At 72.2% G+C, this 55,692-nt stretch carries 53 protein-coding genes and 1 tRNA gene (1 of these 54 only partly in view); 26 read left to right on the top strand and 28 right to left on the bottom strand.

Annotated elements, in window-relative coordinates:
* From BBH68_RS03940 to BBH68_RS03955, 4 genes are all read right to left on the bottom strand, one after another.
* The coding region (locus tag BBH68_RS03940) for a tetratricopeptide repeat protein (protein ID WP_141712951.1) at positions 1 to 1,575 on the bottom strand (1,575 nt) is incomplete at its 3' end.
* A gap of 179 nt (positions 1,576 to 1,754) precedes the next feature.
* Positions 1,755 to 2,192: a hypothetical protein gene (locus BBH68_RS03945; RefSeq protein WP_065958849.1), complete on the bottom strand. Its 438-nt coding sequence runs from the start codon at positions 2,190 to 2,192 to the stop codon at positions 1,755 to 1,757.
* Positions 2,193 to 2,303: 111 nt separating this feature from the next.
* Positions 2,304 to 3,251: a GntR family transcriptional regulator gene (locus tag BBH68_RS03950; protein ID WP_076971005.1), complete on the bottom strand. Its 948-nt coding sequence runs from the start codon at positions 3,249 to 3,251 to the stop codon at positions 2,304 to 2,306.
* A gap of 343 nt (positions 3,252 to 3,594) precedes the next feature.
* Positions 3,595 to 4,113 (bottom strand): recombinase family protein, encoded by a 519-nt coding sequence (locus tag BBH68_RS03955; protein WP_065958850.1) that lies wholly within the window; start codon positions 4,111 to 4,113, stop codon positions 3,595 to 3,597.
* 147 nt (positions 4,114 to 4,260) lie between these two features.
* Between BBH68_RS03955 and BBH68_RS03960 the strand changes: the two genes are divergently transcribed.
* The 3 genes from BBH68_RS03960 (at position 4,261) to BBH68_RS03970 (ending at position 7,007) form a co-directional block, all read left to right on the top strand.
* Positions 4,261 to 5,442, top strand: a complete 1,182-nt coding sequence (locus BBH68_RS03960; RefSeq protein ID WP_065958851.1) for a helix-turn-helix domain-containing protein — start codon at positions 4,261 to 4,263, stop codon at positions 5,440 to 5,442.
* 72 nt (positions 5,443 to 5,514) lie between these two features.
* Positions 5,515 to 6,414 (top strand): aminoglycoside phosphotransferase family protein, encoded by a 900-nt coding sequence (locus BBH68_RS03965; RefSeq protein WP_065958852.1) that lies wholly within the window; start codon positions 5,515 to 5,517, stop codon positions 6,412 to 6,414.
* Positions 6,415 to 6,575: 161 nt separating this feature from the next.
* Positions 6,576 to 7,007: a protein-tyrosine phosphatase family protein gene (locus BBH68_RS03970; protein ID WP_065958853.1), complete on the top strand. Its 432-nt coding sequence runs from the start codon at positions 6,576 to 6,578 to the stop codon at positions 7,005 to 7,007.
* Positions 7,008 to 7,138: 131 nt separating this feature from the next.
* Here the strand turns inward: BBH68_RS03970 and BBH68_RS42530 are convergent, their stop codons facing one another.
* A complete protein-coding gene (locus BBH68_RS42530) occupies positions 7,139 to 7,696 on the bottom strand; it encodes a hypothetical protein (protein WP_174588977.1) in 558 nt (185 codons plus the stop codon).
* Positions 7,696 to 8,409 (bottom strand): hypothetical protein, encoded by a 714-nt coding sequence (locus BBH68_RS03980; RefSeq protein WP_076971003.1) that lies wholly within the window; start codon positions 8,407 to 8,409, stop codon positions 7,696 to 7,698. Before BBH68_RS03980 ends, BBH68_RS42530 begins: the two co-directional genes overlap by 1 nt.
* A gap of 188 nt (positions 8,410 to 8,597) precedes the next feature.
* Between BBH68_RS03980 and BBH68_RS03985 the strand changes: the two genes are divergently transcribed.
* Entirely contained in the window at positions 8,598 to 9,161 is a 564-nt protein-coding gene (locus BBH68_RS03985) for a GNAT family N-acetyltransferase (protein ID WP_065958854.1), read from the top strand.
* A 166-nt stretch (positions 9,162 to 9,327) separates the two neighbouring features.
* Here the strand turns inward: BBH68_RS03985 and BBH68_RS03990 are convergent, their stop codons facing one another.
* Positions 9,328 to 11,400: an MDR family MFS transporter gene (locus BBH68_RS03990; protein WP_065958855.1), complete on the bottom strand. Its 2,073-nt coding sequence runs from the start codon at positions 11,398 to 11,400 to the stop codon at positions 9,328 to 9,330.
* A 210-nt stretch (positions 11,401 to 11,610) separates the two neighbouring features.
* Here BBH68_RS03990 and BBH68_RS03995 point away from each other — a divergent pair, with 210 nt between their 5' ends.
* On the top strand, positions 11,611 to 12,945 hold the full coding sequence (locus BBH68_RS03995) for a peptidoglycan-binding protein (RefSeq protein ID WP_065958856.1): 1,335 nt from the start codon (positions 11,611 to 11,613) through the stop codon (positions 12,943 to 12,945).
* A gap of 201 nt (positions 12,946 to 13,146) precedes the next feature.
* Complete coding sequence (locus BBH68_RS04000; RefSeq protein WP_065958857.1) at positions 13,147 to 13,809, top strand: HAD-IA family hydrolase; 663 nt, start codon at positions 13,147 to 13,149, stop codon at positions 13,807 to 13,809.
* 131 nt (positions 13,810 to 13,940) lie between these two features.
* Here BBH68_RS04000 and BBH68_RS04005 read toward each other — a convergent pair whose 3' ends face one another.
* Entirely contained in the window at positions 13,941 to 14,522 is a 582-nt protein-coding gene (locus BBH68_RS04005; RefSeq protein WP_065958858.1) for a TMEM165/GDT1 family protein, read from the bottom strand.
* A 213-nt stretch (positions 14,523 to 14,735) separates the two neighbouring features.
* Positions 14,736 to 15,557 (bottom strand): ABC transporter permease, encoded by an 822-nt coding sequence (locus tag BBH68_RS04010; RefSeq protein ID WP_245737880.1) that lies wholly within the window; start codon positions 15,555 to 15,557, stop codon positions 14,736 to 14,738.
* Positions 15,558 to 15,811: 254 nt separating this feature from the next.
* On the opposite strand from BBH68_RS04010, the gene BBH68_RS04015 reads away from it, so the two are divergent.
* The 5 genes from BBH68_RS04015 to BBH68_RS04035 all read left to right on the top strand — a co-directional run bounded on the left by BBH68_RS04015 (position 15,812) and on the right by BBH68_RS04035 (position 21,163).
* Positions 15,812 to 16,483, top strand: a complete 672-nt coding sequence (locus BBH68_RS04015) for an HNH endonuclease family protein (protein WP_065958859.1) — start codon at positions 15,812 to 15,814, stop codon at positions 16,481 to 16,483.
* 143 nt (positions 16,484 to 16,626) lie between these two features.
* Positions 16,627 to 18,414: an alkaline phosphatase D family protein gene (locus tag BBH68_RS04020; protein ID WP_065958860.1), complete on the top strand. Its 1,788-nt coding sequence runs from the start codon at positions 16,627 to 16,629 to the stop codon at positions 18,412 to 18,414.
* 551 nt (positions 18,415 to 18,965) lie between these two features.
* A complete protein-coding gene (locus BBH68_RS04025; protein WP_065958861.1) occupies positions 18,966 to 19,445 on the top strand; it encodes a DoxX family protein in 480 nt (159 codons plus the stop codon).
* Positions 19,446 to 19,770: 325 nt separating this feature from the next.
* Positions 19,771 to 20,457, top strand: a complete 687-nt coding sequence (locus tag BBH68_RS04030) for a DedA family protein (protein ID WP_065958862.1) — start codon at positions 19,771 to 19,773, stop codon at positions 20,455 to 20,457.
* A 100-nt stretch (positions 20,458 to 20,557) separates the two neighbouring features.
* Positions 20,558 to 21,163, top strand: coding sequence for a lytic transglycosylase domain-containing protein (locus tag BBH68_RS04035; RefSeq protein ID WP_065958863.1), 606 nt, complete (start codon positions 20,558 to 20,560; stop codon positions 21,161 to 21,163).
* Here BBH68_RS04035 and BBH68_RS04040 read toward each other — a convergent pair.
* Positions 21,147 to 21,929, bottom strand: coding sequence for an alpha/beta fold hydrolase (locus tag BBH68_RS04040; protein WP_065958864.1), 783 nt, complete (start codon positions 21,927 to 21,929; stop codon positions 21,147 to 21,149). The two genes, BBH68_RS04035 and BBH68_RS04040, sit on opposite strands and share 17 nt — an antisense overlap.
* Positions 21,930 to 22,163: 234 nt before the next feature.
* On the opposite strand from BBH68_RS04040, the gene BBH68_RS04045 reads away from it, so the two are divergent.
* On the top strand, positions 22,164 to 23,003 hold the full coding sequence (locus BBH68_RS04045; RefSeq protein ID WP_065958865.1) for a PP2C family protein-serine/threonine phosphatase: 840 nt from the start codon (positions 22,164 to 22,166) through the stop codon (positions 23,001 to 23,003).
* Positions 23,004 to 23,139: 136 nt separating this feature from the next.
* Positions 23,140 to 24,150, top strand: coding sequence for an MASE1 domain-containing protein (locus tag BBH68_RS04050; protein WP_065958866.1), 1,011 nt, complete (start codon positions 23,140 to 23,142; stop codon positions 24,148 to 24,150).
* A gap of 93 nt (positions 24,151 to 24,243) precedes the next feature.
* Here the strand turns inward: BBH68_RS04050 and BBH68_RS42535 are convergent, their stop codons facing one another.
* Together BBH68_RS42535 and BBH68_RS04060 are read right to left on the bottom strand one after the other, a co-directional pair.
* Positions 24,244 to 25,500 (bottom strand): hypothetical protein, encoded by a 1,257-nt coding sequence (locus tag BBH68_RS42535; RefSeq protein WP_065958867.1) that lies wholly within the window; start codon positions 25,498 to 25,500, stop codon positions 24,244 to 24,246.
* A 124-nt stretch (positions 25,501 to 25,624) separates the two neighbouring features.
* Positions 25,625 to 26,128 (bottom strand): hypothetical protein, encoded by a 504-nt coding sequence (locus BBH68_RS04060; RefSeq protein ID WP_065958868.1) that lies wholly within the window; start codon positions 26,126 to 26,128, stop codon positions 25,625 to 25,627.
* Positions 26,129 to 26,405: 277 nt separating this feature from the next.
* On the opposite strand from BBH68_RS04060, the gene BBH68_RS04065 reads away from it, so the two are divergent.
* A complete protein-coding gene (locus BBH68_RS04065; RefSeq protein WP_065958869.1) occupies positions 26,406 to 27,041 on the top strand; it encodes a histidine phosphatase family protein in 636 nt (211 codons plus the stop codon).
* Positions 27,042 to 27,111: 70 nt separating this feature from the next.
* Here the strand turns inward: BBH68_RS04065 and BBH68_RS04070 are convergent, their stop codons facing one another.
* Positions 27,112 to 27,537, bottom strand: coding sequence for a DUF6010 family protein (locus BBH68_RS04070; protein ID WP_065958870.1), 426 nt, complete (start codon positions 27,535 to 27,537; stop codon positions 27,112 to 27,114).
* A gap of 201 nt (positions 27,538 to 27,738) precedes the next feature.
* Between BBH68_RS04070 and BBH68_RS04075 the strand changes: the two genes are divergently transcribed.
* From BBH68_RS04075 to BBH68_RS04100, 6 genes are all read left to right on the top strand, one after another.
* Positions 27,739 to 28,677, top strand: a complete 939-nt coding sequence (locus tag BBH68_RS04075) for a GlxA family transcriptional regulator (RefSeq protein WP_065958871.1) — start codon at positions 27,739 to 27,741, stop codon at positions 28,675 to 28,677.
* 226 nt (positions 28,678 to 28,903) lie between these two features.
* Positions 28,904 to 29,512 carry a restriction endonuclease gene (locus BBH68_RS04080; protein WP_065958872.1) on the top strand — a complete coding sequence of 203 codons (609 nt, stop codon included), beginning with the start codon at positions 28,904 to 28,906 and terminating at the stop codon, positions 29,510 to 29,512.
* A gap of 152 nt (positions 29,513 to 29,664) precedes the next feature.
* Positions 29,665 to 29,961, top strand: a complete 297-nt coding sequence (locus tag BBH68_RS04085; protein ID WP_065958873.1) for a hypothetical protein — start codon at positions 29,665 to 29,667, stop codon at positions 29,959 to 29,961.
* 15 nt (positions 29,962 to 29,976) lie between these two features.
* Positions 29,977 to 31,527 carry a hypothetical protein gene (locus BBH68_RS04090; protein WP_065958874.1) on the top strand — a complete coding sequence of 517 codons (1,551 nt, stop codon included), beginning with the start codon at positions 29,977 to 29,979 and terminating at the stop codon, positions 31,525 to 31,527.
* 251 nt (positions 31,528 to 31,778) lie between these two features.
* A complete protein-coding gene (locus BBH68_RS04095) occupies positions 31,779 to 32,720 on the top strand; it encodes a LysR family transcriptional regulator (RefSeq protein ID WP_245737881.1) in 942 nt (313 codons plus the stop codon).
* Between the two features lie 162 nt (positions 32,721 to 32,882).
* Positions 32,883 to 33,656 carry a GNAT family N-acetyltransferase gene (locus BBH68_RS04100; protein ID WP_065958876.1) on the top strand — a complete coding sequence of 258 codons (774 nt, stop codon included), beginning with the start codon at positions 32,883 to 32,885 and terminating at the stop codon, positions 33,654 to 33,656.
* Positions 33,657 to 33,740: 84 nt separating this feature from the next.
* On the opposite strand, the gene BBH68_RS04105 is transcribed toward BBH68_RS04100, so the two are convergent.
* Together BBH68_RS04105 and BBH68_RS04110 are read right to left on the bottom strand one after the other, a co-directional pair.
* A complete protein-coding gene (locus BBH68_RS04105; RefSeq protein ID WP_065958877.1) occupies positions 33,741 to 34,190 on the bottom strand; it encodes a 2-thiouracil desulfurase family protein in 450 nt (149 codons plus the stop codon).
* A 98-nt stretch (positions 34,191 to 34,288) separates the two neighbouring features.
* Positions 34,289 to 34,360, bottom strand: a tRNA-Val gene (locus BBH68_RS04110).
* A 344-nt stretch (positions 34,361 to 34,704) separates the two neighbouring features.
* Here BBH68_RS04110 and BBH68_RS04115 point away from each other — a divergent pair.
* The 3 genes from BBH68_RS04115 (at position 34,705) to BBH68_RS04120 (ending at position 37,261) form a co-directional block, all read left to right on the top strand.
* Positions 34,705 to 35,961, top strand: coding sequence for a coiled-coil domain-containing protein (locus BBH68_RS04115; protein WP_104531215.1), 1,257 nt, complete (start codon positions 34,705 to 34,707; stop codon positions 35,959 to 35,961).
* 75 nt (positions 35,962 to 36,036) lie between these two features.
* A complete protein-coding gene (locus tag BBH68_RS38945; protein WP_076971001.1) occupies positions 36,037 to 36,258 on the top strand; it encodes an FmdB family zinc ribbon protein in 222 nt (73 codons plus the stop codon).
* A gap of 196 nt (positions 36,259 to 36,454) precedes the next feature.
* On the top strand, positions 36,455 to 37,261 hold the full coding sequence (locus BBH68_RS04120; protein ID WP_425428770.1) for a DUF4383 domain-containing protein: 807 nt from the start codon (positions 36,455 to 36,457) through the stop codon (positions 37,259 to 37,261).
* On the opposite strand, the gene BBH68_RS04125 is transcribed toward BBH68_RS04120, so the two are convergent.
* The 3 genes from BBH68_RS04125 to BBH68_RS04135 are packed head-to-tail and all read right to left on the bottom strand — an operon-like array spanning position 37,221 to position 39,823.
* A complete protein-coding gene (locus BBH68_RS04125; RefSeq protein ID WP_065958901.1) occupies positions 37,221 to 37,832 on the bottom strand; it encodes an O-methyltransferase in 612 nt (203 codons plus the stop codon). The genes BBH68_RS04120 and BBH68_RS04125 overlap by 41 nt on opposite strands.
* A gap of 60 nt (positions 37,833 to 37,892) precedes the next feature.
* Positions 37,893 to 38,546 (bottom strand): response regulator, encoded by a 654-nt coding sequence (locus BBH68_RS04130; RefSeq protein WP_065958879.1) that lies wholly within the window; start codon positions 38,544 to 38,546, stop codon positions 37,893 to 37,895.
* Positions 38,537 to 39,823, bottom strand: a complete 1,287-nt coding sequence (locus BBH68_RS04135; protein WP_065958880.1) for a sensor histidine kinase — start codon at positions 39,821 to 39,823, stop codon at positions 38,537 to 38,539. Before BBH68_RS04135 ends, BBH68_RS04130 begins: the two co-directional genes overlap by 10 nt.
* Before the next feature lie 134 nt (positions 39,824 to 39,957).
* Here BBH68_RS04135 and BBH68_RS04140 point away from each other — a divergent pair, with 134 nt between their 5' ends.
* Positions 39,958 to 40,581, top strand: coding sequence for a DedA family protein (locus BBH68_RS04140; protein WP_065958881.1), 624 nt, complete (start codon positions 39,958 to 39,960; stop codon positions 40,579 to 40,581).
* Positions 40,582 to 40,645: 64 nt separating this feature from the next.
* On the opposite strand, the gene BBH68_RS04145 is transcribed toward BBH68_RS04140, so the two are convergent.
* The 3 genes from BBH68_RS04145 to BBH68_RS04155 form a co-directional block, all read right to left on the bottom strand.
* On the bottom strand, positions 40,646 to 41,431 hold the full coding sequence (locus BBH68_RS04145; RefSeq protein ID WP_342673114.1) for an HAD family hydrolase: 786 nt from the start codon (positions 41,429 to 41,431) through the stop codon (positions 40,646 to 40,648).
* A gap of 152 nt (positions 41,432 to 41,583) precedes the next feature.
* The gene (locus tag BBH68_RS04150; RefSeq protein WP_065958883.1) at positions 41,584 to 44,223 is read right to left on the bottom strand and encodes a phosphoribosyltransferase; all 2,640 of its coding nucleotides are present in this window, start codon (positions 44,221 to 44,223) and stop codon (positions 41,584 to 41,586) included.
* Positions 44,224 to 44,338: 115 nt separating this feature from the next.
* Positions 44,339 to 45,529 (bottom strand): HpcH/HpaI aldolase/citrate lyase family protein, encoded by a 1,191-nt coding sequence (locus BBH68_RS04155; protein WP_065958884.1) that lies wholly within the window; start codon positions 45,527 to 45,529, stop codon positions 44,339 to 44,341.
* Positions 45,530 to 45,761: 232 nt separating this feature from the next.
* On the opposite strand from BBH68_RS04155, the gene BBH68_RS04160 reads away from it, so the two are divergent.
* Positions 45,762 to 46,853: a TerD family protein gene (locus BBH68_RS04160; RefSeq protein WP_065958885.1), complete on the top strand. Its 1,092-nt coding sequence runs from the start codon at positions 45,762 to 45,764 to the stop codon at positions 46,851 to 46,853.
* A gap of 44 nt (positions 46,854 to 46,897) precedes the next feature.
* Here the strand turns inward: BBH68_RS04160 and BBH68_RS04165 are convergent, their stop codons facing one another.
* From BBH68_RS04165 to BBH68_RS04190, 6 genes are all read right to left on the bottom strand, one after another.
* Positions 46,898 to 47,626, bottom strand: coding sequence for a TerD family protein (locus tag BBH68_RS04165; protein WP_065958886.1), 729 nt, complete (start codon positions 47,624 to 47,626; stop codon positions 46,898 to 46,900).
* 106 nt (positions 47,627 to 47,732) lie between these two features.
* Positions 47,733 to 48,893, bottom strand: a complete 1,161-nt coding sequence (locus BBH68_RS04170; protein ID WP_065958887.1) for a DUF475 domain-containing protein — start codon at positions 48,891 to 48,893, stop codon at positions 47,733 to 47,735.
* Positions 48,894 to 48,945: 52 nt separating this feature from the next.
* Entirely contained in the window at positions 48,946 to 49,521 is a 576-nt protein-coding gene (locus BBH68_RS04175) for a TerD family protein (protein WP_065958888.1), read from the bottom strand.
* A gap of 229 nt (positions 49,522 to 49,750) precedes the next feature.
* Positions 49,751 to 50,326: a TerD family protein gene (locus tag BBH68_RS04180; protein ID WP_065958889.1), complete on the bottom strand. Its 576-nt coding sequence runs from the start codon at positions 50,324 to 50,326 to the stop codon at positions 49,751 to 49,753.
* Between the two features lie 144 nt (positions 50,327 to 50,470).
* Entirely contained in the window at positions 50,471 to 50,929 is a 459-nt protein-coding gene (locus BBH68_RS04185) for a peroxiredoxin (RefSeq protein ID WP_065958890.1), read from the bottom strand.
* A gap of 139 nt (positions 50,930 to 51,068) precedes the next feature.
* A complete protein-coding gene (locus BBH68_RS04190; RefSeq protein ID WP_065958891.1) occupies positions 51,069 to 51,506 on the bottom strand; it encodes a DUF3052 domain-containing protein in 438 nt (145 codons plus the stop codon).
* A gap of 506 nt (positions 51,507 to 52,012) precedes the next feature.
* Between BBH68_RS04190 and aceE the strand changes: the two genes are divergently transcribed.
* Entirely contained in the window at positions 52,013 to 54,745 is a 2,733-nt protein-coding gene (gene aceE, locus BBH68_RS04195; RefSeq protein WP_065958892.1) for a pyruvate dehydrogenase (acetyl-transferring), homodimeric type, read from the top strand.
* A gap of 133 nt (positions 54,746 to 54,878) precedes the next feature.
* Here the strand turns inward: aceE and BBH68_RS04200 are convergent, their stop codons facing one another.
* Positions 54,879 to 55,692, bottom strand: partial view of a DHA2 family efflux MFS transporter permease subunit gene (locus BBH68_RS04200; RefSeq protein ID WP_065958893.1) — the 3' portion only. Its footprint extends 788 nt past the window's final position; only the last 814 of its 1,602 coding nucleotides appear in the window; its start codon lies off the right edge, out of view; the stop codon is at positions 54,879 to 54,881.

Below are 55,692 nucleotides of genomic sequence, written 5' to 3' on the forward strand. Positions count from 1 at the left end.
GGCGAGGTTGTTGCGGGAGGCCAGTGTGTCAGGGTGGTCCTCACCCAGGACGCGGATGCTGTCGGTGAGCGTCTGCTCGTACAGCGGGATGGCGCGACCCGAATCCCCAGCCGACGCGTAGGCGCCTGCGAGGTTGTTGCCGGAGGCCAGTGTGTCAGGGTGGTCCTCACCCAGGACGCGGATGCTGTCGTTGAGCGTCTGCTTGTACAGCGGGATGGCGCGACCTAAGTCCCCCGCCGACGCGTAGGCGCTGGCGAGGTTGTTGCGGGAGGCCAGTGTGTCAGGGTGGTCCTCGCCGTTGATCCTTGCTGAGGTGGCGGCAGACCGATGCGCGTACTGGGTCGCTTGAGAGAGACGACCCTGACCACGCAGGAAACGCGAAGCGCTGTACAGAATCCAGTCTGTTTCGGCGGTGTCCGTTTCCGGGTGGGTGTGGGTGAGGTAGGCATCGATGTGAGGGAGGAGGGCGCGCCAGCGTGGCCATCCGGCGGTGTTGGTCTCCGGGGCGTCGGGCAGTGCATCGTGGATCAACGTTGCGGCGGTGGATTGTGCTTGGCTGATGGCTGTGTCGCTGCGGTGGGGGTCTTGAGCGTCTGGGGTTCGGGCCAGTGCTTGGAGGAGGCGGTGCATGGCGCTGGTGCTCTCGGTGAGGGTGATCATGCTGAAGTCGTTGAGGAGAGCGAGGGCGTCGGTGTCCGCGTCGGGCTCGTCGGCGATGCCGTTGAGGAGGTCGCGGGGTATGTCGTGGGGTGCGAGCCAGGCCATGACGCGCAGCAGGTGAACGGCGAGTGGGTCGCGTTCGGCGATCGTGTCGAGTGTGACGCGCCAGGTCCGGGCAATGGTGATGCTGTGAGGGTCGCCGTTGCCGGGAGTATTGAGCATGCGGGCGGCTTGGGTGCGGAAACGGTGTAGGTAGGCGGAGTAGGTGTTGCGTGTGCGGCGTATGTACGCACCGGCTTGCTCCAGAGCCAGGGGGAGGTATCCGAGTTCGTCAGCTAGCTCCTGAGCTGCTGAGGCTTCGCTGTTCGGGTCGGACCTGGTGAGTTGGTACAGCAGACTGGTGGCTGCCGTTGGGGCAAGGACGTCCAGGTGCAGGGGCGTGGCGCCTAGGTCGTGCCAGCCGTAGGTGAGGCGGCTGGTGATCAGGTGGTCGCCGCTGGTGAGTCTGGCGAGGTACGGGGCGAGGTGGTCGGGGTGGGTGGCGTTGTCGAAGACGAGGAGCCATCCGGGATGAGTGTCGAGCCAGGTCAGGGCCCATTCAGCCAGGTCTGCGCTGGGTGCACTGCTGGTATTGGTACCGGCGTTGACCCGGGCGGTGAGCTGGGCCAGGGAGCTGGTGATGGTCTCAAGAGTCTCGGCGTCGATCCACCAGACCGCTGTGTAGTCGGTGCGGTGGGTGTGGGCGAAGTGCATTGCCAGAGTGGTCTTTCCGATGCCGCCGAGCCCGGATATGGCTTGGGTGACGACATGCGTGGCTGCCCGCTCGTTCCTGGGCTGTAGCGCCTGTTCCAGGGCGGCCATCTCCGCTGCGCGACCGACGAATCGGTGACCGACGGGGCGCGGGAGGTTGTGCATCCCGTGAGGGGTAGAGACGTCGGCGGGCGGTGGGAGCACCAGAGGGGCCTGGACGGTGGTGTCTCCGGTGAAGATGGCGCCGTGGTTCGTGCCCACGGCGGGTGACCGGGCCCCGGAGGTCATGGGGGCCTGGTGCTGCGGTGCTGCGCTGTGCGTCATGGCTTCACCCATGCCGGGGCTCAGGCTGTGGTGTCGCCGGTGTGGATGGTGCCGTAGTTGGTGTGAACGGCTGGTGACCTCTCCCCCGACGTGGAGATGGTGACCGACCCGGGCGCCTCGGGGCGTGCCCAGCCGGCGATGTCGGCGGCGATGTCCGGATGGGCCGCGAGCAAGCGGCGGATCTGCACGCGCAGTGCGGCGGCCAGGTCCGCGTCGTCAGGGCTCTCGGCCAGCTCGGCGACGGTGCCGGCCAGGGCTTCCTGTTCGGCGGTGGCCGTTTCACCGTCGTCGGGGGTGTCCCGGCCGGTGAGGCGTCGCAGGATGCGCTGTCCGAACGAGACGGTGGCGTCGGCGGCGTCGCTTTCGACCCTGGCCAGCACTGCGGCCCCGTATGCGGTGATCGCCGTTGTGGCGTACGGCGCCACGTCCTGCGCGAGCTGCACTACATCAACGGACATGGCCTTCCCCCTGCTCCCTACACGGTGAGCGACCTAGCGTAGCCCTCCGTGCCGGTTCGCGGGTACAACGACGCGTCGGCGTCGGAGGCTGGTGCGGCTACCAGTCGGAGGTCAGGTGCCCCGCGTCACGCTCAGGGGCCTGGTGGCGGTGATGTGGTAGGTGAGTTGGGCGCGGTCGGCGCTGGCGCGGAGTTCTTCGAGGATCAGAGGCCGGTCGTGGTTGCCGAGTGTGACGCGGGCGGTGTGCATGATCGGGGTCGCGTCGGGGATGTCCAGCGTGCTGCGCTCGTCGGGGAACGGCATCCGGGCGCTCACGGTCTCCTGCCAGGTCAGCTTGTGCCCGGCGGCGGTGAGGATGGCATAGATCTGCTCGGGCTCGGTGTCCGGTGCTTCGGCTAGCTGTTCGGCTTCGTCGGCGGCGGTGGCGAACGGGATGAGCACGCGGTGCATGGCGCGGGTGCCGGTCTTCGGGTCGGTCAGCAGCCGGTCAACGCCGAAGAGGGCTTCCCCCTCGTCGAGTCCGAGCAGCGGGCCGGTGGTGGCCGTGGTGGTGGTGCGGTAGATGGTCGGGGTCTCGGCCTGTTCCCACGTGTGGTGTCCGGTGTGGAAGGTCTTGCCGGTGCGCGTGATGGTCCGCTCGATGGTGACGGCGGGGGCGGGGATCGCTCGGACGTAGCTGCCCTTGCCGTGGATGACCTCGATGAGCCCTTCTGCGCGGAGTGCGGCGATGGCCTTGCGGACGGTCGGGCGGCTGACCTTGTAGCGCTCGATGAGTTGGGTCTCTGAGGGGAGCGGGCTCCCGGGCTTGTACTCGCCTGCCGTGATGCCGCTGCGGATTTCGGCGGCAACCTGCTGGCGCCACCGCGCCTTCGGGGCCGCGAACAACGACCAGAGCATGATCGCCGCCAGGGGCGTTCCCACCCCCAGAAGGACACCGGTGGCCTCGTCGTGCGCGACGCTGAATCCCCACCAGCTCAGGCACGCGAGCGCGGCGAGTTCGAGCAGGAACGCCAGGAACTCGTTGGCGGCGTACCACGGCCGTCTGTCGATCAAGGTCATGGAGCCGGTTCCTCTCGGCGTGGGCAGGCAGGGCTAGTCTCTGCTCGATTCTCGAACACATTCGGCACACACCCATTGCGAGCGTGCGATCAACTGTGTCCGCTCCTTCGGATGCTTGCCACACCACTCCGACGGCCCGGCCCGGTTGGGCAGGTCCCGCTTGATCAGCATCCCGATCATTTCCCGGGGCTTCAGCGGCTCGCCTTCAGGTGCTGACTCCTGCGTCATTCCTCTTCCTGGGCCGGAGGCTCCGGCTCGGGGGCCGGGGTCACGGTCTCGTTCTCGTACACGTCATACCCGTTGACCTCTTTTTCGCCACCCATAGCGGCGCTCCCTTCTGTCGTCATGGGTTTCTCAGGTGGTGGGACAAAGACTCGTGCGGTACGAGCGTCGTGCCGGGCGCTACCACCTGCCCGCGCCTGCGCAGAAGCTTGCGCGCGTCGTCGAACGCTCGCCCAGGCGGCGGAGGCGGAGCGGTGAGTCGTCCGCGACTGGTGCCCTCCCCCGAGTCGTCCTCACCCCTGGCCGTGACACACACTCCGCCGGCCAGGCTGACGAGCCGACGCAGACGCGCGCTCTCCTCGTCGTTGTTGCTGATGCGTCCCCAGTCGGCGACAAGGCAGACGATCTTGCGGCCCTGCTCCTGTGCCTCCATCGCCGCCACCATGCCGCGCCAGTGGGGCCGTCGGTCCGTCAGCGCGACGTCTCCGCGGTCCACCCACTGGCCGGCGACCTCCCACTTCATGTTGACCGCGTACGTCCGGCACGTCGCGATTCGACTATTCAGGCTGTCGGTCTGCGCCGTCGCCTCGCGGTCGTAGATGAAGGCGAGAGTTGGGCTGTCCGCCCCGTCCTCTGTCACTGGTCGCTCCCCGGCTCGATGTCGTTGCCGTCTGTACCCAGGCAACTACTGAGGAGCCGTGATCAGTTCACACGGAAGTTGCACAACCACGGGTCAGATCCCGCTGGACGCAGGGACGAACGTACTTGCGCGTGCGATGGTGGGGTCATGCACAGCGCACCGTCAGCGGGAGAGAACATCGCGGTCCTGCGGAAGGTCCGCGGAATGAGCCAGACGAAACTTGCCCGCCTCATGAAGATCTCGCTCTCCTATCTGAGCAAGATCGAGACTGGCCTTCGTCCAGCCACTCCTCCTCTTGTGGCTGCCGCAGCCTCGGCTCTGCGCGTGACGACAGCGAGAATCTACGGTGATCCATTCGCCGATCCGTCGACGCAACACGAGTTGATGAACGACTTGCGCGCTGTTGTCCGCAGGCACACGCTTCCCAGGGAAGACGTTCCTCCGCCCGACGAGCTGGCAGCCTCGCTCAAGAGGGCGGCTCAACTACGGGCAGAGACCGACTACTTGTCGCTACTCAAGCTCCTTCCGACGCTGCTCGGCCAGGCAACCGCAACCGCCATGGCGTCCGGCGGCGACGCCACCGCGTGGGGCCAGGTGGCCGACGTGTACAGCTGCGCCTACGCCGTCGCGCATCGATTCCGTCAGCCGGACCTGGCAGACATGATCGTCGCGCGGCAGACATGGGCAGCACAGCAGACGTGGAACCCCAGCGCCGAGGCGGCTGCCGCGTGGAACGAGGCAGGGACGTACCAGAGCGCTGGTGAGTACGCTGATGGCCTCGCCATCGTGGAGCGGGCCATCGTGCGCTACGAGTCGGCTCCGGGCGATGGACTGGAGCACGTCGTCCATCTCGGATCGCTCCACCTCCGCGGCGTCGTCCTGGCCTCCCGCCACGAGGACGCAAAGGCCACCGCGGACCACGTCCGGCGGGCGAAGGCCCTCGCTGAGCGCATCAAGGGCCCCGACCTCCTTCAGCACAATCTGACGTTCGGCCCGGGTAACACAGCGCTTTATGAACTGGCTGCGCAGATCGAGCTGAACGCACCGGACAAGGCGGCTGAGGTAGCGGGGCCGCTGCTGAAAGAGCCTCCCGCCGGTCTGAAGCCTTCCCGGGTCGGCCGCCTGGCCATCGACGCCGCCCGTGCCCGTCTCGCGACGAAGGATCTGACGGGCGCAGAGGACGCGTTGAAGTACGCGTTCCGGGTGGCCCCTCAAATGGCCGAGATCCATCCCATGGCTCGGGAAGTCCTGCGGGTGCTCTGGACCATGCACCAGCGCAGCCGTCCGGATCTCCTCCTCATGGCGAAGCGGGCAGGACTCGCCGACTGAGGCTCCGTGCGCCGGTCGGCCGGGTGAAAAGCGTTTGACGTTCCTTGTCGTCCGGCGGTCTGATGACGCGCCATGAGCACAGGGCAACTGCACCCCGGCATGCACCCGATCGACGACGACCTCGTACGGCGGCTGGTCGCCGGGCAGTTCCCGCAGTGGGCGGAGCTGGAGGTGCGGCGGTTTCCGTCCGGTGGCACGGTCAACGCCATGTACCGGCTGGGCGAGGACATGGCCGTACGGCTTCCGCTGGTCGAGGGCGGGGCCGACGACGTGGCGCGGGAGCAGAGGTGGCTGCCGAGGCTCGCGCCGCGGTTGCCCGTGCCCATTCCCGAGGCGCTCGGGGACGGGGTTCCCGCCGAGGGGTATCCGTGGCGGTGGTCGGTGTACCGGTGGCTGGCGGGGGAGAATCCCGAGGAGGGGGCGCTGAGCGAGCCGGTGCTGCTGGCCAAGGACCTGGCCGCGTTCGTGGCGGCCATGCGGGGCGTCGCCCTGGCGGGTGGGCCGCAGGCCCATCGCGGCGGGCCGCTGGCGTCGCTCGACGCGGGGACCCGGGCGGCGATCGAGGAGTTGCGCGGGATCCCGCAGGAGGGCGTGGACTGCGATGCCGTCAGCGCCGTATGGGAGGAGGCGCTGCGGGCCCCGGAGTGGGACGGGCCGCCGGTGTGGCTGCACGCCGATCTCATGCCGGGCAACCTGCTGGTGGACGGGGGCAGGCTGACCGCGGTGATCGACTTCGGGTGTCTGGGGGTGGGCGATCCGGCCTGCGATCTGTTCCCGGCGTGGAATCTGCTGCCCGCCGAGGCGAGGGAGGTCTTCCGCGAGGCGCTGGGCGTGGACGACGCGACCTGGATCCGGGGCCGGGGCCGGACACTCTCGCAGGCGCTGATCGCGCTGCCGTACTACCGGGAGACGAACCCGGCGATGGCGCGCAACGCCCGGCATGTGATCCGGGCGGTGCTGGAAGAAGGCTGAGGTCGGCGTGTGTGGGCCGCGCCGGCAGCGGTTGATGTCGGTGGTGGGGAGCGCGCCGCCGCCGGACGAGCGGCCGGGGAACCCCTGGAGTAGGGGATCAGCCTTCAGCGGTGAGCTGAACCCCGGGGGGTGACGGGGCGGCGCGGCTACCCTCGCTCGACATGATCACCACGTGGGAGCCCACGGCCGCGGGCGTGTTGCGGCTGCCGTCGGGTCGGCTCGTACGGGGCAGGGGGCTGCGCCGGCCGCTGCCCGCCGGGCCCGAGCCGGACTTCGCGCTGTATCTGCTGGGCAAGGAACCCCCGGCCGTCTCGTGGGAGGCGCGCTGGGTCCGCTGGCCGGACTTCCGGCTGCCGTCCGACAGGGTCGCGGCCGGGGAGGCGCTGCGCGAGGCGTGGGAGCGGGCCGCGTCGGAGCGGGTCGAGGTGGCGTGCGGCGGCGGGGTCGGCCGTACGGGCACGGCTCTGGCCTGCCTCGCGGTGCTGGACGGGGTGGCGAGCGGCGAGGCGGTCGCCTACGTCCGCGAGCACTACGCGGCGCGCGCCGTGGAGACGCCCTGGCAACGCCGCTTCGTCGCCCGCTTCACGCCGTAAACGCCATGAACTGGCCTGCGGCCGTGGCCGGTTGACGGGTGCGGGCACGCCGCCGCCTCCGGCGCGCCGGATCGTGGCGCGCCGGAGGCGGCGGCGTGTCGCTGCGTCGTCGTTCCGCGGGGGCCTGCCGGTCAGATACTCAGCAGGCGCTCCAGGACGTTGCGGTAGCCACGCATGGCCAGCCGCAGTTCCTCGGTCCGTACGGCGCCCGCCCCCTCGGCCTCGTCCTCGCTCCAGGTGTCGCGCAGCGTACGGCGGCGGTCCGCCAGGAGTTCGGTGAGACGGGCGGAGAGTTCCTCGAGGAGCCGGTCGGCCTCTTCCACGGCGCCGCGCGGGGCGTCCACGAAGCCGCTGACCGCGTGCCGCAGGCGTTCGGTCAGCTCGTTGTGGTCGCTCGGCGGGATCACCGGGAAGGGCGGGCCCTCGGGGTCGGCCCCCGTCACCCCCGCAACCCCGGGGGCCGCCGGGGCGCCGACCCCGGTGGCACCAGCGGCGCTCGCGGGGCCCGGGGCCCCGGTGCCCGTGGTCCCGGGGCCGGGGGTCCCGGTAGCCGCCCCCGGTGTCGGGGCCGCCCCCGGCGTCGTTCCGGGGGTCCCGGCCGCGGGCGCCGCCCCGGGTGCGTACGGCGCCTTGGCGGTGGTGGCGTGGCCGCGTGGCGCGGCGTTCGTGTCAGGGGTGGTCTCGCGCATCAGAGGTCACCCCGTCCCATGTTCCCGCCGCGCATGGCCCACGGCGCGTGCTGCCGGGTGCCGAGCCGGTGGCGCATGCCGCCGCCCCGGTGATCGCGGGTGCCGCCGCCGAACCGGCGCCGGTGGTGGTGTTGCTGGTGGGCGGTGTCCTTGCCGTCCGCGCTGTGGTGCGGCGGCTTGACCAGGTCCTCGAAGAGGGCCCGGGCATGCACCACGGCCTCGCGCAGCTCCTCGGTGTCCGCCCGGCCCTCGCGGGCCCGCAGGGCGGCCGCGTGGATCTGGCGGTAGCCCTGCACGCTGTCCGCGTGATGCACCGACAGGGCCGCGACCTGCTCGTCGTAGCGCTCGGAGGGGAAACCGCGGTCGTGGGCGAGGTGGGCCAGCAGTTGGTCGGCGTCGGCCACGGCACGGGCGGGCTGCTCGATGAACTCCTCCTGCACCCCGGCCCACTCGGCCACATAACGCTCGCGCAACTCGCCGGAGAGGGGCTGCGTCTTGAGGTCGCCGTGCCGCCGCAGCCGCTCGTCGAGCTCCCGCTCGGCCGCCTTCGTATCGCCCGCGTGGCGGGCGACGGTCAGGTCGTACTCGGGTCCGAAGTGGCGTCGCAGAGCGCGGTTCCGGCCTCCGCCGCGCGCTCGGGCGATTCCGACGGCGAGCGCGGCGACGATGACGACGGCAGCGACAACCACGATGATGGTCGTGCCAGTTGACATGGTCTGCTTCTGCCTTCCACAGGTGCCCCCTTCCGTCCGGGGGCTGGTCCTCTTCGGGTGTCCCGGTCCGCCGCCGTCAAACTAACGGGCGTTCAGGGGCGGTCGCGGGACGGCGGGGTCCCGCGAGGCGAGAGGCCGGGGGATCAATTCGCGTGCGCGGCCCGGCGGCGGCTGTCAGGATGCCCGCCATGAGCAGCACGCCCCGCACCCGCACCCCCGCCCTCACCACCGCGCCGTGGGCGGTCGCGCCGCGCCCGGTCGACGACCCCGTCTCGGCCCGGCTGCTGCGCGAGTACCTGGTCGATGTGGCCGACCGCTGGTACGAGCTGTACGAGGAGCGGTCCTCGACGCCCGAGGAGATCGATCGGCACCTCGCCGAGATGCCGAGCGACGACCTCGCCCCGCCGCACGGCGTCTTCCTGGTGGCCCACCACGCCGGCGAACTCGCCGGCTGCGCGGGCGTGCGGCTGCTGGAGGAGGGCGGCGCGGCGGAGCTCAAGCGGATGTTCGTACGGCCGGACAAGCGTGGCCTCGGCGGCGCCGGCGTGCTCCTCGCGGCGGCCGAGGCGGCCGCGCGCGAGCTGGGCGCCGGGCGGATGGTGCTGGAGACCCGGCTGGACCTCACCGAGGCACGCGCCCTGTACGCGCGCCATGGGTACGTGGACGTGCCGCCGTTCTGCGAGGGGCCGTACTCGGAGGTCTGGCTGGGGAAGGAACTCGGCGACCCCCTCGGCACCCCGCTCGCCGACTGATTCGGTCCTCCGCTCGGCAGCTGACTCGGTCCTCCGCTCGCTGGCTGACTCGGCACTCCGCCCGCCGGCTGAAACGGTCCTCCGCCCGCCGGCTGACTCGGCGCGCCGCTCACCGGCTGAATCCGCGCCCGGTCAGCGCACCGCTCGACGGCCCGCCGCCGCGCGCTCACGCCTCTCGCGGCGGCTCCGGGCGGCGGGCGTCCCCGTCGTGCGGCTGCTCCGCGTCCGAGCCGCACAGCTCCCGGTTCAGCTCGCGCACCAGCTCCATCAGGTCGGTCGGGCGGTCCGGGGACCACCAGTCGCCCAGCAGCTTGGCCAGGGACTCCTCGCGGGCGCGGTAGAGCCGGTCCGCCGCCTCGCTCCCCTCCCCCGTGGGCACGAGCGCCAGCCCCTCCCGTACGCCGAGCTTCCGCTCCTCGATCTGCCGGGCCGCCTCCGTGATGACCCGCAGCGGCACGGTGGAGCGCTCGGCCAGCAGGAAGGGTTCGACCGCGCCGTCGCGGCTCATGCGCAGCAGCATCCAGCTCGCGGCCGGTTTGAGGTCGAGGCCGGCGTGTCGGGTGATCTCCTCGTAGATCCGCTTGCGGCCCTCGCGGTTGCCGAGCACCGAGAGGGCGCGCGCGGCCTCCTCGTGGGAGGAGCGCTCGACGGGGTTGGTGGCGACGACCTCGCTGGCGTCGGGCGCGGTGACGCTGGCCCGCAGCGGCTCCTCCTTCAGGAACCAGGCCAGGACGAAGGCGATCAGCACGATGGGGGCCGCGTACAGGAACACGTCGGTGATGGAGACGGAGTACGCGTCCAGCACCCTGGCCCGCAGCGCCGGAGGCAGCGTCCCCACGGCCCTGGGGTCGGCGCTCAGCGCGCCGGGGTCGACGCCGGGGGGCAGCCGCCGCCCGGCCAGCACGTCGGTGAGGTGCGGGGCGAGGCTGCTCGCGAAGAGCGCGCCGAAGACGGAGACGCCGAAGGAGCCGCCGATGGAGCGGAAGAAGGTGATGCCGGAGGTGGCGACGCCCAGGTCCTGGTAGCTGACGGCGTTCTGGACGATGATCACCAGGACCTGCATGACCAGCCCGAGCCCGACGCCGAAGACGAAGAAGTACGCGCTGGTCTCGGCCACGCCGCTGGCGGGCCGCAGCTGGTGCAGGAGCAGCAGCCCGAGGGCGGTCACGCCGGTGCCGAGGATCGGGAAGACCTTGTACCGCCCGGTGCGGCTGATGAGCTGGCCGGAGCCGGTGGAGGCGAGCAGCATGCCGAAGACCATCGGCAGCATGTGGACGCCGGACAGGGTCGGCGAGACGCCCTGCACGACCTGGAGGAAGGTCGGCAGGTAGGTCATGCTGCCGAACATCGCGAAGCCGACGACGAAGCCGATGACCGAGCAGAGCGCGAAGGTGCGGCCGCGGAAGAGCTTCAGCGGGAGGACGGGTTCCGCGGCGCGCCGCTCCACCCGTACGAAGGCCGCCAGCAGGACGAGCCCGAGCAGCCCGAGCCCGACGATCTGCCAGGAGCCCCAGGGGTAGTTGACGCCGCCGAGGGAGGTCATCAGGACCAGGGCGGCGGCGACGGCGGCGATGAGGAGGGTGCCGAGGTAGTCGATGGTGTGGTGGGCACGCCGGACCGGGATCTGGAGCGCGGCGGAGATGACGGCGAGCGCGACGATGCCCAGCGGCAGGTTGACGTAGAAGACCCAGCGCCAGCTGAGGTGGTCGACGAAGAGCCCGCCGAGCAGCGGCCCGAGGACGCTGGTGGCGCCGAAGACCGCGCCGAAGAGACCCTGGTAGCGGCCGCGCTCCCGGGGCGAGACGATGTCGCCGACGATCGCCATCGACAGCACGATCAGCCCGCCGCCGCCCAGCCCCTGGAGCCCGCGGAAGGCGATCAGCTGCGGCATGTTCCGCGCGAGCCCGCACAGCGCCGAGCCGACGAGGAAGAGCACGATGGCGCCCTGGAAGAGCCGCTTGCGCCCGTACTGGTCGCCGAGCTTGCCCCACAGCGGGGTGGCGGCGGTCGAGGCGAGCAGATACGCGGTGACGACCCAGGAGAGGTGTTCCAGGCCGCCGAGGTCGCTGACGATCGTGGGCAGGGCGGTGGCGACGATGGTCTGGTCGAGGGCGGCGAGCAGCAGGCCGAGCAGCAGGGCGCCGATCGCCACGAGGACGGTCCGCTTCGTACGGGCCTCCCCCGGCCCGAGGGCCACGGGGCCCGGGGCAGGGGTCGGGCGGCTCGCGTCCTGCGCCATGGTGGCTCCTCGACCGCGCGGCCGCCCGCCTCCGGGCGCCGCGCTCGCACGCTCGTGTCGTCCTTGTGCTCGTCCTCACCCCCATCCTCGCCTTTATGTCCCGCTATGGCCCGCCGAGAAGGTCCACACCCGGGGACCACCCGGGGGAAGCGCTGCGCGGAACATGACAGGCTCTGCATAATCGCTGCGACTCCAGGGAGGGATAGACCCGTGACGGCAGACCTCTGCCCGCACTGCTTCGCACCGGCGCGCGCCAACGGCCGCCCCGGTTGCGCGTGCGCCGCGCGTGCCGCCGCCGCGGCCGCGGCGGCGGGCGACAGCGAGGACCGCATACGCGACGACCGCGACGGCACCCGTGGCCGCGACGCCACAGGCGTCACCGGCACCACCGGCACCACTGACACCACCGGCGACCGCAGACGCGACGGCTTCGACGACGAGATCCGCGACGACCCGATGGGCCCGCGCCCGTACGTCACGCTCTCCGGCGAGGGCCGCCGCAAGGGCCCCGAGCTGCGCGACATACGGCTGTTCGAGCGCATGACGACCCGCAGAGCGACCCGCGACGCCCACGATGCGGACACGGATTCCGGACAGGGGAACAGAGGGGACAGCGCGAACAAAGCGGACGCAGCGGGCGGAGCCGCCGGTACGGGCGGAGCCGCCGGTACGGACTGGGCGACCCGTACGGACTGGGCGGCCGGCAGGGGCAGCGGCGACCGGGCGAGCGGCACGGACCGGGCGAGCGAGCCGCACGGCGCCGACACGGCCCCGGGGGCCGCCGCCGCGACGCAGGCCTTCGAACCCATCACCCAGCCCATCGACACGGTCGGCGCCCCACGCCCCGGCGCCGGCTCGCCCGCCGACTCGCCCGACTCCGCCGACGGCGGGGCCGGGGCCGGCCTCGGGCGCCACCGCAAGAGCCGACGCGGCCCGGTGGTGGCGGTGCTCTCCGGGGCCGCCGCCGTGGCGGTGGCCGGCACGCTGGCCTTCGGCACCGGTTTACTGGGCGGCGACAAGAAGCACGACCAGGACAGCGATCGGGCGCTGTCGGACGCGAGCTCCAGCGCCCCGGCCGACGACCCGACCACCGAGGACGGCGAGCCGTCCGGCAAGGCGTCGCCCTCGGCCTCGTCGGCCACGCCCACCGCGACGCCGTCCGCCTCCAGGCACGCGAGCGCGAGCCCGCGCCCCAGCCGGTCGCCCTCGACGCTGAAGTCGAGGGACGCCTCCAGGACGGCCGTCCCGCCCACCCCCTCGGCGACCGACGCGAGCGGCAGCGTCTCCCCCGACCCGACCGAGAGCCCGACCCCCACCGGCCCGCCCGTACTGCGCGAGGGCGACAGCGGTCCGGAGGTGGTCGAGCTGCAGAAGCGCCTGGGCCAGCTGCTGATCTACCTCGGATCGGCGGACGGCGACTTCGACGACGGCGTACGGAACGCGGTCTCCAGCTTCCAGACCACCTACGGGGTGGAGGGCGACCCGGAGGGCGTGTACGGGCCCCAGACGCGCAAGGCGCTGGAGGCGCGGACCGACGAACCGTAACGAGGAGGCGAGCCGTAAGGAGCGGCGGGCCGTGAGGAGCAGCGGGCCGTAGGGGCAGGGAGCCCGTGGCCCGTCCGTGGGCCGCAAGGCTGGCGCACCGGCGGCGCTCTTTGTATCGTGGAGGAACAAAGTGGTTCCGCCCGCATTCCCTGACCGGCGGGCGGAGCCACTTGTCTGTCTCCCGCGCCTTGGAGTACGCCGATGCCGGCCACCGCCCCGCTCACCGCCCGCGCCCTCCTCCTCGACATGGACGGCACTCTCGTGAACTCCGACGCCGTGGTGGAGCGCTGCTGGCGCCACTGGGCGGCCGAGCACGGGCTCGACGGGGACAGCGTCATCGAGGTCGTGCACGGCCGGCAGGGGTACGCCACCATGGCGGTGCTGCTCCCCGAGCGGCCCATGGAGGAGAACCTGGCCGACAACCAGCGGATGCTGGAGTGGGAGACCGCGGACGTCGACGGCGTCGTGGCCATTCCCGGCGCCCCCGCCTTCATGGCCTCCCTCGCGGACCTTCCGCACGCCCTGGTCACCTCCGCCGACGAGGGACTGGCCCGCGCCCGCATGGACGCGGCGGGGCTGCCGATGCCGCGTGTGCGGGTCACGGCGGAGCGCGTGGGGGCGAGCAAGCCGGATCCGGAGGGCTTCCTCAAGGGCGCGGCCGAGCTGGGCTTCCGTCCTCAGGACTGCGTGGTCTTCGAGGACTCCGAGGTCGGCATCGCGGCGGGCCGGGCGGCCGGCATGCGGGTGGTGGGCGTCGGCCCCCGGGCGGCGGCCCACGCCCCGGACGCGCACGTACGGGACCTGGAGCAGGTCCGCGTCGAGGCGCTGCCGGACGGCGCCCTGCGCCTGCGCTTCACGGACTGACCCCGCGCACTGCCCCGACCCGGAGCCGCGCACTGCCCCGACCCGGCACCGGGCACAAACCCCGGCCCGGCTGCGGAGACGAACCCCGGCCCGGCGCCGGGGGCGGTCCCCCGGCGCCGGGCGCGGGTGCGTCAGGCCACCACCGCCTCGTACAGGCTGAACCCGGCCAGCGTCAGCATCACCAGCGCCGCCACCTTCGTGATCAGCCGCAGCGGCACATACCGCATCAGCGTGCGGCCGCCCACGATGCCGAGGCCCGCGACCGCCCACAGGGCGAGCACCGCGCCGATGCCGACCGACAGCGGGTCGTCGTAGCGGGCGGCCAGGTTGGCCGTCATGATCTGGGTCAGGTCGCCGAACTCCGCGACCAGGATGAGCATGAACCCCGCCCCGGAGACCTTCCAGAAGCTCTGGTCGGCGGGCTTGCGGATCTCCTCCTCGTCGTCGTCCTTCTTCAGCAGCAGCATCGTCGCGCCGGCCAGGAACAGCACTCCGACGATCGCCTGGACGAGGCGGTGCGGGAGCAGCCCGAGCACGCTGCCCGCCGCGATCGCGAGCGAGACGTGGACCGCGAAGGCGGCGGCGACCCCCACGAAGACGTACGAGGCGCGGTAGCGGGTGCCGAGCATCAGCCCGGCGAGGGCGGTCTTGTCGGGAAGTTCGGCCAGGAAGACGACGCCGAAGACGACGGCGGCGACGGTGAGACTGAACACGGGTGGGTTACCTCGAAGGCTCGGGCCGCGCCGGGAGGGGCCCTGGGAAGGGGTCGCTTCGGCACGGCAGCGTCGGACACTGCGGCCGAAGGTCTCGCTGGCGTACGGGCGGATCCCCGCGGGCCCATCCCCTCGGACGGGTCCCGTACGTACGCTCCGGGCGCCGGCCCGCACCACGAGGGGCGGGCAGTATGTCGACGGTCCGGCGAAGAGCTACTCCCCTTCTGCTGTCGGCAAGGATACGCGACGCGCCCGGTGCAGCCGCCCCCGCGCGACCAGCTCCAGGACCACCGCGACCGCCACCGCCTGCACCGCCATCAGCGCGACCAGCACGAACAGCTGTACCGCGCCCGCCATCACGGGCGAGGCGCCGCCCAGCAGCATGCCGACGAAGGCCCCGGGAAGTGTGACGAGCCCCACAGTCCTGGTCTGGTCGAGCCCCGGCAGCAGCGCGTCCGAGGCGGCCGGGCGGGCGATCTCCAGCCGGGCGTCCCGGTCCGGCAGGCCGAGCGCCAGGCCCGCCTCCACCTCGCCATGGCGGGCGGTCAGCTCGTCCAGCGCGCGCCGGCCGCCGAGCACGGTGGCGGTGAGAGCGCCGCCGATGAGGATGCCGGTGATGGGGATGAGCGCGACGCCCTTGAGCGGGACCAGCCCGGTCAGCAGCAGGACGGCGACCACGGGCACCACCCCGGCGCCGATCGGGAGCGCCGCCCACCACCAGGTGTGGTTGTCGGTGATGCGGCGGCCCGCGGTGCGCACGGCGACGCCGAACATCACCACGAGGAAGGCCAGCAGCGTCGCCAGGGCGTGCACCACCCAGCCGATGAGGTACGAGACGGCGGCCAGCTGGACCGCCGCGCGCAGCCCGGCCACGGCGATGGCGCGCGCGTAGCCGCGGTCGCGGCGGTCCGCGAGGCGGGCCCGGGCGGCGACGGTGACGGCGGCCAGGAGCAGGGCGGCGAGCACGGCCCCGAGGACGGGGTTGACCGGGAGCAGGGTGGCGGAGGAGGCCGCGCGGGCGGCGAGGACGTACACGCTTCACGGTAGGCCGGGGGCTCCCGGGGCGGGCATTCGGCACGGAATCCGTCGCGCTGCGGACATTCGGCCCCGGAATGCGCCGCGGGGCGGGCATTCGGCGCGGAATCCGCCGCGAACCCTCGACATGACGTGTACATGACGCCAATCTGTTACCTGTCGCACGCCGAAGAGAAACGTTTCGGCGACAGCATTACCCCCGCGTTACCCGGCTCCGACCGAGCCGAACCGTCCCCCACATCAAGGGAGTTCGCATGTCCCGAATACGCAACGCCTTCACCCGGCGCGGGCTCTACGCGCGTCGACGGCTGAGCGTACTGGCCGCGGCCACCGGTCTGATCGCCCTCACCGGCCTGTTCAACGGCCCGGCCGCCCAGGCGGCACTGCCCACCCCCGTCAGCGCCGCCACCGCCCGCACCTACCTCGCCTCGCTGACCGTGGCGACGGAGGACCGCACGGGCTACGACCGCGACCTCTTCCCCCACTGGATCACCCAGAGCGGCGCGTGCAACACCCGCGAGGTCGTCCTCAAGCGCGACGGCACCAACGTCCAGCAGGACTCGAGCTGCGCCGCGGTCAGCGGCACCTGGCGCTCCGTCTACGACAACGCGACCTGGACCGCCGCCTCCGACCTGGACATCGACCACGTCGTCCCGCTCGCCGAGGCCTGGGACTCCGGCGCGAGCAGGTGGACCACCTCCCGGCGCCAGGCGTTCGCCAACGACCTGACCCGCCCGCAGCTGATCGCCGTCACGGACAACGTGAACCAGGAGAAGGGCGACAAGGACCCGGCCGAGTGGCTGCCGCCGGTCACCTCGTACCGCTGCACGTACGCCCGCGCCTGGGTGCAGGTGAAGCACTACTACGGTCTGTCGGTCGACTCCGCCGAGAAGAGCGCCCTCAGCTCCCTCCTGAACGGCTGCTGAGCCCGGCGCCGGACGGCTGCCGAGCCCGGGCCGGACGCCGACCCGGAACCCCGCGCCCTCCTTCGTCGTTCCGTACGAGACGCCTTCGCGCGTCGAACGCCATGAAGGACGCCGTGACGCCACGAGCGACGGAGGAGGGCCGGATGGCCGGGTTGCGCCTGGGACCGCTGCTGCGCCACGTGGACTGGGAGACGGGCACCGGCGCGACGGTCTGGATCGAGGCCGACCGGGCCTGCGAGGCCGAGGTGCGGTGCGCCGACGGCGCCGGCGGCGCGGCCCGCACCTGGCGGATCGCCGGGCACCACTACGCCCTGATCCCGGTTACCGGGCTGCGCCCGGGCGCCGAGACGGCCTACCGCGTGCTGCTGGACGGCGAGCAGGTGTGGCCGCTGCCCGACTCCCCCTTCCCGGACTCCACGATCCGCACCCCCACGCCCCGGCACCCCGCCACCGGAGAGGCATCCGCCACCGGAGAAGCGCTCGCCACCGGAGAGGCCCCCACCGCCGGAGAGGCCTCCACCGCCGGAGAGGCCCCCGGCGCCCCCGCCACCGTGCGCGTCGCCTTCGGCTCCTGCCGGTGGGCGGCGCGGCCCGCCGACTCCTCGCCCGACCCGATCGGCCCCGACGCGCTGGGCGCCTTGGCGCACACCCTCGCCCACACGCCGGGGGCCGAGCGCCCGGACGTCCTGGTCCTCCTCGGCGACCAGATCTACGCGGACGAGACCTCGGAGGCGACCCGCCGCTGGCTCGCCGCGCGGCGCGATGTGAAGCAGCCGCCGTGGGAGCAGGTCGCCGACTACGAGGAGTACACCCGGCTGTACGACGAGTCCTGGCTGGACCCGGAGGTGCGCTGGCTGCTCTCCACGGTCCCCAGCTGCATGATCTTCGACGACCACGACGTCATCGACGACTGGAACACCAGCGAGGCGTGGCTGCGGCGGATGCGCGCCACGCCCTGGTGGCGGGAGCGGATCCTCAGCGGCCTGATGTCGTACTGGGTCTACCAGCACCTCGGCAACCTCTCCCCGGCCGAGCTGGCGGCCGATCCGCTGTACGCGGCGGTGCGGGAGGCGCCGGACGGCACGGAGCCGCTGCGGGAGTTCGCCGCCCGCGCCGACGCCGACCCCACGTACGCCCGCTGGAGCTACCGCCGCGACTTCGGGCGGGTGCGGCTGCTGATGGTGGACACCCGGGCCGCCCGCGTGCTGACGGAGGGCGAGCGGGCGATGGTCGCCGAGCCGGAGCTGGCCTGGCTGCGCGAGCAGGCGCTGGACGGCGCGGACGGCTACGCCACCGAGGGCAGCGCCGGGCCGTACGACCACCTGCTGATCGGCACCTCGCTCCCCTGGCTGCTGCCGCACTTCGTGCACGACGTGGAGGCGTGGAACGCCGCGGTGTGCGGCGGGGCGCGCGGCCCGCGGTGGGCGCGGCTGGGGGAAGACCTGCGCCGGCGCGGCGACTTGGAGCACTGGGCGGCCTTCCCCGAGTCCTTCGAGGCGCTCACCGAGCTGATCGCGAAGGTGGGCGGCGGGCCCTCGGCGCCGGCGACGATCAGTGTGCTGTCCGGCGATGTGCACCACGCGTACATCGCCGAGCCCGACTGGTCGCGGTGGCCGCAGCCGCCGGACAGCCGGGTGCGGCAGCTGACGTGTTCCCCCGTGCACAACCGCACCTACGCCTCCATCCGGCTCGGTTTCCGCTTCGGCTGGAGCCGGGCGGGCCGGCGGCTCGGCCGCGCCTTCGCCCGGCACGGGCGGGTCACCCCGAGCCGGCTGGACTGGAGCAGGACGGGCGGGCCGTGGTTCGGCAACCAGCTGATGACGCTGACGCTGCGGGGGCGCGCCGCGCGGCTGCGGCTGGACCAGGCCCGGCCCGACCCCTCGGGCGGCGGGGCCCGGCTGGTCACGGCCCTGGAGACGGACGGTCTTTGAGGCCTGGAAGGTCTATTACGAGACGCTGTTGGGACAGCGGGGACGGGCCGGACAGCCGGGAATCAGGGGCTCCACGGGATTCCGGAGACGATTTCTGGCCACCGAGCACGACGGAGCGCAAGAGGCGGCCGTGCCGGGCGAGTCCGGGGTCATGACGTGTGATCGCTGATGTTGGACGAGCGGCCCGCCGCGCCCGCGCGTCGCGGAGTTGGCCACGCCGACCGAGGCGAGGGCGCTGGAGGCGCTCGGTCCGCATGGGGAGATGGAGGAGCCGGGTCCCGTCGGGCCGGGCGGAATCCCCGGCTTCGGCGCGCGGCGGGCGCGGGTGCCGGCCCTCCGGTGGTGCCGGCGACGCCGACGGCGACCGGGGCGCGGCCCGGCGTCACCCCGCTGACCTCGTACGACACCGATGCCGTCGATCGACCGGCGCCGCGCGCGGCGGCCTCAGATTGGCGAAACTTGAACTTGCAACAAAAGGTGAGGGGAACCCAACCTGACACTCCCGTTGGTTCCCGTCCCCGGAACCCTTCCCGGAACAAGGAGCAGTCCCCATGCCCCCGTCCGCCACCCCCCAAGGTCTCGCCGACCGCCTGGACGGCACCAGGCCGTACATCCTCTCCCTCTTCCGCATCGTCGTCGGCCTGCTCTTCTTCTGCCACGGCGCCTCATCGCTGCTGGGCTGGTTCGGCGGCCTGATGGGCACCGGCAAGACCCTCGACGCGGGCACCTGGCCCGGCTGGTACGCGGCCGTGATCCAGCTCGTCGGCGGCGGCCTGGTGCTGCTGGGCCTCGGCACCCGCAGCGCGGCGTTCATCTGCTCCGGCTCGATGGCGTACGCGTACTTCCACGAGCACCAGCCGGAGAAGCTGTGGCCCATCCAGAACGGCGGCGAGGCGGCCGCGATGTTCTGCTGGGCGTTCCTGCTGATCGTCTTCACCGGCCCCGGCCCCTGGGCGCTCGACCGCTTCCTGGGCTCGGCGCGCCCGTCGGTCACCACCTCCGAGACGCACCGTCAGCCGACGGCCGTCTAGGGCGACTCGGCGGCCCGGCGGCTCGACGACCGCGACGGCCCCGCGACTCGACGGCTCGCCGGCTCGACGACCGTGCGATAAAGCGACAAAGCAATAAGTCGCTCGATCAATCTGGCCGACCACACCAAGTCCCGCTTCACCTGATGCGGGGGTACCTCCCCATTCGTCCCCCGGGAGGCGACCCCCGCGTCACGTGATTCGAACAACATCAACACCCCCCGACCCCATCCCCACCCGCCACAGGCGTACGCTGTATGACTGTGAAGGCCGCTCCTGCCGCTCCCCAGCGACATCGCGGCTGGGGGGAACGGGACCGGGAGAAACGTTGCTGGAACATCTGGGGTCGCTGACCAACACCCCATGGATTTACGCGGTTGTCGGCATGTCCGTTCTCCTCGACGTCTTCCTCCCCGTCCTGCCCAGCGGTGTCCTCGTCATCACGGCGGCCACCGCGGCCGCCGGGACCACCGTGGACGCCGTGGGCGTGGTGCGCGTCCAGGCGGGCGCCGCCGACTTCCCCGAGATGTTCGCCCTGATGCTGTGCGCCGCCACCGCCTCCGTCCTCGGCGACATGGTCGCCTACCGGCTGGCCTGGCGCGGCAGCGACCGCCTCGACCGCGCCATCTCCCGCTCCCGCCGGCTCACCTCCGCGCAGGAGAAGCTGGGCACGGCGCTGGTGCGGGGCGGTGGCGCGCTGGTCGTCATAGCCCGCTTCGCGCCCGCCGGGCGGTCGGTCGTCAGCCTGAGCGCGGGCGCGGCGCACCGCCGGGCCAAGGAGTTCCTGCCCTGGTCGGCCGTCGCCGGACTGGCCTGGGCCGCCTACAGCGTGAGCCTGGGTTACGTCGGCGGGCAGTGGCTCGGCGCCACCTGGCTCGGCACGGCGGTCTCGGTGCTCGCGCTCTTCGCGGCCGGCGCGGGCGCGGCCTATGTGATGAAGCGCCCCGCCGAAGCGGAGCAGCCGCTCCCGGCCCATCCCACGGTAAGCGGAGCGGGGCCGGCCGTGACGCCGTAGCGCACGCCCGGACCCGACCGCCGGGCGTGCGAATTCAGGATCCCACCGCGAAATCCCGTTAACGTCCCCTCATGCGCATCCCCACCCCGCCGGACCCCGCATGGTGACCCGCCGCAGCCGTACCGCCGCCACCCTGGTCGGCGGCGCCCTGGTGCTCGCCGCCGCGATCCTCGTCGTACGGCACTTCACCGCCCCGTCCGAGCCCGAACTCCCGACGATCCCCGCGGCCCGCCGCCCGGTGGTCGAGGCGGCCGCCCGCCTCTGCCCCAAGGTGAGCGTGCCGCTGCTGGCCGCGCAGATCGACGCGGAGAGCGGCTGGCGGCCGGACGCGGACTCCGGGCACGCGCAGGGGATCTCGCAGTTCGCCCCGCAGACCTGGGCCGAGTGGGGCCGCGACGGGGACGGCGACGGAAAGGCCGACGTCTGGGAGCCCGAGGACGCCATCCCCTCGCAGGCGCGCTACATGTGCCATCTGTACGACATGGTGAAGAACCTGCCCGGCGATCCGACCGAGCTGGCGCTTGCCGCGTACAACGCCGGGCCGACCGCGGTCCTCAAGGCCCGCGGGATCCCGAGGATCGACGAGACCCGCGAGTACGTGGACCGCATCCTGCACACGCTGCTCCCCCAGTACCGCAAGAGCGAGGCGGAGTACGCGGCGGCACACCCGTCGCCGGGCGCCTCCCGTCTCACGCCCCGGCCGTGATGAAGTCCTCGACGGCGCGTACGAGTTCCAGCGGCGTCTCGTCGGCGGGGTAGTGCCCCGCGCAGGGCAGCTCGACCAGGTCGGCCCGCGGGTACCAGCGCAGCCAGGTCCGCCGCATCAGCTCCGCCGTCAGCGCCGGGTCGTGCGCCCCGATCACCACCCGGACCGGCACCCGGGCCCCGGCGATGTCCTCGTGGAAGTCCTCCAGGGCCCAGGAGTCCAGCCAGGCCCGGAACGCCTTGGCGTCGCTGTGCTCCAGCGAGTGCCGGACCATCAGGTCGAGCCAGGCGTCGGGGTGGCGGCCGCCGGTGGTGTGGTCGATGATCGCCCGCCGGCTCTCGGGGTGCTCGGCGGCGGAGGTGAACAGCTCCCACTGCTCGCCGTCCATCGGCATCCCGCTCGCGGGGAAGGGGGCGACCCCGATCAGCCGCACGACCCGGTCGGGGGCGGCGGCCACGACCCGCTGCGCTACGGAGCCGCCCATCGAGTGCCCGACGAGCGAGAACCGCTGCCAGCCGAGGTCGTCGGCGAGCGCCAGCAGATCGCGGCCCGCCTCCTCGGTGGTGTACTCACCGGGGATGTCCCGTGCCTCCCCGTAGCCGCGCAGATCGGGGAGTGCGTAGGTGAAGGTCCGTCGGTCGATGTGCGGCAGCACGGCCGCGAAGGCGGCGCGGTCCGAGAACCAGCCGTGGACGGCCATGACGTGGTGCGGCCCTTCGCCGACGAGCTCGAACGGTGGAACGAGGGGTGGAACGATCGGTCCCATGGCACCTCCGGTCCCAGTCGAAGACGGGCGCGCGGCGCGCGTGCCCGTTGCCGGACAACGGTGGCGGCAACCGGCGGCCCCGACAAGGCCGCTGCGCATATGCGTGGGCAGCGCCTGACCGTGACCTGACAGCCAGCGGGTGGGACTGCTCCTTCGGCCGTATCCGCGCGTACCATGAGACGCAGGTCAGAGCTCCCCCAGCTATCGCCGGCAGGTGCCCCCTCGGAGCCACCGATGAACCGCCGCCGCACCCCGCACCAGAGCACCGAAGAGGCGCTGCGTTCTCTGGGGCGGCTGACCGCCCAGATCCTGGAGCGGATCAAGCTCCAGCAGGCACGGGTGGAGCTGGCCGTGGCCCTGCAGCGCCATATGCTGCCGTCCGAACTGCCGGCCCTCCCCGGTCTGCACGCGGCCGCCCGCTACACCCCCGCACGGGACGGGCTGGACATCGGCGGCGACTGGTACGACGCCTTCCCGCTGCCCGGCACCGCCTCGGTCGGGTTCGCCATCGGCGACGTACAGGGCCATGACGTGGAGGCGGCGGCCTTCATGGGCCAGGTCCGCACGGGGCTGCGCGCCATCGCCGCCGCCACCTGCGACCCGGGCGAGGTGCTGCGCGGCGTCAACGAACTGCTCATCTCGATGGGCACCGACCTGTTCACCACCTGCTCCTTCCTGCGCTTCGACCCCGTCGCCGGCGAGCTGGCCTGCTCCCGGGCGGGCCACGTCCCGGCCGTATGGGCCTCGGCCGACTGCCCGGTCGAGGTCGTCTGGGACCCCGGGGGCCTGCCGCTGGGGATCATGCCCGGGGAGACCTATCCGGTGACCCGCCGCCGGCTGACGCGGGCGGGCGCCTTCGTCCTGTTCACGGACGGGGTGGTGGAAGGGCCGTCGTACCCGATCGACCGGGGCCTCGCGGAGGTGTCACGGCTGGTCGGCGCGGGCTACGAGGCCGACGCGGAGGAGCTGGCCACGCGGGTGAGCCAGGTGGCCGACCGGACCGGCCACAGCGACGACGCGGCCGTGCTGGTGCTGCGCCACGACGGCGTACGGCGCGACCGCCCGGGACCGTGACTGCGGCGGCTGAGGTCGTTGCTGCCGCGGCCGGGACCGTGACTGCCGCGCCCGCGGGCGGGCGGTTCCCCCGTGCGGCGGAGACCGCGCCACGGCCGCGCGTGTCACCCGCTCCGAGCCGCGACGGCGTTGTGTGATGGCCGCTGTGGCAGGCGATGACGGGATCCGGCGATACGGTGCCACGGCCCTGCGGATCCTCGCCGTCGCGGCGGCCTACTACGTGGGGGCCCGGGTCGGGCTGCAGCAGGAGCTGGTCCGCGGGCAGATCACCCCGCTGTGGCCGCCCACCGGCATCGCCCTGACCTGTCTGCTCCTTCTCGGCCTGCGCACCTGGCCGGGCGTCGCGCTGGGCGCCCTCCTGGTCAACGCCCCGATCGGGCCGACTGTCCCCGCGGTCGCCGCGATCGTCGCGGGCAACACCGCGGCCCCGGTCTGCTCGTACCTGCTGCTGCGGCGCATCGGTTTCCACGCGGGTCTTGACCGGCTGCGGGACGCGCTGGCCCTGGTCTTCCTCGGCGCGCTGGCCGGAATGCTGATCAGCTCGACCGTGGGCACCGGGGTGCTGGTCCTGGAGGGGGCGATCGGGACCGGCGACTTCTGGACCACCTGGTCGGTGTGGTGGACGGGGGACGCGATGGGCGTCCTGGTGATCACCCCGCTGCTGCTGATGCTCCGCAAGGCACGGCCGCCGCGCGACGTAAATCCCTATCGGTGGGCCGAGGCGGGGCTGCTGACGCTGGGGACGGCGGCCGTCACGCTGCTCGCCACGCACTCCGCCCACAGCCTGCTCTTCCTGGTCTTCCCCTTCCTGATCTGGGCGGCCCTGCGCTTCCAGCTGGCGGGGGCCGCGCTGTGCTCGCTGATCGTGTCGGTGATCGCGATCCAGGCCACGGCGGCGGGGGTCGGCCCGTTCGCCGGGCATACGCTGCTGACGCGGATGGTCACCCTTCAGGCGTTCAACGGCTCGACCGCGCTGACCGCGCTGCTGCTCTCGGCGATCATCACGGAGCGGAACCGTACCCGTCGGCAGATCGAGCGGATCTGCACCCAGCTCGCCGAGGCGGTCGTCCGGATGGCGCCGGACGAGGCGTCGCTGCGGCAGTGGCCGCCGCCCCGCCACGGCGACGAGCCGCCGGACCGGCGGTAGGGGTTTGCGGTGAGTATGGGACAGCGACACGCCGTGGTGTCGGCGTGTCGCTGTCCCATACTCACCGCAAAGTCACTGACATCGCCCCCCGCCTCAGGACAGTTCGCGATAGCGCGTCGAGCTGCTGCCGTGCATGTTGTATTCCTGGGCGAGCCCGGTCTGGTGGAGCTTTTGCATCTGCTCACCGGTGACCGTGACGCCCGCGATGTCGAAAGACGTGTCGTCGTCCCAGTTGAACCGGTCCCAGACGTTCACCTGGTAATCGAGGGAGACCTTGGGCTTTCCGTGCGGGCCGGGCTCCACGCTCACGACCCCCGAATGGTTCACCATTCCGTGGCCGACGGCGAGGTACCAGTCGCGGTCGTCGTGCTTGTAGCCCTCGGCCTTCGTCTCCACCGGAATGGCCACCGGCCGGCCGCCCGACTCCTCGAACGCCTTGAGCGCCTTCTTCTTCCACTCGCCCTCGTACTTGGAGAGGTTTTCCTCGGCCGCCTTGCGGAAGCCGTCGGGGTCCTCGTCCCACATCCGATTGATGTCGAGGTCCAGCGGCTTTCCGGACGCGTCGAGGTAATGGTCCAACTCCCGGGCCGCCTCCTTGTAGCCCACCAGGCGGCCGCCTTTCACCATGGCCGCGGCCTCGACGCGGAACAAGTGGTCCTTCATGCCGGCATCCCGCGAGTGGAACTTCCCGGATCCCACGTCCGCCGGCTTCCACTTGTACTGCGGTTCCATGATCCCGGCCGCCATCAGCGCGACGCTGTCGGCCGCCCATACCCGGCCGCGCAGCTCCGGGCTGAGACCGTCCCAGATCCGGCGCAGTTCGGCGCGCTGCCGGGGGCTCGCCTCATGGCCGAGCGAGGCGATTTCGATGGCCCGGTCGGCCTGGACCTCGGCCAGCGAGTGGTACCGGGCGTGGCCCGCGTCATACACGTCGCCGCCGTGGCTCCTGACCAGCGCGGCCTTCACGATGCCGTCGATCTCGGCGGCCCGGGCCAGCTTCCGGTTCACCCTGTTAGCGTACTCCGCCTGGGTGTCCAGCTGGGCTTGCGTCCGCGCCCCGTCGTCCCCCGGATAATGGGGGATGAAGAAACGCACGGTGCCGTCGGCGTTGTCGGACAGCTTGAATCCGGCGTCCGCCGCCTGCGCGACGGTCGACCGGACGCTGGACTGAATCTCGGTCAGCTGGGAATGCGCGTCGTCCAGGACGCTCCAGATGCTGCTGGCCTCCTTGTGCAGGTCCTCGAACTCCTTCGCGGTCTTGCCGACGAACTCACGGGTGACGGCCGCGTTGAGCCCGGCCCACCGCGCGCCCTCCGACTTCTTCAACAGGCCCGAACGCGCGTCGGTCATCAGCGTTTTTCAGACTGTCCACGGCGGATTTCCAGTCGGAGACCGCGGCGCCCAACTTCCCCAGGTCGACATCGACGAGATCCTGGTAGGTGAGAGCGCCCATCGTCTTCCCCCGCTACGTCTTTCACTTCACCAGTTCGGATATCTCGGAAACACTCACGGCCGAGCCGTCCCGGTGGCGCAGCGAGGCGGCGATCGCCGCGTCGTCCTCGGCATGCCGCTTCTTCGAGTAGTCCAGGTGGTTGGAGATGTGGGCGCACATCTGCAGCACGGTCTTGACCTGGGAGCTCCAGACGGACACCGTCGTGCTCAGTTCTTCGCCCATCGCGAAGTTGTGGTCGCTCAGCGCCTTGGCCGCCTGCATGGACGACCCCACGCCGTCCTTGTCCGCCCCGGCCCCGGCGATGTCGGCCGCCTTCTGAAGCCTGCCGTGCAGCACGAAGGCCTCGTGCCCCACCGCGCCCAGGTCGTCCTGGTGCACGACCAGGTCAGTGGAGCCGCCCTCCCCCGTGGAGCCCGCGCCCGTCCCGCCCCCGCCGTCGGCGACGGTCTGGTTGAGCCGCGTATGGGTGCTCTGCCGCCCCGCCGCGTCCGCCTTGAGCTGAGACCACTCGCTGTCGAATGACATATCCCCGTTACCTCCCGTAGAGGGCACCCCGCGCATCCGCGCCCACGGCCGTCCCTCCCCTGGCCGCGCCGCGCCACATCGCAGATCAGGACGCATGGTAGCTGAATCGGATGACGTCACTCCGGCTGCCGTCCGACCGGGGGCGGGGGCGGACCGGCCCCCGCCCTCCCCCTCACCGTCCGGCCTCGGCCCGGCGTATCCCCCGGTGCGCAACCCCGAACCCGGCGGAGGACGTCTTCCACGGCACCACGCCCGCCCGTCGCCAAGGAACCCGTCGATGACCACAACGGCCGCCCGTTACCTCTATCTGACCCGGCACGGCGAGGCGTCCCCCGACGAGACCGAGTTGACGGCGAACGGCCGCCGCCAGGCCGCGCTGCTCGGCGAGCGGCTGCGCGGCCTCCCCCTGTCCGCCATCCACCACGGTCCCCTGCCCCGCGCGGCCCAGACCGCCCGCCTGATCGCCGACCAACTGGCCACCGAACACCCTGGCATCCCCCTCCGTCCCTCGGAACCGGCCGGGGACTACCTCCCGTACGTCCCCGAGCGCTCCGAACTCCCGCCGGACGCCGCTGAGCCGCTCCTCGACTTCCTCGGCCGGTTTCCCCAGGCGGAGCGCGACCGCGGCCCCGCACTCGCCCGCGAGGCCCTGGCCCGCTTCACCGGTCCGGTGCCAGGCGACGAGCCCCGCCACGAACTGCTCGTCACCCACAACTTCCTCATCGGCTGGCTGGTCCGCGCCGCCCAGGACGCCCCCCGCTGGCGCTGGCTCGGCCTGAACCACGGCAACGCGGCCCTGACGGTCATCCGCTACGCCCCCGGCCGCCTGTCCTCCGTCCTCTTCTACAACGACATGTCCCACCTGCCCCCCGAGCTGCGCTGGACCGGCTTCCCGCCGGAACTGCGCGGATGACGCGGCGGGCGCCCGGCGGACCGCGGCCCGCCGGCCCGCCGGCCCGCGGTCAGCGGTCAGCGGTCAGCGGTCAGCGCGCGACGGTGGCCCCCTCCGCGGCCGCCACGGGCCGCCCGCGCCGCAGGAGTTCGCGCGGGGCCAGGCCTCCGCCCAGGCACCACAGGGCGATGACCGGGTCGCAGATGGCACAGCCCAGCGACGAGGTGTGGGCGAAGGGGACGATCGGGTTGCCCTTGATGTGGTGCACCACGTCCCACGCGGTGTGCAGCAGCCAGCCGATGCCGATGAACGTCCACGACTCCAGGCCGCGGTAGGCGACATAGGTGACCAGCGCGGTGAACGCGAACTCCCAGCCGCCCAGGCCGCCACCGCTGAGGTAGGCGGCGCCGGCGCCGGCCACCATCATCGCGTTGAAGCGGCGACGGTGCGGTTCCCGGATGAGGGACATCAGCAGGGCGTAGAGAAGGCCGATGCCGATCGGCGCGAGGTACAGCACGCGTATGCCTTTCCAGAAAGGGAACGGTACGGGATCGCCCTCGACGCTAGCCGCGTGGCGCGACCCTCCCCAGTGGCGTTAATGACGAGTACCAACGGAAAAACGCCAACCCTGGTGTATGCCTCCCTGACCTGCCCGGACAGGCGCCGGACCCGCCCCCGTCCCGGTGCGTCCGGCCCGTCGGGCCGCTAGGTTCTGGACATGCATACGGTGGCCGTCCTGGCGCTCAGCAAGGTGATTCCGTTCGACCTGTCCACCCCCATCGAGGTCTTCACCCGCACCCGCCTGCCCGACGGCCGCCCCGGCTACCAGGTACGCGTCTGCGCCGAGCGGCCGGAGACCGACGCCGGCGCGTTCACCCTGCGGGCGCCCTGGGGCCTGGAGGGGCTCACCGGCGCGGACACCGTCATCGTGCCCGGCGTGGCCGACCCCGCCGCCCCGCCCAGCCCCGCCGAACGCGAGGCGCTGCGCCGGGCCGCCGCCGACGGCACCCGTATCGCCTCCATCTGCACCGGCACCTTCCCCCTGGCCGCCACCGGCCTGCTGGACGGCCTGCGCGCCACCACCCACTGGCTCGCCGCGGACCGGCTCGCCGCCGCCCACCCGGACATCGACGTCGACCCGAACGTGCTCTACGTCGACAACGGCCAGATCCTCACCTCCGCCGGCGCGGCCGCCGGACTCGACCTGTGCCTGCACCTGATCCGCCGCGACTACGGCGCCGCGGTGGCCGCCGACGCCGCCCGCCTGTCCGTGATGCCCCTGGAACGCGAGGGCGGGCAGGCCCAGTTCATCGTCCACGACCACACCCCCACCCCCGGTGGCTCGGTGCTGGAACCGGTCCTCGTCTGGCTCCGGGACAACCTCGCCCGGCCCCTCACCCTCGACGACATCGCCTCCCACGCCGGGGTCAGCACCCGTACGCTCATCCGCCGCTTCCGCGACCAGACCGGCACCACCCCCCTCCAATGGCTCCACCGCGCCCGCATCCGCCAGGCCCAGCACCTGCTGGAGACCACCGACCACTCCGTCGAACGCGTCGGCGCGCGGGTCGGCTTCGGCTCCCCCACCGCCTTCCGCGACCGCTTCAAGCGCACCACCGGCGTCAGCCCGCACGCCTACCGCCGCGCGTTCAGGTGAAGGCCGCGGGTTCGGGCCACGGGTTCAGGCCACGGGTTCGGGTCGAGCCCGCGGGTTCGGGTGAGACGGGTGAGGCGGTCTTGCCGCGGCCGCCCACCACTCCCCACACTGCCCGGGTACGCACGGGAGGGGAGACATGGCAGCCACGGCACGACGGCGACGCACGCGGTCCTTACGACGGCTGAAGACGCGGGCACGCCGCGGGGCGTGGGGCGCCGGTGCCGTGGTGGCGCTCGTGCTGGCGCTGACGTGGCGGACCGTGTGGCCGTACGTGCTCGGGGCGGTCGTCGCGGCGCTGCTCGCCGGCATCGGCTGGTGGCTTCTGAGGACCCACCGGCGCGCCGTGGCCGGCGACCACGCCTGGCGGGCCGAGGAGGAGCACCGGGCGCGGGAACTGGCCATGTCCGATGTCGACGCGATGACCTGGCAACGATTCGAGCGGTACGTCGCGGACTTGTGCCGCCGCGACGGCTGCACCCAGGTCAGGGTCTCCGGGAAGGCCGGCGACCTGGGCGCCGATGTGATCGGCCTGATGCCGGACGGGCGCCGGCTGGTCATCCAGTGCAAGCACTACGCGCCCCACCGCACCGTGGGGAGCGGTGAGATGCAGAAGTTCCTCGGCACGGCGAAGGCCGAACACGGCGCGGACGTCGCCGTGTACGTCGCCACCTGCAACTTCACGGCGGCGGCCGAGAAGCTGGCGGTGAAGCACGAGATCCTCGCCATGCACCGCGACCTGCTCGGGGCATGGGTCCGCGGAGCCACCCTGGCCTCGCTGATCCCCCTCAACGGGACCGGCGGCGGAGCGCGAAGCGGCCGCCGCCCGGTCCGGTAGCCCGCCCCCGGCCGGTCTCCTTCCCGCGGTCCCCGTCGATCTGGTTCGGCGGCATTGCGCGGAGGAACAAAGAACTCTGCGCTGGAGGTCAATGACGCCCGGCGGCGGGCCTGATAACTCTTGTGGCTGGGCCGATACAGGGGGAGTGACGGATGCCGCCCGAGTTCGACTATCAGGCCGCCGATCGGCTGAGCTGGGTGCTGAAACAGTTCGGCGAGAAGATCGACTGGTTTCTGTGGCTGCGCAACGGCCGGCGTGAGGCGCTCCTGAGCACTCCGGACAGCGACAACTGGCAGGGCGCGAAGCGCACTCGCTACGAGCAGGACCTCGCCCGCCAGCGGGCGGCCCTGATCCACCTCAAGGACGAGGCCAAGCGGCTCAAGGCGCGCGTGGACCAGGCCACCGCACAGGCCCACGCGCAGCACGCGCGGCAAAAGCCCAGGGACTGAGGAGGCCGAGCCCACATGGCCAAGGTATCGGCGATTCCTGAGAATCTTTTCGCGTATGCCGAGGCCTGTACGCGGGGCGCGGAGCAGTTTCAGCAGTGGGTGAGCACGTATCTGACGGTCGCGCTGCGGGACGGCGAGCGGAGCGGCGTCGTACCGCCCTCGTCGCTGGACTCGTCCGGGGCGAAGTGGATCGCCGCCGCCTTCTACACGGACCGCGATGTGGCCACGGTCGGCCGGGCCTTCCAGGAGGCGGGCGGCCCCGCGGCGGGCGGCCCCGCGGCGGGTGTGCCCGCGAACCCGGTATCCGCCTCGGAACAGGCCGTCAACGCCGCCTTCCAGCGCCTTCAGACGCAGTACGCGCAGCAGTCCCATTCGGCGGAGGCCGGGGCCGCGCTGGCGAGGCGGATGGAGCAGGGCGGTGGCCTCGGGCCGATTCTGGCGGAGCTCGGCCGGCACGCTGACGATCCCCATTTCGCCGCCGGTTTCTACAACCAGCTGGACGACGAGCGGATCCGGCGGCTGATGTCCGACCCGACCGGCATCAAGGCGCTGGTGAGCGCGTTCGCCGGCGGTGCGGTCAGCGGGGAGACCGCCGACAGGGTCACCCGGCAGCTCGGCTGGGACCAGCCCGGAATCCTCCCCGGCCCGCCGCTTCCGTGGAAGCCGCTGTTCCCGTGGGAAGGCCACCACGACGGCGTCCCGCCGGACGACCAGATCGCCTTCCTCAAGGCGCTGCTGGCCAACAGGACGGCAGCCTCCCAGTTCGCGTACCACTTGGACGACCCCGAACTGCTGCGGATCAAGGGGACCTACGGGGCGCGGGCCTCCGGCCTCGGCATGCTTCTGGATCAGATCCACGCGACGCATCCGTCGTGGCCAGGCGGTGCGAAGGCGCCTACGGACGCGGATCTCTCCTGGGAGCTCAGAGGCGCCAACGCCCTGCCCTACCCGTCCGTGGCCCCGCAGGGCGTCGGTCTCGACGGCAAGCCCTACTCCCGCGACGAACTCGCCGTGCTGAGCTGGGTCGAGCTGCACAGGGACACCATTCTGCGAGAGGCGCGCAGGTGGAACATCGACCCGAGGGCCATCGTCGGGGCCATCGCGTGGGAAGCACTGAAGAACAAGGACCGCTGGTGGCAGGACATCAGGGACGGACTGCCCGCCCGGCCGCCGCTCGACTATCACCTGTCGGCCGGGCCGGGAAAGGTGCACATCGACACCGAGATCGTCAAGCAGATCGAGGCCGAGGGATATCTTCCCCGCCAAGGAGAGGACGGCCGCCGCGCGATTCTGCGCACCTCCGACGGGTCGATCAGGTACATAGCCGCGATCCTCGGGGCGTACTCCAAGGTGACCGAGCAGAACCCGGACAACGAGCCCATCCGTAACAACGTCCCGCTGCTCGTCAACCTGTACCAGGGAAGCGATCTCAACAGATGGCGGAATTGGCTGAACACTCACCCGGGCGCCCCATACGATCCCGGGAATCGGATGGGCAAATGGGCCGTGTCACCCGAGGGCCAGCGCTTGCTCGATGACTCCCTGCGGCTGTGGGACCAGGATTAAGGGCCCCCTAGCCCGCACATGTGCACCGGATGTCGTGTCCGCCCGCGACGAGTCCCCTCCCGTCACTGCCGTGGGGAACCAGGACCATCTGGAGCCGCCCGCAGGCGCAACGGCTCCAGACCACAACGCCCTCGCTGGTGGTGTGCCGGGAAACGATGGTGTTCGCGCTGGTGTTCATGGCAGCAGGATGAACCCGGTCGACCGTTGAGGTCTATTGCATGTTTTCCGGGTGCTGTGTGCAAAATGTTTTCATGATTGACCTGCGCCGGCTTCACATGCTCCGCGTGCTGCGCCAGCAGGGCACGGTCACCGCGGCCGCCGAGGCCCTGCACCTCACCCCGTCGGCGGTCTCCCACCACCTCCGCGAGCTCGCGCGCGAGCTGAAGGTCCCGCTCCTGGAGCCGCAGGGCCGCGGCGTCCGGCTGACCCCGGCCGGGCACCTGCTCATCGACCACGCCGACGCGCTGCTGGCCCGGTGGGAGGAGGCGCAGGCGGAGCTGGAGTCCTACCGGGCGGGTACCACCGGACCGCTGCGCCTCGCGGGCTTCACCACCGCGATCAGCGGCCTGATCGCCCCCGCGGCCGGGCGGCTGCGGCACAGCCACCCCGACCTCCAGGTGCGGGTCCGCGAGTGCGAGACCGCGGAGAGCATGGACCTGCTGGTGGCGGGCGAGGTGGACATCGCGGTCGTGGAGCCCATCGAGGACGGCCCGCCGCCGGATGACGCCCGGTTCGAGCAGAGCCCCCTGCTGGAGGAGCCGCACCTCATGCTGGTGCCCGCCGACCACCCGCTGGCACGGGCGGCGTCGGTGCGGCTGGAGGACGCCGCGGACGAGGACTGGATCGTCTCCGACCCGGGCGCCTGCGACCACGCCCAGCGGGTACGGATGCTGTGCGCGGCGGCCGGATTCTCGCCCCGGATCGTGCACGCCGCCACCCACTGGCCGGCGATCTGGTCGCTGGTCGGAAACGGCCTGGGCGTCTCCCTGGTCCCCCGGCTGGCCGAGGGCCCGGCGGGCCAGGCGGTGGCGCGGATGCCGCTGTCGGGCGGGAACACGCCGACGCGCCGCATCCTCACCTGCGTACGCCGGGGCAGCCGGCGAAACCCGCTCATCGACCTCGGGATACGGGCGCTGGAAGAGGCGGCACGCGACCACGAGCCGAGGAACGACCGCCCCCGATTCGCCGCCTGACGGCTCGCCCGCCACGGGCCGGGGCGGAGGGTAGCCGGAGCGGCCGGCCGAGCCACCGCGCGCCACCCGGGCCCCTGCAGGGGGCTCAGCCACCGCGCGCCACCCCGGGCCCCTGCCGGGGGCTCAGCCACCGGGTGTGACACCGCTCCATACACTGCCCCCATGTCAGCCACGGATCTCGAGCGCATCGCGGCCTTCCGCTCGTCCTTCGCCCGGCGTCAGGCCGCCGTGGTGACCGAGGTGCCCGGTGGGGTGGCGGTCCTGGACCAGGAGTACGCGGCTTCCCATGAACACAACCAGCTGATCGTCGAGGGGACTTCGGCTCCCCCGGAGCTCCCCGCCCTCGCCGACACCGTTCTCGGCCACCTGGGCCACCGCCGGATCACGGTCCTCGACGACGCCGTCGGCACCGCCTGCGCACCGGCGCTCACCGCGGCCGGCTACTCCCATGACACCGAGCTCGTGATGGCGTACTCCGGCTCGCCCGCCGCCGTCCCCCACCCGTCCGTGCGGACGGTCACCCTCGCCGATCTGCGCCCCGCTCTGCTCCGCCGGCAGCGTGGCTGGATGCCCGAGGCCGACGACGCCGTGATCCGCCAGCTCGCCGACCGCAGGACGGCCCGGCTCCGCGGCGCCGACGAGGTCCGCTTCCTCGCCGTACGCGACGGGAACGGCACCGTCGCCTCCTGGGCCGACCTCTACCTCGACACGGCCGAGGGCATCGCCCAGATCGAGGAAGTCGTCACCGCCGACACCCACCTCGGGCGCGGCTGCGCGGACGCCGTCCTCGCCACCGCCCTGCACCACGCCGCGGGGTGCGGCCTGGTCTTCCTCCTCGCCGACCTCCATGACTGGCCGCGCCACTGGTACGCCCGCCGTGGCTTCACCCCGGTCGGCCGCTCCCACGTCTTCACCCGGACGCGAGCCGGAAGCTGAACCTCCGGCGCCGGGGCCGTCGATGCCGGTGGGCCGGCCGGGGCCTCGTCCAACTCCCCGCGTGCGGCGGCGAGGCCGGCGACTTCACACGCCGGGTGCGGGCCGCACGGTGACGCCGTTCCGTTCGAGCAGCGCCGCCGTCACCCCGTCGCCCGGCACCAACTCCCCGGCGAACGATCCGTCATACACCACGCCCCGGCCGCACGAAGGACTGCGCGGCATCAAAAGCGCCTCCGTGCAGCCTCCCCGCCGCGCCGCCTCAAGTGCGCGCTGAGCTCCGGCCACGAACGCCTCGGTTACGTCACGCCCGGTGTCCTCGACGACCCGCGCCGTCCCGTCGAGCACGTCGTGCCCGTCACCGCCGACCAGCTCGGCAGGCCTGCGCGGAGTCGTGAGCCCGCCCGCGACCTCCGGGCAGAAGGAGACGACTTCGCGGCCGGCCACCGCCTCCTCGAACTCCGGCGAAGCCTTGTGCCGCCCGTCGAACCGGCACGGCACCCCGCGCAGACACGCGCTCACCAGGATCGTTTCCATGCCGCCAGGTTAGCCACGCGCTCGGCCCCTCTGCCCCCGCCTCGGCTGCGAGACGGGTCGAGGGGCCGAATCAGGCTTTCACCTGCGGTCATTCACGGTGGGCGCAGACGGGTTCGAACCGCCGACATCTGCCTTGTAAGGGCAGCGCTCTACCGCTGAGCTATGCGCCCGGGATGAGGTGCCAGCCTACATTGTCCGCGCCCCGGCATCGCAATCCCGTGGGCGGGCGGAAAGGGGGCCGCCCGGCCGCGAACCGAACGTCACGCCTGTTCGTCAGTGACGGGTGGGAGAATGACAGCCGGGCCTGGGGCGATCCATGTGGGAGAGGGAAGTGACGGCGACATCCGCGCGGTCTGCGCGTCCAGTACGTCGTCGGCGTGCGGTGCGCGGGCCGCGGGCGGTGGGGCGTCCGGGTGGGCTGGGGCGCCGGGTCGGCGAGGGGGTTGTGGGGGCCGTCGTGGGGCGGGCCGTGGTGGTGCTGGCGCCGTTGTCGCTGCTGGTGGCGGTGGTGCCGATGACGTTCGCCGGGGGCGGGGCGCGGCGGTGGTTCGGGGGGCGGGGGGAAGGACAGCGGGCGCAGGCGCAGGCGGCGAAGGACGAGGCCGCGGCGGCGTTCTACGAGCTGGACACGGCGCAGCGCGATCTGCGGATCTCGATCGAGACGATCACGGCGGTGGACGACTCCCCCGCCGCCCGGCGGGCGGTGGCCGACTTCGAGGCGCTGGGGCAGCGGATCGACCAGGTCAGCCGGGACTACATCACCGCCGTGGACGCCCATGACCTGGACCGGGACGGCCTGGACGCACAGGCGGCCTCGCGCGCCCGCGCGGACCTGGTCGGGGCGAAGGACGAGCTGCGGCGCGCCAAGGCGGATCTCGACCGCTTCGCGCAGGGTCTCGGCCCGCTGCTCGAGCAGGCCGAGACCCAGCTGGCGCGGCTGGCGCCCGCCGTGGAGCGGGCCCGGCAGGCGCTGCGGGCGGCGAGCGACGCGCTGGACGCCGTACGGGGGTCCGGGCTGCGGGCCGACGACCTGGCGGCGCGGCTGGCCGCGCTGGCGCCCGAGCTGACCAAGCTCAACGAGGGGGCGGGCCGCCACGGTGTGCAGCAGACCATCCGCCGCGCGGACGAGGTGCTGCGCCGGGCGGAGGCGGTGCGCGGCGAGGCGGAGCGGCTGCCGGAGCGGGCCGCGGAGATCGACCGGCGGCTGGTGTCGCTGCGGACCCGCGCCCAGGCGATCACCACGCGGACGGAGGGCGTCGAGCCCGTGCTGAGCGAGCTGCGGCGGCGCTACAGCGCGGCCTGCTGGCAGGATCTGCAGTCTGTCCCCGAGCAGGCCGCGCGGGATGTCGCTCGGGCCGAGACGAAGCTCAAGGAGGCGCAGCAGGCGCGGGACGAGCAGCGCTGGGCCGATGCCACGGCCCTGCTCGCCACCGTACGGGCGCTGCTGAACACCACGGACGAGGCGGTCTCGGCCGCCGGCGAGCGGCTGCGGCGGCTGGACGAGGTGTCGTACGACCGGGGCAAGGAGATCGAGCGCACGCGCTTCGCGATCCGCGACGCGCAGCGGCTGGCGATGGCCGGCCGCGACACCCCCGACCCGCGTCACGCCCGGCCGCTGGACGGAGCGGTGGAGCGGCTGGACCGGGCGGTGGCGGGCCTGGAGGGGCGGCATCCGGACTGGTGGCACTTCCTGTCCGAGACGGAGGCCGTGCGGCAGACGGTCGCCCATGTGGTGCAGGAGATCCGTGAGGAGCGCGGGGGCGGGCGCTGAGCGGTCCCCCGGCGGGGGCGGGGTCCCGCACCGGACCCGTGTTGTCCCGCGCCGTCCCTGGCTATGCTGCGGACCATGCCTCGCTATGAATACCGATGCCGCGCCTGCGGGACCACCTTCGAGCTGAACCGGCCCATGGCCGAGTCCTCCTCGCCCGCTTCCTGCCCGGACGGGCACGACGACACGGTGAAGCTGCTCTCGACGGTCGCCGTCACGGGAGGCTCCTCCGCTCCGGCGCGGGCGCAGGCCTCCGGCGGTGGTGGCGGCGGCTGCTGCGGGGGCGGCTGCTGCGGTTGAGCGGGCCGGGCCGGGGGCGGATCCTGGGAGGTACGTACGCAGGTACGGCCTCGACCGCGCAGCACCGTGAGGCCGGGGTCTCCGCGCGCGGCAGGGGTAAAGCCCATCAGCCCGAAGGAGGCCGGACATGGCCACTGGTCGCCCCTCCCCCATCGGTCCGAGTCCAGCGGGGATCGGACGCCAGTTCCCGGAGCGGATCGGCGTCCGTACCAAGCTCGACGAGCATCTGCCGACCGACCACGCCCTGAGCCAGGTCTACCGCGTCGGCGCGGGGCTCACCGGCCTGGTGCTGGTCGCCTTCGGCAGCCTGGGCCTGGCCCACCAGATCGGTTTCTTCGACACCGGCGGTCACACCGTCGCCGGGCTGAACACCGACGGCGCGCTGAGCGTCCTGTCCATCGTCATCGGCGCGCTGCTGTTCGCCGGCATGGTCATCGGGGGCAACTTCGCCTCGACCCTCAACATCGTCCTCGGCGTCGCGTTCCTGCTGAGCGGTTTCGTCAATCTCTGCCTGCTGGAAACGCCCTACAATTTCCTGGCCTTCCGCCTCCAGAACGTGCTGTTCAGCTTTGTGGTCGGCCTGATGCTGATGTGGTTCGGCATGTACGGGCGGGTCAGCGGCGGGTTGCCGCACGACAATCCGTACTGGCGGGCCCGCCACCCCGAGCTCGCCCGGCGCGAGGCGCAGGCCCGGGAGGTCCGGGCCGGGACGCCCGGTAAGTGGGGGAAGCTCGATCAGCCCCCCGGAGGCTCCCCCGGCTCCTCCCGCGACGTCTCCCCCGGTACCTCCGCCGGTACCTCCCCCGGTACCTCCGCCGAGCGCCGGGCCGAAGGGCAGCGGCGGCAAGGCGGAGGCGCGGAAGCGGAAGGCGGGGAGCGGGGAGAAGGGGGAGGAGGCGGCAGGGAAGGCCGGCACCCGCACGCGCGGCGCCTCGCCCGGCGGCTGCTCCGCCGCCGCAGGCTCAGCGGCGGCGCGCCAGAGTCAGCCCGTCCGCGACCGTGAGCATGACCGCCTCCATGCGGTCGTCGGCGGACACATGCTCGTTGAACGCCTTGATCGCCGCGCCCGAGCCCGTGGCCCCGGGGTCGACGACGGAGCCGTGGAAGAACACGTTGTCCGCGACGATCAGCCCGCCCGGGCTCATGCGCGGCACCAGCTCCTCCCAGTACGCGACGTAGTTGCCCTTGTCCGCGTCCAGGTAGGCCAGGTCGATGTGCGGCTCGGCCGGCATCGCGCGCAGCGTGTCGAGCGCGGGCGCGATCCGCAGGTCGATACGGTCCGCGACCCCGGCCTTCGCCCAGGCCTCGCGCCCGTACGCCGTCCACTCCTCCGATACGTCGCAGGCGATCAGCTTGCCGTCGGCGGGCAGCGCCTGCGCCATGGACAGGGCGGAGAAGCCGGTGAAGGTGCCGACCTCCACGATGTGCCGGGCGCCGGTCAGCCGTACCAGGAAGGCCAGCAGCGGGCCCTGCTCCTCGGCCGACTGCATGCCCGCGACCTCGGGGAGCCGGGCGTGGGTGACCTCGACGAGCTCGCGCTGGACCGGGTCGAGCGGCGGGTTGTGCCCCAGCATGTAGGCGTACAGCTCGTCCGTGATCGGCGTGCTCTTGCTCTCGGCCAACTCAGGTCCCCTTCAGCTTCCCAGATAGCGCAGGACGGCCAACACCCGGCGACTGTAACCCGAACTCGCGGGGAGTTCGAGCTTGTCGAAGATCGCATTGATGTGTTTTTCGACGGCGCTGCGCGAGACATGCAGCCGCTCCGCGATGGCCGTGTTGGCGTGGCCCTGCGCCATCGCGTCGAGGACGTCGCGCTCGCGCGGGGTGAGCCGGCCGAGGGGGTCGGTGTGGGTGCTGCGGGCCAGCAGCCTGCGGACGACCTCGGGGTCGAAGGCGGCGCGGCCCGCCGCCACCCGCTCCAGGGCGTCCAGGAACTCGTCGACCTCCACCACCCGGTCCTTGAGCAGATAGCCGACCCCCGCGCCGCCGTCCTCCGAGGTCAGCAGCTCGGTCGCGTACCGCTTCTCCACGTACTGCGACAGCACCAGCACACCGATCCCGGGGTGCGCCCGGCGGATCTCCAGCGCGGCCCGCAGCCCCTCGTCCGTGTGCGTCGGCGGCATCCGTACGTCCACCACCACCGCGTCCACGTCGGGGTGCAGCGCCACCGCCTCCACCAGCGCCGCGCCGTCGCCCACCGCCGCCACCACCTCGTGGCCCTCCTCGGCGAGCAGCCGCACCAGTCCCTCGTGCAGCAGCGTCGAGTCATCGGCCAGGATCACGCGCATGGCAGCTCCGCGCTGATGGTCGTGGGGCCGCCGGGCGGGCTGGCCACCCGCAGCCGGCCGTCCAGCCCCGCGACCCGCCGGGCCAGCCCCAGCAGCCCGCCGCCCGCCGGGTCCGCGCCGCCCTTGCCGTCGTCGGTGACCCGCACCAGCAGCAGCCCGCCCCGCGCCGTCGCCTCCCCTGCCGCGCCTGCCTCCGGCCTTCTTGCCTCCGCCACGCCCGCCCCCGCCTTTCTCGCCGCCGCCACGCCCACCTCCGCCACGCCCTTGTCCGCATCGCTCCGGGTGAGCGCCACCGTGAGGTGCTCCGCACCCGCGTGTTTGATCGCGTTCGTCACCGCCTCGGCGACCACGAAGTACGCCACCGTACGGACCGCCTCCTCCGGCTCGGCCGTCAGCCCGTACTCCAGCCGCACGGGGATCGGCGAGCGCTCGGCGACCGCCTCCAGCGCCGCCCGCAGCCCGGCCTCGTCCAGCGCGGTGGGGTAGACCCGCCACGCCACCTCCCGCAGATCGGTCAGCGCGGCCCGGCTCTCCTCGTGGGCCTGGACCAGCAGGGCGCGCGCCTTGTCGGGGTCCTGGCTGCGGCGCGCCCGGCCGAGCAGCATGCCGAGGGCGACGAGCCGCTGCTGCACCCCGTCGTGCAGATCCCGCTCGATACGGCGCCGCTCGTCGTGCACCGCGTCCACGACCCCGGCGCGGCTGGTGGACAGCTCGTCGATCCGGCGCCGCAGGGCCTCCTGGGGGCTGGGGCCGAGGAAGTGGCGGGCCAGCTGCCCCTCCAGCAGCGCGACGCCGACGATGCCCTGGAGGGCGAGGAAGAGCAGGAAGAGCCCGCCGACCGCCGAGGCGGTGATCGTCATCCACTCGCCGCCGCTGATGAGGAACCAGCCCCACAGCAGCAGGCTGCCGTACGCGGCGCCGACCGCCACGGAAGCCAGCACCAGCCCGCCCAGCAGCCCCAGTGACCAGCGCACCGCCATGTACTGGCGGGCGCCGCCGTCGTCGTAGTCGGCCGCGATGTCCTGGCCCAGGAAGCGGGACAGCCGGCCGCGTTCGGCCTCCGCCAGCCGCCGGGCCCCGGCCGTCACCGCGCGCTCCACGCGCCGCCGGGCGGCGGGGCGCCCGCCCGGCCAGGCCCGTACGCCCAGCAGGGCCGCCCCCGCCACGGCGGCGCCCGGCAACTCCACGACGGCGGTGCAGGCGCCGATCAGCAGCCCGCCGGCCAGACGCCACCCGCGCCGCCATCCGCGCCGCAGCAAACTCCCCCATGTGCCCATGGACGGCCACGCTAGCGGGGCGCGTGGTCCCGCACACTGAGGATTTCCGCAGGTTGTGGGTGCGGTGTGCGGCCGAAGGGCCGGGTGGGCGCCCTCATGGCCGCCGGGCGGCGGGGTTTCTAGCGTCATCGGGCATGAGCGATCGGATCACCGACTGGGCCACCGGCCTGATGGACACCCTGGGCGCGCCCGGCGCGGGCGCCGCCATCGCCCTGGAGAACCTCTTCCCACCCCTGCCCAGCGAGGTGATCCTGCCGCTGGCGGGATTCGCCGCCGCGCGGGGCGACATGAACCTGTACGCCGCGCTGCTGTGGACCACGGCGGGCTCGGTGATCGGGGCGCTCGCCCTGTACTGGGCGGGCGGGCTGCTCGGCCGGGACCGTACGGTCGCGATCGCCGCGCGGCTGCCGCTGGTGAAGGTGGCGGACATCGAGCGGACGGAGCGGTGGTTCGCCCGGCACGGCACGAAGGCCGTGTTCTTCGGGCGCATGGTGCCGATCTTCCGCAGCCTGATCTCGGTGCCGGCCGGGATCGAGCGGATGCGGGTGCCCGTGTTCCTGGCGCTGACCACGCTCGGGAGCCTGATCTGGAACACGGTGTTCGTGCTGGCGGGGTACGCGCTGGGGGACAACTGGCATGAGGTGACGGACTACGTGTCGGTGTACTCGAAGGTGGTGGCGGGCGCTGCGGCGCTCGGGGTGGCGGTGTTCGTGGGCGCCCGGGTGCTCCGGCCGGGGCGGGGGAAGCGGCGGGGGTGACGGGGCCGGGGGTGACGGGGGCCGCGTGGGCTCCGGCCCGGGGCGCGGGGCGGGCCCGCGTGGGTCAGGTCGTGGCGGTGCGGGCCGTCGCGGTGCGGGCCGTCGCGGTGCGGGCGCCCACCGCCCGGGCCGCGAACGCCCGCAGGATCTCCTCCCCCGCCGCCACCCCCCGCTCCGGCAGCGCGGTCACATGCGGCGCCGTCCAGCCCTCGTCGGCGAGCTCGCCGTGGCCCGGGCGCCAGGCGCGGTCGGCGGCCAGCAGGAGGTCGGCGTCCAGGAGGGAGTCCCCGGCACCCAGCACCTCCCCCGCCCCGGTGCGGCGGGCGACCTCGGCGACCGCGGCGCTCTTGGTGAGCGGCTTCGGCACGGCGTAGATCTTGCGGCCCTGAAGCGAGACCGTCCAGCCGCGCTCCCCGGCCCATTCGGCCAGCTCCTTGACGTAGTTCGCGGGCAGCAGGGCCCGCTCCACGACGAGGTAGGCGAACAGGTCCTCGGCCACCCGCTCCTTGAGCAGCCACGCCGGGTCCGCGGTGCGGAGGAGGTGGGCGCGGACCTCCTCCAGGGGCGCGCACGCGGCGTCGAGACGGTCGCGTACGGACGCCTGCCAGTCCGGGTCGGACTCGCCGTCCACCAGCAGATGCCCGCCGTTCGCGCAGATCGCGAAGCGGGGGGCGGGGCCGGGCAGGCGGATGCGGCCGTACTGCTCGCGGGTGCGGGTGGTGGTCGGCACGAAGACGGAGGTACGGGCCAGCCCGGTGAGCAGCTCGGCCGCCGTCTCCGTCATGTACGACAGCGGCTGGTGGCCGTACACCTCGACGCACAGCAGGCGCGGCGCCTCGGCGTCCGGCATACGGAGGGCGAGCGCGGCGGCGGAGTAGATCAGCGTGCGGTCGAGGTCGCTCGCGATCAGCACGGGTGGCTCGTGCCCCGGCGCGCGGCTCGTACCCGGGCTCGGCTCGTGGCCCGGTCGGCCGGTGGCGTGGCTCGGCGGGTGGCTCGCCATCACGCGGTCACCGCCTTGCCGTCCGCGCCCGTCGCGCCGCGCGTGTAGCGGGGGTGGATCAGGCCGACGCACGAGTACGGCAGGCCGTCCACCTCCTCCACCGGCACCCCGCGCTGCTCGGCCAGCAGCCGCACATGGGCCAGGTCCGCCCCGGCGCCGCGCGCCGCGAGGATCTTCCACGGGACGCGGCGCAGCAGGACCCGCGTCGTCTCGCCCACGCCCGGCTTGACGAGGTTCACGTCGTGGATGCCGTACTCCTCGCTGATCCGCTCCACGGCCGCCCAGCCCTCCCAGGTCGGGGCGCGGTCGGCGGCCGCCAGCTCCTTCGCGTCGGCCGCGACCTGGTCGGCGACCTCGTCGAAGCGGGCCGTGACGGTGTCCAGGAAGAGCCCGGAGACATCGGCGCCGGCCAGCTCGCGGTAGAACTTCGCGCCGTGGAAGTCGTCCGGCCCGACCAGGTCGGCCCGCAGCACGGTGCGCGATATCAGCCCGGACACGGTGGAGTTGAGGCAGGCGGAGGGGATGAGGAAGTCGTCGCGCGTGCCGTACGTGTCCACGCAGCGTCCGGGGTCGGCGAGCACGGCGATCCGCGGGTCGAAACCGGGGTACGGGCGTACGGCCGCCGCCAGCTCGCGGGTGATGGCGCCCTTGCCGGTCCAGCCGTCGACGAACACCACGTCGGCGGGGTCGTGCCGGTCCGCCAGCCAGCGCAGCGCGGTGGTGTCGATGCCGCGGCCGCGCACGATGGAGATGGCGTAGTGCGGCAGGTCGAGCCCGTGCGCATGACGCGCCCAGCGGCGCATCAGCACGCCGACGGGGGTGCCGGCCCGGGCCAGCGAGACCAGGACGGGGCGCGGCGAACGCTCGGCGAGCACGGTCTCGGTGACCGCGCCGACCGCGCGGGCGATGCGCGCCGCGGAGGTGGTGAGCGCGGCCCGGAACAGCGCCTGGTACTCCTCGGTTGGCTGGTACTCGACGGGCAGCGACTCCGCGTAGTGCGCGCCGCCGCTCTGGATCGCCTCCTCGCGCTCCTCGGTGGGCGCCTCGAGGGTGACCTCGGAGAGGTCCTGCAGCAGCCAGCCCACATCCTCGGGGGCGTACGAGGAGAACGCGGGGCCGCGCAGCGGTTCCGGCAGCGGCGGTCGTGACATGGGGGGTGCCTGTCGGTCGGGGGTTCGGGCGGAGGTTCGGGCCGGGGTTCGGGTGGGGGTGTTCGGCGTGTAGGACGGCACGACGGCCAGCAGGAGCCGGTCGGTGTGCGCGGCGAGGTTGGCCAACAGCCCGCCGGGCGCGTGCAGTTCGGGGGTGTCGGCCACCGAGTCCACGACGGCGACGATCGCGTCGAAGCGGCGCGCGGGGTCGCCGCCGGGAGCGACGTTGTACGCGTAGCGCTCCCCCGGGCCGTCGGCGGGCGCGTCGTGCGCGGGGAAGGCGAGGCGGGTACGGATCGCGTAGCCGGGGTGGTCGACGGCCAGCACGGGTGAGCGGGTGGTGGTCGAGTACCGCACCTCGGCACCGGCCGGCCCGGTGTCCAGCGCGGTGTCCGGCCCGGTGTCCAGCGCGGTCTCCAGCGCCTCGGCGATCCGCAGCGGCGCGTACATCAGCTCCTCGAAGCCGAGGACGAGGACGCGCCGGGGAGGCGCGGCGTCCGGCGCGGCGGCGCGCAGCGCTCCGGCGATACGGGCGGCCATCCCCGGAAGCGCGGCCTCCAGCCGCTCCCGGTGAGCGGGTGTGAACCCGTGTCGCCCGCCATCGGGCAGCCCGCCCGGCCAGCCGAGCGCGACCCGGACCGCCTCCGTCCGGCGGGGTCGTCCCGCACGCACCGGCCCGGGCGCGGGGGCGGGCACGGGCCCAGGCGCAGCCGCGGGCCCCGGGGCGGGCTCAGGGCCGGGCGCCGGCGTAGGCGCGGGCGCCGGGTCGTCCGCCCCGGGGTGCGCGGTGGCGGCCTCGTGTTCCTCGACGAGGCGCCGGCCGCGTTCCAGGACCCCCTCGGGGAGCCGGACCGCGCCCGTCGCCGCGGCGATCAGGTCCACGCGCGCGCCGAGGTCGGCCGCGAACGCCTCCAGGTGGGCGCGGTCCTCGGGGGAACGCATGTCGACCAGGGCGACCACCACGTAACGCTCGCGCGGGAAGCGCCGGTGGAGCGCGGCGATCGTGTTGAGCACCGTGCGGCCGGTCGAGAACTCGTCGTCGACGAGGACCAGGGGGCCGTCCGTGGCCAGCAGGTCAGGGTCCTCGGGGAGCAGGAGGTGGGACGTGGCGTGGCTGTGCTCCTCCTCGAAGCCGCCCACCGGCGCGACCCCCGCCACCGGGCGGCGGGTGGAGTGGAGGTAGGGGGCCAGGGCCAGGCCGTCCGCGACGCTGTGGCCCAGGCCCGTCGCCGTCTCCGCGTAGCCGAGGACGACGGCGCGCGCCGCGTCCCGGTCGCCCAGCAGCTCGCGCACCCGGCGCCCGAGCCGTACGCCGGCGCCGTGGACGGCGCTCGGCCGCTGCGGTACGTGCTTGCCGAGCACGTTGGAGACCAGCAGATGCGCGCGCTTGGGGTTGCGCCGCAGCGCGAGCCCCAGCAGTTCGCGCAGCTCGTCGCCGCCTTCGAGGCCGACTCCCAGCCGGTCCGCGACCCACTGCCCCGACCACATCACGCCGTACGCCCCATCAGCCCCGTCAGCCTTCTCAACCCCGTCAGCCCTCTCAGCCCCATGGACACCTTCGGTCCTCTCGACACCCTCGGCCAAGCCTGCCCTGTCAGCCCCGTCATCCCGTGCGCAGCCCCGCCGCCAGCAGCTCCACGAAGCTGATGTGCTCCCGGGCCACCCCGAACACCTCGGCCCGCCGCAGGGTCCGCTCGGCCCACGCGCGGTGCGGCTTCACCTCGTTCATCTTGTTGGTGTAGGCCGAGCGCAGCACCCCGCCCCCGCCGCGCTCCGGTTCGAGGATGTCCACGGCGTCGCTGTATTCCTCGTGGCTGACCACCGACAGGGCGTGCACGGGGGTGACGTGGGTGGGGTGGATGCAGGTCTTGCCCTGGAGGCCGTTGGCGCGGTCGAGTTCGATCTCGCGCAGCAGCCCGTCCATGTCGTGTTCGATGAGCGCGGTGCGTAGCGAGGACGCGGCGCGGCCGGTGAAGGGGCTGAGGCGCAGCTGGGGCTTGAACATCCGCTCGTGGGGCTTGAAGTACTCCCACACCGGCCCGGTGACCGTGAAGCCCGTGCCGTCCGCGCGGCCCAGCATGTTGACCACGTCCGCGATGACGGAGGCCACGAGCTGTACGTCGTAGGCCGTCATGTCGGGGGCGCGGCGCAGCCCGTACGCCGAGCACAGGTCGGTGACGCCGAGACGGAGGGCCAGGATCCGCTCGCGGTACTTGTCGACGGTGCGCCCGATGCCGACCAGGGTCTCGGTGCGGGTCTCCCGGTGCATCAGCTCCGGCGATTCGAGGACCGGCATGGCATACAGTCGCCGCCCGCCCAGCGCGGCGGTGGCCTCCTCGGTTTCGGCCGATATCAGCGCCTCGAGGAAGGGGACGCCCCGCTCCTCGGTGAACTTCGGCAGTACGAATCCGGACAGCAGCCGAACGGCCGTTCCCAGCCGCTGGACGAGGTCGACGATCTGCTCGGGGGTCCGGACCCGGATGAACAGCAGGGGCAGCGGGGTGTGGGGGCCGCGCGCCGCGAGGTCGCCGAGCTGGCGTACGAGGTTCTCCTCGCCTTGCGGGACCTCGTTGTCGTCGATGGAGTCCTCGAGGCAGATCACCATGGAGGTAACGCCCTGAGCTGCCTGCTTGGCGATGTCATCGGCGAGTCGGGGCCGGGTGGCCGGGCTGTAGAGGGTGGCGCCGAGCGCGACGGCGAGCGTGTGGGCCGGGGAGTCGGCGGTGAATTCGACCGGCTCCCGGTAGAAGAGATCTTTCCGCACCTCGGCCGACAGGTGTCCAAAATGCCGCATAGCTCTCCCTGCACTGCCAATGCCCGCGCTGGCCGATCCGGCCCGGTGGTGGCCGATAATCGTACGTGCGGCGACCGGTCAAAAGTTCCCCAAGAGCGTGAAAATCACGTAACTCATGTGCGTCCGGCGCGTGTCCGGGATACTGGCCCATCTTCTCCTCCTGACACTTTTCCGGCCCCGGAGCGGCCCCCTGCGTTGTCCCGACCAGGGCCGGGAGGGCAGGATTGCGGCCATGACCCACGCGATGCTGAAGGGATCGAACATCCCGCTGGAGGCCGCCGCCGTACGGGCCGTGCTCCGCTGGACCCCCGGCACGGACGTACCCGACGTGGACGCCTCGGCGCTGCTGCTGGGCGCGGACGATCGCGTGCGTTCGGACGAGGACTTCGTCTTCTACAACCAGCCGCGCCACCCCTCCGGCCTGGTCCGGCACCTGCCCAAGACGCGGGTGGGGGAGCGGCTGACGGACACCGTCGAGGCCGATCTGACGGCGCTGGAGCCGGCCGTCCACCGGGTGGTGCTGGCCGCGTCCGCCGACGGCGGCAGCTTCGGCCAGGTGCCGGACCTCAGCCTGCTGCTGTACGACGCGGCGGGCGCGCCGGGCGCGGAGCCGATCGCGGAGTTCGCGGTGGCGCCGGAGACCGGCAAGGAGACCGCGCTCATCTGCGGCGAGCTCTACCGGCGCGGGGACTCCTGGAAGTTCCGCGCGCTCGGCCAGGGCTATGAGTCGGGGCTGGTCGGGCTGGCCACGGAGTACGGCATCTCGGTGGACGACGGCGAGGGCGGCGGCGAGGCGTCGGGCACCGGCGAGAGCGCGGCAACCGGCGCGGGCGGCACCGGGAGCACGGACGGGGGTGGGCCCGAGGGCTCGTCCACCACCCCGCCGTCGCCCATGGCGGCGCAGGACTCCCCGCTCGGCTCGGCGGCGCCCCCCGGCCCCTCCTTCGCGCCGGACTCCTGGGACGACTCCCAGTTGACCCAGCCGATGGTGCCGCCCACACCGCTCCCCACGGCCGGCTACGGCCCGGTCCCGACCGGCGCCGTGCCGCCCCCGCCGGCCGCCCCACCGCCGGCCCAGCCCCACCCCCAGCACCAGCCGCAGCCCGGCTACGGCTATCCGCAGCAGCCTCCCGCCCAGCCCGCGTACGGCTATCCCCAGCCCCCCGCGCAGCCCCCGGCGGCGCAGCCCGCGTACGGCTACCCGCCCCAGCCGGCGTACGGCTATCCGCAGCAGGTGCAGCGCACGCAGCCCATACCGCCGCCCCCGGCGCCCGACCCCCACTTCACGCTGCCGCCGCAGGGGCCGCAGTTCCAGCACCGGTAGACGGGCCGGGCGCGGCCGGCGGCCGCGCCCTCAGGCCTTCTGCCTCAGACCTTCTCCTTGTAGCCGCGCCCCCACTGAAGCCCCCACCCGTAGAGCCGGTCCAGCTCCGCCTGGAAGCCGTAGACGTACTTCACCTCGCGGCGGACCAGCATCTCGCCCTTGACGTTCTCGATCATCACCACGGCGCAGGAGCGGGCCTGCGGGGCGCGCTCGTGGAGCTCGATCTCCACCCGTGGTCCGTTGCTCGGGTAGAGCGTCACCATGCCGTGGGTGCGGTCGAAGGCCGGGGTGCCGTCGTAGATGTAGACGAAGACGAGCAGCCGCTTGATGTCGTCCTTGTGGTCCATGTTGATGTGCATCGTCTCGCCGGATCCGGACCCGAACCGGTCGTCGCCGCTGAGCTTGACGTAGGGCGCCTCGTTCAGGTTGCCCAGGAAGTTGCCCAGCGGCTGGACCACGCCCTTGGCACCGCTCTGCAGCTCGTACATGCAGGCCAGGTCCAGGTCGACGTTGACCATCGCGGGACCCTGGGCCTGCACCACCTCCGGCTTGAACATCCGCAGCGGATTCCGCAGCCCGCCGCGCCCGGCCCTGTCGTTGAAGTCCGAGGTCCGCATCCGCCAGGAGAGGTTGATCCGCAGGTTGCCGCTCACCGCCCCCTGTTTGGTCAGCGATATGGTCTGGTGTCGCCTGGTGAGCTGGACCACGCCCGAGGCGTCACCACTGTCGAAATCACGCCATGCGCCCCGTCCCCAGTTGCTCCAGAACGGCATTGTGGCCACCCCCACCAATCAGCTACTCACAACGGCCCGCGGGGCGGGTCGGGAGACCAGGACTCCCGACCCGCCCCGCTCGAAGCGTTCCTCAAACGGACCCGCGTCACACTCCGGACGCGACTTCCGTCTTGCTCTTGGCGTCCTCGCCGCCCTCTGCCGCCAGCCGGCGGTTGCGGACCACGGAGGACCAGTAGGAGGCGCCGATGAGGACGATGCCGACCAGGCCGGTGATCACCTCGTTGATCTCGTACTTGATCGTGATCAGCAGGATGACGGCGAGCGCGCCGATGGCGTAGTGCGCGCCGTGCTCCAGGTAGACGTAGTCGTCCAAGGTGCCCTTGCGGACGAGGAAGACGGTCAGCGACCGGATGTACATGGCGCCGATGCCCAGACCCAGCGCCATCTCGAAGATGTCGTTGGTGATCGCGAAGGCGCCGATGACGCCGTCGAAGGAGAACGACGCGTCGATGACCTCGAGGTAGAGGAACAGGAAGAACGCGGCCTTGCCGGCCAGGCCGACCACCGTGGCGCCCTGGCCGCCCTTCTGGGCCCCGGAGGCCTCCTTGGCGGCCTTCTCGGCCTCCTCGGCTTCCTCCGCCTCTTCCTCTTCCTCCTCCAGCCTGTCCTCGAAGTAGCCGGAGATGCCGCCCACGATCAGATAGGTGAGCAGACCGGCCACGCCGGCCAGCAGGACCGTGGCACTCTTGTCGCCGCCGCCGTGCGCCACGTCGGTGGCGAGGGTCATGGCGGTCACGAGCAGCGCCAGCAGGGCGACGATGATCGAGAGCGTCTCCAGCTTGCCGAGCTTGGCCAGCGGCTTCTCCAGCCAGCCCAGCCACCTGATGTCGCGGTCCTCGAAGAGGAAGTCGAGGAAGATCATCAACAGGAAGACCCCACCGAACGCCGCGATCGCCGGGTGCGCGGCGGTGACGAGGTGTTCGTACCGGTCCTTGTCGTTGATCGCCAGCTTGACGGCCTCCAGCGGCCCCATCTTCGCCGTGATGGCCACGATGACCACGGGGAAGACGAGCCGCATGCCGAAGACGGCGATCAGGACGCCGACGGTCAGGAAGATCTTCTGCCAGAAGGCGTTCATCTTGCGGAGGATGCCCGCGTTGATGACCGCGTTGTCGAAAGAGAGTGAGATCTCCAGGATCGAGAGGATCCCGACGATGGCGAGCCCCTTCCACCCCCAGAGGACGCCGGCCAAGGCCAGACCGCCCGCCGTGACGGCGAACGACCAACCAAAGGTTTTGAGGAGCACTGGCAACCCAATCCTTCTTCGTGAGGTCTCCCCCGCGCGTTATTACGCGGCTTTACGAAACGTTGACCCCGAAGTCTAGAGCGATGCCGCGCAGACCTGACGCGTACCCCTGCCCCACGGCTCGGAACTTCCACTCCCCGCCATAGCGGTAAACCTCGCCGAAGATCATCGCGGTCTCGCTCGAGGCGTCCTCGGAGAGGTCGTAGCGGGCCAGCTCATTACCGTCGGCCTGGTTCACCACGCGGATGAAAGCGTTGCTGACCTGCCCGAACGTCTGGCGCCTGGGGTCCGCGTCATAGATCGACACGGGAAAGACGATCTTGTCGACCTGCGCCGGGACCTTGGTGAGGTCGATCAGGATCGACTCGTCGTCGCCCTCGCCCTCACCGGTGAGGTTGTCACCGGTGTGCTCGACCGAGCCCTCGGGGCTCTTGAGGTTGTTGTAGAAGACGAAGTACTCGTCGCCGAGCACCCGCCCCGACTGGCACAGCAGCGCGCTGGCGTCGAGGTCGAACGGTGCTCCGGTGGTCGAGCGCGCGTCCCAGCCCAGGCCGACCATCACCTGGGTGAGATTCGGCGCGGCCTTGGTGAGGGAGACATTGCCTCCCTTGGCGAGGGTAACGCCCATGATCGTGGTTCCTCCCCTGGTGTCGCGAGGTGCGCGTGAAGCGCGAGGTGCGCGTGGAGCGCGGAGCGCGCGGGCGGCGTGTGGGGCGCCCCGAGCGCGCGGAAGCGGCCTTAGCAGCAGCGCGTCCGGCGCCACGCTCCTGCCGGTGTGCAGGGGCGCGGCACCGGACGCGCGGGCGGTGCGGTGCGTACGCGGACGTACATGCGCCGGTGGTGCTGCGGGCGGTACGTCAGACGTTGACGCCGAAGTCCTGCGCGATGCCGCGCAGGCCCGAGGCGTACCCCTGGCCGATCGCCCGGAACTTCCACTCGGCCCCGTGCCGGTACAGCTCGCCGAAGACCATGGCGGTCTCCGTCGAGGCGTCCTCGGTCAGGTCGTAGCGGGCGAGCTCATTGCCGTCGGCCTGGTTGACCACGCGGATGAACGCGTTCCGGACCTGGCCGAAGCTCTGCTGGCGGTTCTCGGCGTCGTAGATCGAGACCGGGAACACGATCTTGGCGACATCGGCCGGCACACCGGCCAGGTTCACCTTGATCTGCTCGTCGTCGCCCTCGCCCTCACCGGTGAGGTTGTCACCGGTGTGCTCGACCGAGCCGTCGGGGCTCTTCAGGTTGTTGAAGAAGACGAAGTGCTGGTCGCTGGAGACCTTGCCTTCGGCGTTGGTCAGCAGGGCGCTGGCATCGAGGTCGAAGTCAGTGCCCGTGGTGGTGCGGACGTCCCAGCCCAGACCCACGGTGACGGCGGTCAGGTTCGGGGCTTCCTTGGTCAGCGAGACGTTGCCGCCCTTGCTGAGGCTGACTCCCACGAGTCCTCCCAAAAAGGTTCGTCAGGAGCACTGCGTGCCCCTTCGTTGCTATGCCGGGTGCCGGGGCGCCGCCCGGGTGAGGCCGGGGGCGCCCGGTGATCCCATCAGGATCAACGCGTCGATCCTAGTGAGCGGTTCCCCTCGTCACAGGGTTTCCAGGGCCTTCACGTAGTCGTTGAGGTCCCGGGCGTCGGGGAGGCCGTTGACGACGGTCCAGCGGACCACGCCCTCCTTGTCGATCACGAAGGTGCCGCGCACCGCGCACCCCTTCTCCTCGTCGAAGACGCCGTAGGCCCGGCTGGCCTCGCCGTGCGGCCAGAAGTCGGACAGCAGCGGGTACTCGAGCCCCTCCTGCTCGGCGAACACGCGCAGCGAGAAGGGCGAGTCGTTGGAGACGGCGAGGAGCTGCACATCGTCGTTGACGAACTTCGGCAGCTCGTCGCGCAGGGCGCACAGCTCGCCGGTGCACACGCCGGTGAAGGCGAACGGGTAGAAGAGGAGGACGACGTTCTTCTCACCCCGGAAGTCGGAGAGCCGGACCGTCTCCCCGTGCTGGTTCTTCAGTTCGAACTCGGGGGCCTTCGCACCGACCTCTATCGCCATGGATGGCATTCCTTCCCTGGAGTTTCCGGATTGGCTGACCGGGGACCACCCTACGCGCAGAGCCCCCCTCCGATCGGTCCGGAGGGGGGCTCTCAGCGGGGTGTCGCGGGGCCGTGCGCCGACGGCCCGCCGCACCGGCTCAGCGCTTCGACTTGGCGGCCTTGGGGGTGACCAGACGGCTGCCCGTCCAGTCCTTGCCCGCGTTGAAGCTCTTGGTCTGGGACAGGCCGGCGGTGGTCGCGGCCTCGTTGATGTCGCTCGGCTCGACATAGCCGTCACGGCCGGTCTTGGGGGTCAACAGCCAGACCGGCGCGCCGTCGTCGATCATCCCAATGGCGTCCACCAGCGCGTCCGTCAGGTCGCCGTCGCTCTCCCGGAACCACAGCACCACGGCGTCGGCCACATCGTCATAGTCTTCGCCGACAAGCTCCTGGCCGGTGATCTCCTCGATGGCCTCGCGGAGCTCCTGGTCGACATCGTCGTCGTAGCCGATCTCCTGGACCACCTGATCGGGCTGGAAACCCAGCCTCACGGCAGGGCTGGTCCGCTCCTCCGCGTGGTCCGCGGTCGCGCTCACGGATTGCCTCCTGTCATCTTGCGTTCATTCCTCGAGTCGCTGTACGCCACGCGCGTACGCGGGGCATGGGGCGTAGTCCACACGGGCCGGGCGGATCGCGCAAGTACCTGGCCAGCGATCCCGCCCAAACGTGGGGGGTCCCCCCATACGGCGTTCAACGGAGTATTGGGGGAGTGTCGTCGCAACTCCCATCATGGACGAACAGCCACCGGTGAGTCACATCACTCCCATATGCCCGCTTTGCGCGTACGTATCGTCACGATACGCCGAGTACGCCGGACAGCGGCCGAACGGGGGTACGCGGACCCCGCCGGGGGGTGGGCGTATGGTTGCGATTTGGCCGTCGCACCTCCGACGCCCGCGCAGCGACCGTCTCACCACGTGATGGTTACTCCCCGGTAGAGGTGACGTATCCCCTACCCGAGGTACACGATGGAGATCGGCGCGACACCAGCAGAGCACGAATCCATTGCGTGCACAGCACGACCGAAAAGCGAAGGAATAGCGTGGCTTCCGGATCCGATCGCAACCCGATCATCATTGGCGGCCTTCCCAGCCAGGTCCCGGACTTCGATCCCGAAGAGACCCAGGAGTGGCTCGACTCGCTCGACGCAGCCGTCGATGAGCGAGGCCGGGAACGTGCCCGCTACCTCATGCTCCGCCTGATCGAGCGCGCCCGTGAGAAGCGCGTCGCGGTGCCCGAGATGCGCAGCACGGACTACGTCAACACCATCGCCACCAAGGACGAGCCGTTCTTCCCGGGCAACGAGGAGATCGAGCGCAAGATCCTGAACGCGACCCGCTGGAACGCGGCGGTGATGGTCTCCCGCGCCCAGCGCCCGGGCATCGGCGTCGGCGGCCACATCGCCACCTTCGCCTCCTCGGCCTCGCTGTACGACGTGGGCTTCAACCACTTCTTCCGCGGCAAGGACGGCGGCGACGGCGGCGACCAGATCTTCTTCCAGGGCCACGCCTCCCCCGGCATCTACGCCCGCGCCTTCCTCCTGGACCGGCTGAGCGAGCAGCACCTGGACGCCTTCCGGCAGGAGAAGTCGAAGGCCTCCCACGGTCTGTCCAGCTACCCGCACCCGCGGTCGATGCCGGACTTCTGGGAGTTCCCGACGGTCTCCATGGGCCTCGGCCCGCTGGGCGCGATCTACCAGGCCCGGATGAACCGCTACATGGAGGCGCGCGGCATCGCCGACACCTCCCAGTCGCATGTGTGGGCGTTCCTGGGCGACGGCGAGATGGACGAGCCGGAGTCGCTCGGCCAGCTGTCCCTGGCCGCCCGCGAGGGCCTGGACAACCTGACCTTCGTCGTCAACTGCAACCTGCAGCGCCTCGACGGCCCGGTGCGCGGCAACGGCAAGATCATCCAGGAGCTGGAGTCGCAGTTCCGCGGCGCCGGGTGGAACGTGATCAAGCTGGTGTGGGACCGCACCTGGGACCCGCTGCTGGCGCAGGACCGCGACGGCATCCTGGTCAACAAGCTGAACACCACGCCCGACGGCCAGTTCCAGACGTACGCGACCGAGACCGGCGCCTACATCCGCGAGCACTTCTTCGGCGACGACCAGCGGCTGCGCAAGATGGTCGAGGGCATGACCGACGACCAGATCCTGCACCTGGGCCGCGGCGGCCACGACCACCGGAAGATCTACGCGGCGTACGCGGCGGCCAAGGCCCACAAGGGCCAGCCGACGGTGATCCTGGCCCAGACGGTCAAGGGCTGGACACTCGGCCCCAACTTCGAGGGCCGCAACGCGACCCACCAGATGAAGAAGCTGACGGTCGACGACCTCAAGCGCTTCCGCGACCGCCTGCACCTGCCGATCCCCGACAAGGAGCTGGAGTCCGGCCTGCCGCCGTACTACCACCCGGGCCGGGACTCGGAGGAGATCCAGTACATGCACGACCGGCGCAAGTCGCTGGGCGGGTACGTACCGACCCGGCTGGTGCGCGCCAAGCCGCTCCAGCTGCCGGACGACAAGACGTACGCGTCGCTGAAGAAGGGCTCCGGGCAGCAGCAGATCGCCACCACCATGGCGTTCGTGCGGCTGCTGAAGGACCTGATGCGGGACAAGGAGATCGGCAAGCGGTTCGTGCCGATCGCGCCCGACGAGTACCGCACCTTCGGCATGGACTCGCTCTTCCCCTCGGCGAAGATCTACTCCCCGCTGGGCCAGACCTACGAGTCGGTGGACCGCGAGCTGCTGCTCGCCTACAAGGAGGCGCCGACCGGGCAGATGCTGCACGACGGCATCTCCGAGGCGGGCTGCACGGCCTCGCTGATCGCGGCCGGCTCGGCGTACGCCACGCACGGCGAGCCGCTGATCCCGGTGTACGTCTTCTACTCGATGTTCGGCTTCCAGCGTACCGGCGACCAGTTCTGGCAGATGGCCGACCAGCTCGCGCGCGGCTTCGTGCTGGGCGCGACCGCCGGCCGTACGACGCTGACCGGTGAGGGCCTCCAGCACGCGGACGGCCACTCGCAGCTGCTGGCCTCGACCAACCCGGCCGTCGTCGCCTACGACCCGGCGTTCGGCTTCGAGATCGCGCACATCGTGCAGGACGGTCTGCGCCGGATGTACGGCGAGGACAGTGAGGATGTCTTCTACTACCTCACCGTCTACAACGAGCCGATCCGGCACCCGGCCGAGCCCGCCGACGTGGACCGCGAGGGCATCCTCAAGGGCCTGTACCGCTTCAAGGAGGGCGAGAAGGGCGCGATCCCGGCGCAGATCCTCGCCTCGGGCGTCGCGGTGCCGTGGGCGCTGGACGCGCAGCGCATCCTGGCCGACGAGTGGGACGTGAAGGCCGATGTGTGGTCGGCGACCTCCTGGAACGAGCTGCGGCGCGACGCGGTCGAGGCGGAGGAGCACAACCTGCTCCACCCGGAGGAGGAGCAGCGCGTTCCGTATGTGACCCGGAAGCTGGCGAACGCGGAGGGCCCGAAGGTGGCCGTGTCCGACTGGATGCGTGCCGTTCCGGACCAGATCGCGCGCTGGGTGCCCGGCACGTACCAGTCGCTGGGCGCCGACGGCTTCGGCTTCGCGGACACCCGCGGAGCGGCGCGCCGCTTCTTCCACATCGACGCGCAGTCGATCGTTCTCGGCGTGCTCACCGAGCTGGCCCGGGAGGGCCGGATCGACCGCTCGGTGCTGAAGCAGGCGATCGACCGGTACCAGCTGCTCGACGTGTCCGCCGCGGACCCGGGCCCGGCCGGGGGCGACGCGTAAACGGCCACGGCCCCGCCCGGTAGCCGGGCGGGGCCGCACAGGCGAAAGCGCCGGGCGGGCCGGTAACGGCCTGCCCGGCGCTTTGCCGTGCCGGGGCGTACTTGCCGCGGCGTACTCCGCCGTGGCGTACGGGTCAGATGTGCGCGGCTCCGGCACCCGCCTCCGCGTTGGCGCCGCGCTTGGTGAACGCCGCCACCCCGGCCGCGACGAGCGAGACGACGCCCGCGACGACGAAGGCGAGGCTCATCCCGGACACGAAGGTGTCATGCGCGACATCGGTGATCTTCGCCGCGATCTCCGGCTGGGTGCCCGGGGCGATCGGCGGCTTGCCGACCTCGACCGCCTCGGACGCCTGGTCGAGCTGGGTTCCGCTCAGCGGCGGGAGCCCGGCGCGCTGCCAGGAGCCGGGCAGCGCGTCATCGACCTTGGCGGCCATGACCGCGCCGAGCGCGGCCGTGCCGATGCTGCCGCCGACCTGCATGGACGCCTGCTGGAGGCCGCCGGCGACGCCCGCGAGCTCAAGCGGCGCGTTGCCGACGATGACCTCGGTGGCGCCGACCATCACGGGGGCGAGGCCGAGGCCGAGGAGGCCGAACCACAGGGACATCTCGCCGGTGGAGGAGTCCACGTCGAGGGTGGAGGCGCCGAACATCGCCACGGCGGTGAGCAGCATGGCGACGACCAGCGGGATCCGCGGCCCGACCTTGGTGATCACGCCTCCGGCCACCGGCGAGGCCACGATCATCATGCCGGTCAGCGGCAGCAGGTGCAGCCCGCTGTCGACCGGGCTCATGCCGTGCACGTTCTGCAGGTAGAAGGTGACGAAGAAGAGCCCGCCCATGAAGCCGAAGGCCATCAGCACCATCAGCACGGTGCCGGCGGACAGCGGGATGGAGCGGAACATGCGCAGCGGCAGCAGCGGCTCGCCGGACCGGGTCTCCCAGAAC

Origin of the sequence: Streptomyces sparsogenes, assembly GCF_001704635.1 — a bacterium.
Taxonomy (GTDB): domain Bacteria; phylum Actinomycetota; class Actinomycetes; order Streptomycetales; family Streptomycetaceae; genus Streptomyces; species Streptomyces sparsogenes.

What these genes read in the sequence shown, in the direction of transcription:
- BBH68_RS04145 (WP_342673114.1), bottom strand. Translation starts at nt 41,431, where the DNA reads ATGCCGGACGCCGAGGCGCCGCGCCTGCTGTGCGTCGAGGTGTACGGC.
- BBH68_RS04130 (WP_065958879.1), bottom strand. Translation starts at nt 38,546, where the DNA reads ATGCGCGTGATCCTGGCCGATGACTCGACGCTGCTGCACGAGGGACTG.
- BBH68_RS04140 (WP_065958881.1), top strand. Translation starts at nt 39,958, where the DNA reads ATGAGCGATCGGATCACCGACTGGGCCACCGGCCTGATGGACACCCTG.
- BBH68_RS04060 (WP_065958868.1), bottom strand. Translation starts at nt 26,128, where the DNA reads ATGTCATTCGACAGCGAGTGGTCTCAGCTCAAGGCGGACGCGGCGGGG.
- BBH68_RS03960 (WP_065958851.1), top strand. Translation starts at nt 4,261, where the DNA reads ATGCACAGCGCACCGTCAGCGGGAGAGAACATCGCGGTCCTGCGGAAG.
- BBH68_RS04100 (WP_065958876.1), top strand. Translation starts at nt 32,883, where the DNA reads ATGTCAGCCACGGATCTCGAGCGCATCGCGGCCTTCCGCTCGTCCTTC.
- BBH68_RS04085 (WP_065958873.1), top strand. Translation starts at nt 29,665, where the DNA reads ATGCCGCCCGAGTTCGACTATCAGGCCGCCGATCGGCTGAGCTGGGTG.
- BBH68_RS04040 (WP_065958864.1), bottom strand. Translation starts at nt 21,929, where the DNA reads ATGGGACCGATCGTTCCACCCCTCGTTCCACCGTTCGAGCTCGTCGGC.
- BBH68_RS04160 (WP_065958885.1), top strand. Translation starts at nt 45,762, where the DNA reads ATGACCCACGCGATGCTGAAGGGATCGAACATCCCGCTGGAGGCCGCC.
- BBH68_RS04095 (WP_245737881.1), top strand. Translation starts at nt 31,779, where the DNA reads ATGATTGACCTGCGCCGGCTTCACATGCTCCGCGTGCTGCGCCAGCAG.
- BBH68_RS04125 (WP_065958901.1), bottom strand. Translation starts at nt 37,832, where the DNA reads ATGCTGGGGCACAACCCGCCGCTCGACCCGGTCCAGCGCGAGCTCGTC.
- BBH68_RS04175 (WP_065958888.1), bottom strand. Translation starts at nt 49,521, where the DNA reads ATGGGCGTTACCCTCGCCAAGGGAGGCAATGTCTCCCTCACCAAGGCC.
- BBH68_RS04000 (WP_065958857.1), top strand. Translation starts at nt 13,147, where the DNA reads ATGCCGGCCACCGCCCCGCTCACCGCCCGCGCCCTCCTCCTCGACATG.
- BBH68_RS04185 (WP_065958890.1), bottom strand. Translation starts at nt 50,929, where the DNA reads ATGGCGATAGAGGTCGGTGCGAAGGCCCCCGAGTTCGAACTGAAGAAC.
- BBH68_RS03985 (WP_065958854.1), top strand. Translation starts at nt 8,598, where the DNA reads ATGAGCAGCACGCCCCGCACCCGCACCCCCGCCCTCACCACCGCGCCG.
- BBH68_RS03970 (WP_065958853.1), top strand. Translation starts at nt 6,576, where the DNA reads ATGATCACCACGTGGGAGCCCACGGCCGCGGGCGTGTTGCGGCTGCCG.
- BBH68_RS04155 (WP_065958884.1), bottom strand. Translation starts at nt 45,529, where the DNA reads ATGCGGCATTTTGGACACCTGTCGGCCGAGGTGCGGAAAGATCTCTTC.
- BBH68_RS03945 (WP_065958849.1), bottom strand. Translation starts at nt 2,192, where the DNA reads ATGTCCGTTGATGTAGTGCAGCTCGCGCAGGACGTGGCGCCGTACGCC.
- BBH68_RS04150 (WP_065958883.1), bottom strand. Translation starts at nt 44,223, where the DNA reads ATGTGGTCGGGGCAGTGGGTCGCGGACCGGCTGGGAGTCGGCCTCGAA.
- BBH68_RS04025 (WP_065958861.1), top strand. Translation starts at nt 18,966, where the DNA reads ATGCCCCCGTCCGCCACCCCCCAAGGTCTCGCCGACCGCCTGGACGGC.
- BBH68_RS04105 (WP_065958877.1), bottom strand. Translation starts at nt 34,190, where the DNA reads ATGGAAACGATCCTGGTGAGCGCGTGTCTGCGCGGGGTGCCGTGCCGG.
- BBH68_RS03980 (WP_076971003.1), bottom strand. Translation starts at nt 8,409, where the DNA reads ATGTCAACTGGCACGACCATCATCGTGGTTGTCGCTGCCGTCGTCATC.
- BBH68_RS42535 (WP_065958867.1), bottom strand. Translation starts at nt 25,500, where the DNA reads ATGACCGACGCGCGTTCGGGCCTGTTGAAGAAGTCGGAGGGCGCGCGG.
- BBH68_RS42530 (WP_174588977.1), bottom strand. Translation starts at nt 7,696, where the DNA reads ATGCGCGAGACCACCCCTGACACGAACGCCGCGCCACGCGGCCACGCC.
- BBH68_RS03950 (WP_076971005.1), bottom strand. Translation starts at nt 3,251, where the DNA reads ATGACCTTGATCGACAGACGGCCGTGGTACGCCGCCAACGAGTTCCTG.
- BBH68_RS03990 (WP_065958855.1), bottom strand. Translation starts at nt 11,400, where the DNA reads ATGGCGCAGGACGCGAGCCGCCCGACCCCTGCCCCGGGCCCCGTGGCC.
- BBH68_RS04115 (WP_104531215.1), top strand. Translation starts at nt 34,705, where the DNA reads ATGACGTTCGCCGGGGGCGGGGCGCGGCGGTGGTTCGGGGGGCGGGGG.
- BBH68_RS03965 (WP_065958852.1), top strand. Translation starts at nt 5,515, where the DNA reads ATGAGCACAGGGCAACTGCACCCCGGCATGCACCCGATCGACGACGAC.
- BBH68_RS04065 (WP_065958869.1), top strand. Translation starts at nt 26,406, where the DNA reads ATGACCACAACGGCCGCCCGTTACCTCTATCTGACCCGGCACGGCGAG.
- BBH68_RS38945 (WP_076971001.1), top strand. Translation starts at nt 36,037, where the DNA reads ATGCCTCGCTATGAATACCGATGCCGCGCCTGCGGGACCACCTTCGAG.
- BBH68_RS04090 (WP_065958874.1), top strand. Translation starts at nt 29,977, where the DNA reads ATGGCCAAGGTATCGGCGATTCCTGAGAATCTTTTCGCGTATGCCGAG.
- BBH68_RS04045 (WP_065958865.1), top strand. Translation starts at nt 22,164, where the DNA reads ATGAACCGCCGCCGCACCCCGCACCAGAGCACCGAAGAGGCGCTGCGT.
- BBH68_RS04035 (WP_065958863.1), top strand. Translation starts at nt 20,558, where the DNA reads ATGGTGACCCGCCGCAGCCGTACCGCCGCCACCCTGGTCGGCGGCGCC.
- BBH68_RS04050 (WP_065958866.1), top strand. Translation starts at nt 23,140, where the DNA reads ATGGCCGCTGTGGCAGGCGATGACGGGATCCGGCGATACGGTGCCACG.
- BBH68_RS04165 (WP_065958886.1), bottom strand. Translation starts at nt 47,626, where the DNA reads ATGCCGTTCTGGAGCAACTGGGGACGGGGCGCATGGCGTGATTTCGAC.
- BBH68_RS04135 (WP_065958880.1), bottom strand. Translation starts at nt 39,823, where the DNA reads ATGGGCACATGGGGGAGTTTGCTGCGGCGCGGATGGCGGCGCGGGTGG.
- BBH68_RS04020 (WP_065958860.1), top strand. Translation starts at nt 16,627, where the DNA reads ATGGCCGGGTTGCGCCTGGGACCGCTGCTGCGCCACGTGGACTGGGAG.
- BBH68_RS04015 (WP_065958859.1), top strand. Translation starts at nt 15,812, where the DNA reads ATGTCCCGAATACGCAACGCCTTCACCCGGCGCGGGCTCTACGCGCGT.
- BBH68_RS04075 (WP_065958871.1), top strand. Translation starts at nt 27,739, where the DNA reads ATGCATACGGTGGCCGTCCTGGCGCTCAGCAAGGTGATTCCGTTCGAC.